Source organism: Kribbella alba, from assembly GCF_039529635.1.
GTDB classification, from domain to species: domain Bacteria; phylum Actinomycetota; class Actinomycetes; order Propionibacteriales; family Kribbellaceae; genus Kribbella; species Kribbella alba.
Map to the genome: position 1 here is coordinate 56114 of NZ_BAAANE010000002.1, position 55422 is coordinate 111535.

Here is a 55422-nt window from a genome sequence, read left to right on the forward strand (position 1 = left end):
CGAGTCAGGGGATGAGGATCGCCCGGCCGCGGACCAGGCCGCGGTCGAGATCGTCGATCGCCTGCTGAAACTCGTCGAGCGCGTACTTCGTGGTGTGCAACGCGACCTTGCCCTGGGCCGCGAGCACCATCAGGTCCTGCAGGTCGTTGTACGACCCGACCAGGTTGCCGATGAAGTTGATCTCCGTGGAGATCACGTCGATGGTGGGGACGTCGATGTTCTCGCCGTACCCGACCACGTAGTAGTTGCCGGCCCGGCGCAGCATCGCGACGCCGTCGGCGGTGGCGCCGCCCTCGCCGACGAAGTCGACCACGGCCTCCGCGCCGACCCCGCCGGTCAGCTCCAGCACCTGGGCGATCTGGGTGCCGTCGGCAACGATTCCCTGGTCCGCACCGATCTCCACGGCCAGCTGGACCGCCGCCGGGTTGCTGTCGACCACGACCAGGGTCGCGGCCGAGATCGCCTTCATCACCTGGATCCCGATGTGGCCGAGGCCGCCGGCGCCGATGATCACGCAGACGTTTCCCGGCCGGAGAGCTCGCGCGGCCTTGGCCGCCGCGTGGTACGCCGTCAGGCCCGCGTCGGCGAGCGCCGCGACATCTGCCGGCTCCAGCGCGTCATCGATCCGTACTACGCTCCGCGCGGTGGTCCGCAGGTACTCCGCATAGCCGCCGTCGGTGTCAATGCCCGGGAACCCGCTGGACTCGCAGTGCACGTCGTCACCGGACCGGCAGGCCCGGCAGAGCCCGCAGGTGATCAACGGGTGCAGGATCACCTTGTCGCCGACCTGGACGTTGGTGACAGCGTCACCGACCGCGTGCACCCAGCCGGCGTTCTCGTGGCCGATCGTGTACGGAAGCTCCACACCGCTCTTCTCGGCCCACTGGCCCTCGAGGATGTGCAGATCCGTTCGGCAGACGCCGGCGCCGCCGATCCTGACGACGACGTCGAGCGGTCCGCTGACCTGTGGCTCCGGGATCTCGGTGAGCTGCAGCTTCGTGTTGTAACCGATGACCTGCACCGCCCTCATGAGGCTCTCCTCGTGTTCGTGATGTGAGTGGACAGCCCGCCGTCCTCGTCGTCGTACCTGGTCGCCAGCAGTCCGCGGCAGAAGTGCGCATTCCCCTCCACGGAGATGCGCACCGCCCTGGCGAAGCGCAGCCGCAGCGGGACTGCCTCCGCTTCCACCGGTACGCCGTCGTCGTCGACCAGCACCAGATCGTCCGGGCGGATGCCGAGCCCGACATCGGTCCGGCGGCGCAACAGCGCCTCCTTGTGGGAGCCGCCCGGCAGCTCGCCGAGCGTGAGCCCGTGCACCTCCTCGACGGTCCGGCCGGTGCTCTTGAGCAACGCCATCACACAACGCTCCATCGCCGCTGTGTGTGCCTTGCGCTGGAACGTCCGGCGCAGCTCGTCCAGGCTCTCCTCCGCCTCGGGTCCGAAGGTGCCGCGGTACCCCGCGCTCAGCGCCAGGCCGGCGTTGATCTTGGCCGAGTCGTGGTGGTCGTCGAGGAACACCCTGACCCGCCCGACCCCCGGGACGCGCCGCAGCGCGTCCTGGGCGTCGGACGCCATCAGATAGGCGAAGTTGGGAGCGCAGAACGAGGTCGGCAGCCGCAGGTGAACGGTCACGCCGACGCTGTCGATCCGGATCGAGCGGACGAAGCCGAGGTCGGTGATCGGCTGGTCCAGCTCGGGGTCCACGACGGTCGCCAGGGCCGCCGTCACCTCGCTCTCGAAGGAGGTTGTCACCGCGGTCATGAGGCCACGGCTTCCTTGGCGCCTGCTGCCACCTCCACGTCCGTGTCACCGGCGGCGGTGGGGAGCCGCAGCTCCTCGGGAACGTCGATGTCGTAGAGGCTCGCGGCGTTCAGCCCGAGGATCTTCTTCTTCTGCTCGACGGTGATCGGCGCGTACTCCGTCTGGTCGGCCGGGATCTGGAAGTCGACGAACTTCTCGATCAGCCACTTCGGCGTCCAGAGCGCGTAGTCGCTGGAGAAGAGGATCTTGTCCTCGCCGATCCAGTACAGGAGCTCACCGATGATCTGCGCGAAGTAGCCCGGCCGGGTGTGGATGAACGGCATGGCCACCGCGAGCCCGCCATACACGTTGGACTCCTGGGTGGCGATCCAGCAGAAGTCCTCGAGCCGGGGCAGGCCGACGTGCTCCACGATGAAGTTCAGCTCGGTGTAGTCGGTCGCCACCTTGTCGATGTCCGCGACGTCGAAGGCATCCCGGTCCAACGGCCGGATGGTGGGGCCCTTGTGCACGTGGATGTTCTTGATCCCGAGCTTCAGGCACTCCTCGAGGTAGCGGCGCGACCACAGGTCGTCGAGCTTCCAGCCGCGGGAGTCGCCGTGCCACTCCGCGGTGTAGAGCTTGACGCCCTGCAGGTTCATCCGGGCCGCGTCCTCGCGGAGCTGCTTGAGCCCGGCCTCCTCGAAGCGGGGGTCCCAGGCGTGGTTGTAGGTCAGCTTGCCGGGGTTCTCCTGCGTCAGAGCGAAGGCTTCCTCGGTCTGCCCGAACCCGTTCTCGTAGAAGTCGCCGAGGATGGCTGGCTGGAAGATCGCGTGGTCGACGTACCCGTCCTCGAACAGGTCCTTCATCAACCGCTGGCCGCCGTAGTACCTGTAGGTGTCGTAGTCCCACACGACCTCTTCGGGGCTGAGGTTCTTGTGGTAGTCGTAGAAGCAGTCGATGAACTGCTTGCCGTGGATGTTCTTCTGATTCGACTCGCGAGCGTCCCACAGGGCGATGTGGGCGTCGACGATGAAGTACTTCTCACCGTTCTTCTCGTACATGGCGTCTCACTTCGTGGTGAGGTCGAAGCCGATGTACTCGGCCGCATCCTCGGGGCTGGCGAACAGGATGGTCTTCTCGTCGAGGTGCACCATCCGGCCGTAGTGGGTGGAGCTGATCTCCTCGAACACCGAGCCGTCGAACTCGGAGCCGAGCGCGTCGGTCAGCTCGGCGTAGTCGAAGTCGAGCAGCCCGACGCCGTCGACGCGGATCATCGAGGGGTATTCGGTCAGCTCCACGCCTTCCTTCGCGCCCATCACCTCGGCCACGACCCGGCCGATCGGGGTGTTCATCAAGGTGACGCCGCACTTGTTGGAGAACTCGGTGTCAGATCCGAACTGCATGGTCACTGGTCCAGCTCCTTCGGAGAGTCGAGCCCGAGATCCTCGAGCAGCGAACGGAACTTCTGCTTGGCCGCGTCGAGGCTCGACGCGAACGTGACGGACTTGTCGGCCGGCTGCGACCAGATCGGCTGCAGTGCCTGTGCGGCGGCGAGGCAGCGCGGCACCCAGAGACCGAGCCACTCGCCGAACAGCTCCTTGTTGCTCTCGCCGAACTCCTCGTCCCGGGTCAGCAGCCGGAACAGGTTGCGGCTGTAACCGAGGTCGCGGTCGTAGTCGTGCTCACCGGTGCCGACGATGGTCGGGGTGATGTAGTCGCCGTTGCGGGCCGCGATCTGCATCACCAGCTCGCTGCGGAACAGCGATCCGACGAGCTGCTCGAAGACGATGTTGGTGGCGAAGAGCAGCTCGCACCAGTCGCCGACGGCGGTCAGCCGCTCGACCACCTCCCGGGTCGGCTGCCACTCCGGAGCGTCCTTCCAGACCTCCTTGTGGGCCGAACCGTCGAACGTCACGTCAGCCTCGGACAGGTCGAGGTTGAACAGTGCGAGGTCCTGGGCGAAGCGCATCTTGTGGGCCGCGTTGACCGCGACCGCGGTGTTGATCATGTTCGTCGGCCCGGACCGCTGGATGCTGGTGAAGACGTGCAGAGCCAGGCCGTTCTCGGCGTGCATCCAGGCGCCGAGGTTGCGCTCGATGAACTTCAGCCAGGCCGGGTTCCAGCCGTCGTACGCCCTGGCCCGCTTGGCGTTCTGCAGGCAGAGGTCGACCTGGTGGACGACCGCCGAGTTGTTGCGGTAGATCGTCTGGTCCCACTCCTCGTTCGGGTCGAGGAAGGCGTGCCAGTTCGACGACTTCGCGGCGGTCCACTCCTTCGGGTAGCCGCCGGGGCCGTCGCCGAAGCCGTAGATCCAGCCCTGGCTCAGGTGCCGGTCCGGGTCCGGCTGCACGTCCACCGTGACGTCCTCGTACATCGTCGCGCGCAGCTTGGCCGGCTTGTAGTAGTTGTACGTCCGGCTCTTCGAGCTCGGGAACTCCAGCGCTCCTGCCTCCGAGTCGGTGAACTCGATCTTCGGGAAGCTGCGCTCTTTCGGGGGGATTACGGTTTGCGCCATCTCAACTCCAGTGCTGATCGGTGGGAGATCACTCGGTCGCGGGGCTGGTGAACTTGTCGTAGAAGACCTGGTCATGCGGGACGTTGCTTGCCTCGAGCAACCCGAGGGCGGCGTCCACCATCGGCGGCGGACCGCACAGGTAGACCTCGCACTTGGGCAGCTGGGACTCGCGCCGTTCGACGATGTCGGTGACGTTGCCCTGCTCGGCCTCGATGCCGTCGGAGCCCTCCATCGACTCCGACAGGCAGGCGATGAACTCGAAGCCGGTGAGGTCCGCACCGAGCTCCTTGATCGCGTCGAGGTAGAAGAGGTCCGCCGCGGTCCGTGCGCCGTAGTAGAAGCGGACCGGCCGGGTGCTGCCGGTTTCTCGCAGGTGCCGCAGGATGGACAGGATCGGTGCCATCCCCGCCCCACCCGCGACACACACCACGGGGAGCACGTGTCCGTCCTTGAGCGTGGAGGATCCGTAAGGCCCGGTCAGCGCCAGTTCGTGGCCGACCGCGAGCTCGCCGTCGAGCAGCGCCGAGAACCTGCCCCCCGGATACTTCTTGATCAAGAACTCGAGCTCGTCGGGTGTGGACTGGGTCGTCGCCATCGAGAACGACCGGTGGTCGTCGGTGCCGGGAATGGTGATGTCGACGTACTGTCCCGGCTTGAACTCGAGCGGGGCCTCGGTCTTGAGCCGCAGCGAGACGATGTCTCGCGTCACCGGCTCGATCGCCGCGATCCGGGCGCTGAGCGTCTGGATCGGGATCCCGCCGAGCAGTTCGTCCGGGTCGAAGTTGAGCAGCTCGATCGTGCAATCGCTGTAGGCGTGCGCCCGGCACAGCAGCACGTAGCCCTCGGCAACTTCCGCGTCGTTGCACGCGAAGGTGGAGTAGCGCTCCATCTGGAGCTCACCCTCCAGGATGTAGGACTTGCAGGCGGAGCACTGCCCCTCCCTGCAGCCGTGCATGAGGTGAATGCCCTGGCGGAACGCCGCGTCGAGGATCTTGTCGTCCTCGGTCACCTCCATCTCGATGTCGACCGGTTCGAAGCGAATGCGGTGGGTGTCGGCCACGTCGGGCCTCCTCACGCTGGGTGGTTTGGCTGGTGGCGGCGGTTCTGAGCACGCCGCCACCAGCCAGATCGGGTGGTCAGGCGGACTTGGTGCCGTTCGCCTTGTACTCCGCCAGGTGGGCCTCGCGCTCGGCGTCCGACATCTCGTTCAGGAGCACGTTCGGGCTCATGAAGGTGTTGCCGCGGACGTCGTCGAGGGTCCACATCTTCTTCGGGTCGTCGAGGTCGAGGTGCGGCTGCCCGATCAGGGTCTTGCCGTCGTCGCGGACGTAGCCGAGGTCCTGCACGATGTCGGCCAGGTCCTTGTTGTGGTGCAGGGTCTCCCACTCGCGGAAGCCGGTGAGACGGCCCATGTTCGGGGTCGGCCGGCCCTCGTACTCACTGCGGAACGCGACGGCGTCGGTCCAGTAGCAGGTTTCCGAGCAGTAGGTCCGCCACTGGTCGTCGACCTTCTCGGTCACCATGTCCTCGCGGATCAGGGCCGGCACCATGCAGGTCCAGCAGCGGTGCGGGTACTGGTACCCGACCTCCTCGAAGGCGATCGGCTTGTTCTTGCCCGGGTAGGCGAGCCGGTTGTAGTTCTCCCACCACTTGCCGTACTTCGAGTACCAGCCGGGGTACTTGTCCTCGAACCACTCGAAGTCGGTGTCGGTCATGGCGTCGATCCGCCAGTAGTTGACCGGCCACCCGGTGGCGAAGAACCGCGCGACCTCATGCACGTAGCCCTTGTTGGTGATCCGGTTCCAGGCTTCCTCGACCAGGTCGTGCGGGATCGTGAGCCCGTACTTCTCCAGCGGCAGCAGGTAGCTGCGGTAGTAGTCGTCGTAGATCCACCGACGCCACATCTCCGCATAGCTCTCACGGTCCTTCCGGCGGTCCTTGGTGCCGTACTCGATGAACGTCCCGATCGCGGCGTCCACGACGCAGTGGTTGTTCCACCACGCGTAGCGCAGGTCGCGCTCCAGCAGCGGTCGGTTGCGCTCGTCGGCCAGCGCCATCAGCAGGATCGAGTAGCCGTTGCTGATGTGCCGCGACTCGTCGGACTGCACCGAGTGGAACACCGTCGGCAGCAGGTAGTCGCCGTTGGCGGCGGCCTCGTCGGGCATCGCCACGAACAGCGTGTTGGTGAACGCGGTCTCCGCGACCACCGTGAGGTAGATGTTCGCGGCGGTGATCGCGTCACCGGTGATGAACCCCTCGCCGAACTGCCGGCCGATGGTGCCCGCGTAGTTGTTCGCGAACGCCTTCTCGGTCATGTCGAACCCGGCCGGGTCGATGTAGTTGTTCATGTACAGGCGCTTGAGGTTCATCTGGATCGTGGAGTGCCTGACCTCGTCGATCATCTGGACCGCGAGCCCGTTGTGGATCTCCGGGTTCGGGACGGCGTCGATGGCCATCGGCATCGCCCGGGCGGCGGAGATCTCCGGGAAGGGGATGATCGACAAGAAGAGCTTCTGCCATTCGAGCCAGCGCTGCTGGACCTGGCGGAACATGTTGCCGCGGATGGCGCCGTCCATGGCGCCGTACACGCGGTTGTCCTTCTCCTCCTCCATCGGGAAGTAGGAGCGCATGATCTGCTTGAGCGGGTCCTTCTTCGGCGCCTTCTCGAACGTGTAATCGGTCCCGAACCGGGTGGCCGGTGTGGCGAAGGTCGGCTCCCACGAGAGTTCGGTGATCTTGGCATGCGCCTTGGTGAGACTCTGCCTACTCAATGTGTACCTCCAGAATCGGGAGCCGGCCGTCTGAGCGGCTCCAGCGGTACGTCGGGCTGCGTATGACTAGGAATTGAAGGCCTGATCGGCACCAGCGTGGTGTCTCAATGTGAGACGGTCCTCACAGCCACCACCGAGCTAGCGTGGGTCGTGTTCCGCTGGTGACGGACTGCCATGAAGGAGACGACCATGGGTGCATTGGTGCCTGTCCGGAGCTCGATCCGCATCTCCTGGGAGCGCTCGGAGGCATCGAGAGTCGACGTGGACCGCCCGTCCCCGTCGTACGTCGACCGGGTGGACCGTGAGTCCACGCTCAGCCGCGCTGCTCGCCCGGTCATCGACGCCCTGACGTCGGAGCTTCACAACGAGCCGGTCTGCATCATCCTCACCGACTCCAAGGGGACCGTCCTGGACCGCCGCGGCGGCGACCCCGCGCTGCTGAGGCGCCTCGACTCCGTCGACCTGGCGCCAGGCTTCCGGTACGCCGAGTCCGACGTCGGCACCAACGGGATCGGCACCGCCCTGGAGGTCGGCGGGCCGATCCTGGTCGACGGCGCCGAGCACTACACCGGCCCGCTGCGGATGTTCTCCTGCGCCGGTGCGCTCATCACCCACCCCGTCACCGGCGGCCTGCTCGGCGTCGTGGACATCACCACGCACGCCAACAACTCGAACTCGCTGCTGCTGTCATTTGCCAAGCTCGCGGCCCGCCGGATCCAGCAGCTCGTCGTGGAGGAGGCGAACGCCCTCGACCACGCGCTGCTCAGCGACTACTACGCCGCCTGCCGGCACAGTGGCGGCTCGGTGCTCGCGCTCGGCGACGAGGTGTTCATGATGAACTCGCACGCCCAGCAGCGCTTCGACGCCATCGACCAGGCCGCGTTGATCGACCGCACCCGCGATGCGCGCGGCGGCACGAAGCCGGAGGTGTTCCTGGCGGACCTGCCCAGCGGACTGGTCGCCCGGCTGGCCTACCACCCCACGTTCGTCGGTGACACCCTCGCCGGAGGGGTCATCCAGATCAAGGAACAGCGCACTGCGGTGCGGAGCGTGACAAGCGCCCGGACCCCGTCGATTCCCGGTGCGGCAGAGGCCAGCGCGGTCTGGCGGCACGTGACCCAGGAGGTGCTGGACGCCTGCAGCCGGGGCGAGTGGCTGGTGGCGGAGGGTGAGCCTGGTGTGGGCAAGCTGACGCTGCTACGCGCGGCTCACGATCACGTGTCGCCGAACAGGCGCCTGGTGGTGCTCGATCCCACTGAGACAGCTACGGCTGATGAGCTGCTGAGCGAGGCATACGAGGAGCTGGACTCAGGCGCCGACCTGATCATCCGGCACGCGCACCTGCTGACCAGCGAGGTCCTCGACGGCCTCGCGGCGTTGCTGCAGAACGTGCGCGACGGCGCTCAAGCCCGGGAACCGTGGGTCGCGCTCACCGTGCTCGCCGACCGATCCGAGATCTCCGACCAGCTCAGCATCCAGCTGCTGCGCTACTTCCCGCGCACCGTCGCCGTCCCTCCCCTGCGATATCACCTCGAGGACGTGCCTGCGCTGGTGCGGTCCCTGCTGACGAAGGCGGGCGTCACCGACCTGACGTTCTCCACCATGGCGATGAACCAGCTGATGCGGCTGCCCTGGGCCGGCAACGTCACCCACCTGCGCTCGGTGCTGGCCGCGGTCGCCAGGCGGCGGCGGTCCGGCTTGGTCGAGCTGGAGGACCTGCCGCCCGAGTGCCTGGCCACCACCCGTCGGCAGCTGACCGCGATCGAGGCGCTCGAACGCGACGCGATCGTCGAGGCGCTGTCCGCCCACCGCGGCGACAAGCCGGCCGCCGCCATCGCTCTGGGGATGTCGCGCGCGACCATCTACCGAAAGATCCGTGACTACGGCATAGTCACCTGACCACCGGGGACGGCCCAGCCGCGGCAAGGCCGTCCCGGCTGACCGCTCAGGCCGGCGGGGTCACGCTCCAGATTCCCCGACCGTGGGTCGCGGCGTAGATGTTGCCGTCCGGCCCGGACTCGATGTCCATCACGGTCGTCGTTGGCAGGCCGGTGCCCAGCACCTGCCACGTCGTCGCGCCGGGCGCCCGGTAGAACGTCGCCAGGTCGGACCCGACCACCACTGCACCGTTGGCCAACTGCTTGACCGAGTTGGCCGGGATGTCCGGCATGTTCGCCGTGATGTCGGTCCAGGTCGCTCCGCCGTCCTTGGTCTCGTAGATGTGCCCGACACCGGCGCCAGGGCCTTCCGTGAAACGGCGGGAGAAGCCGTTCACCGCGACATAGGCATGCTGGCCGGAGCCCGGGTCGATCCCTACGCCGGCCAGATACCGGTTCGGGAATGTCCCGGGCAGGCTCACCTGATGCCACGAACCGCCCGCATTGGTGGCCAGCCCCCTGGCGAAGCCGGTGTTGTTGCAGGGCCCGCACCAGCTGACGTAGCCCACGCCGTCGCGCATCGCCACGGCCGTGGCGGAGTGACCGGCGCCGAGATCGAACGCCTTCGTCCACTCGCTCGCGCTGCGCATCCCCCAGCCTTTGGTGGACGTGTAGACATACTGTCCGCCGGTGATGAACCCGCTCGAGTTCGACGAGTCGATCGCGATCGGCGCGATGAACCGCGGCGACGGGTCGCCCGGGTCAAGGCTCCACGAAGCTGGCCTCGGCCGCACGATACGTCCGAGCTTCACCGAGTGAAAGTGATCACTCGCTTTCCGTCAGCGGCAAGGGAAATCCTGCACGATCGTTCGGTGTGTGACGAGATGATGGCTCACCGTGTTCGTAGTCGCAGATCGTTACCTCCGTGGAACCGGGGGGCCGTGCGGTCACCCCCAGCCTCCGCTAAGTTCTGGCCATGAGCGATTCCTCAGCCGTCGATACCGTGACGACAACCGGTCTTGTCAGCCTGCGGGACGTCAACAAGCATTTCGGCGACCTGCACGTCCTCAAGGACATCAACCTGTCCATCGGCAAGGGCGAGGTCGTGGTGGTGATCGGCCCCTCGGGGTCCGGCAAGTCGACGCTGTGCCGGGCGATCAACCGGCTCGAGCCGATCGACTCGGGCACCATCATGCTCGACGGGCAGCCGCTGCCGGGCGAGGGCAAGGCGCTGGCGAAGCTCCGTGCCGACGTCGGCATGGTCTTCCAGTCGTTCAACCTGTTCGCCCACAAGACCATCCTGCAGAACGTCACGCTCGGCCCGATGAAGGTCCGGGGCCAGTCCAGGTCCGAGGCTGAGGAGAATGCCCGCGCCCTGCTCGAGCGGGTCGGGGTCGCCGCCCAGGCCGACAAGTACCCGGCGCAGTTGTCCGGTGGACAGCAGCAGCGCGTCGCCATTGCCCGGGCCCTGGCGATGGATCCGAAGGTGATGCTCTTCGACGAGCCGACCTCGGCCCTCGACCCGGAGATGATCAACGAGGTGCTCGACGTGATGATCGGGCTGGCCAGGCAGAGCATGACCATGATCGTCGTCACCCATGAGATGGGCTTCGCCCGCAAGGCGGCCAACCGGGTCGTCTTCATGGCCGACGGCCAGATCGTCGAAGAGGCCGAACCGGAGAGGTTCTTCACCGACCCGCAGACCAAGCGGGCCCAGGACTTCCTCTCCAAGATCCTCACCCACTGACCGCCATCCCGCTATTTCTGAGCTGTACCGAATTCTGGAGGAAATGACATGCGACAGCGGATCATCGCTGCCCTCGGTATCACGGTCCTGGCCTCGGCCAGTCTGGTGGCATGTGGCAGTGACTCGGGTTCCGGCGGCTCCGGCGCTGACAACAAGGTCACCGTCGGCATCAAGTTCGACCAGCCCGGCCTCGGCCTGAAGGAAGGCTCGAACTACACCGGCATGGACGTCGACGTGGCCAACTACGTCGCCAAGGAGCTCGGCTACACCAGCGTGACGTTCAAGGAGGCCCCGTCCGCGCAGCGCGAGACCCTGCTCGCCAACGGGCAGGTCAAGATGATCTTCGCGACCTACTCGATCACCGACGCCCGCAAGCAGAAGGTCTCCTTCGGCGGTCCCTACCTGGTCGCCGGCCAGGACCTGCTGGTCAAGGCGGACAACACCGACATCACCGGCCCGGAAACGCTGAACGGCAAGAAGCTCTGCTCGGTGACCGGCTCGACCTCGGCCCAGAAGGTCAAGGACAAGTTCGCCAAGACCGTGCAGCTGCAGGAATACGACACCTACTCCAAGTGTGTCGAGGCCCTCGGCGCCGGTGCGATCGACGCGGTCACCACCGACAACACGATCCTGGCCGGGTACGCCGCGCAGCAGGCCAACCAGGGCAAGTTCAAGGTGGTCGGCAAGACCTTCTCCACCGAGCGTTACGGCGTCGGTCTGAAGAAGGGCGACACCGAGACCTGCACCAAGGTCAACGACGCACTCAAGAAGATGGTCGACTCCGGTGAGTGGCAGAAGGCCTTCGACAAGAACATCGGTCCGTCCGGTCTGAAGCTGGACCCGGCGACCAACCCTCCGAAGACGTTCGACCCTTGCGCCTGACCTGATCCGCCGGTGGGGAGGGACCGTCGCCGGTCCCTCCCCACGTGCGTGCGTGGTCTGCGCCCAAACGTTGCCCCTGCAGGAGAAACATGGACGTGATCTCCGAGTTCTTCTCCGAGTACGACGGTCTCGGAGCCTTCAAGATGACCATCTACCTGACGCTGGCGTCGGCGCTGTTCGCGCTGCTGATCGGCACGGTGGTCGCGGTGATGAGGGTGTCGCCGGTTCGGGTGCTGCAGGTGATCGGCAGCGCCTACGTCAACATCGTCCGGAACACCCCGCTCACCCTGGTCATCGTGTTCTGCAACCTCGGCCTGTTCCTGCAGCTCGGCGTCTCGCTGGCTAACAAGGACTCGAACACCTTCATCAATGACAACAATTTCCGGCTGGCCGTGCTCGGCCTGTCGGTCTACCACGCGTCGTTCGTGGCCGAGGCCATCCGCAGCGGTGTCAACACCATCCCGCTCGGTCAGGCCGAGGCCGCCCGCGCGATCGGCCTGCCGTTCCTGAAGACCTTGCGGTACGTCGTGCTGCCGCAGGCCTTCCGTGGCGCCATCGCCCCGCTCGGCAACGTGCTGATCGCGCTGACCAAGAACTCGACGGTCGCCTCGGTGATCGGTGTCACCGAGGCGTCGGCGGTGATGAAGGTGATGATGGAGAACCGGCCGGACAAGATCTTCGTGGTGTTCGGCGTCTTCGCCGTCGGCTTCGTGATCCTCACCCTGCCGGTGGGTGTCCTGTTCACCTCGATGTCCAAGCGCCTGGCGGTGAAGCGATGAGCTCGGTTCTGTTCGACACCCCCGGCCCACGCGCGAAGCGGACGTATGCCCTTGTCGGCATCGCCAGCATTCTCGTGGTGCTGGCCGCACTGTGGTTCGTGATCAGCAAGCTCGACGAGAAGGGTCAGCTCACCGCGGCGAAGTGGAAACCGTTCCTGACCGCCGAGATCTGGACCGAGTACCTGATCCCCGGCCTGATCGGCACGCTCACCGCGGCTGCGATCTCGGTGGTCCTGGCACTGACCGTCGGCGTACTGCTGGGCGTCGGGCGACTCTCGGCGGCGCCATGGATCCGGTGGCCGTCGAGTGTGATCGTCGAGTTCTTCCGCGCGGTCCCCGTGCTGCTGATGATGCTGTTCACCTACGCGTTGTACGCCTTCTACGAGGTGTTCCCACCGGAGCGGCTCGCGCTGGCTGCCGTGGTCACGGGTCTGACGCTCTACAACGGCTCGGTCGTCGCCGAACTGGTCCGCTCGGGGATCTTCTCGCTGCCGAGCGGCCAGAACGAGGCCGCGCTGGCCATCGGTCTGACGACCAGCAAGACGATGCGGTTGGTGTTGTTGCCGCAAGCTATCACCGCGATGCTGCCGGCCATCGTCGGCCAGTTGGTGGTGATCCTGAAGGACACCGCGCTCGGCTACATCATCACCTACGAGGAACTGCTCCGGAAGGCGGAGCAGATCGGCAACTTCAAGTCCAACTTGTTGCCGGCGCTGATCGTGGTGGGCGCGATCTTCGTGACCGTCAACTACTTCCTGGGCCTGGCCGCGAACTGGGTAGAGCAGCGGACCCGCCGCCGCGGCCGCTCCGCCGGCGGTCCGATCGCCCCGGACCAGATCGACCAGGCCGCAGTCGCCGCCGCGGCAGCTTCAGCCCAGCCCCCGCAGGCAACCGTCCACTGACCCGAAGGTCAGCTGCTGCAGGTGTCATCCGGCCCCGGAGTCATCCCGGGGCCGGATGCACTGCCTAGGACAACCGAAGCCGACGGGGTCAGCGCAGGGTGTCGAAGGAGTCGCGGATGATCTCCAGTGCCTCGGTGGTCTCTTCCTCGGTGAGCGTCATCGGCGGAGCCATCCGCAGCACGTTGCCGTAGAGGCCCCCCTTGCCGATCAGGAGACCGCGGTTCTTCGTCTCCTGCTGCAGCTTCGCCGTGGTTTTGGAGTCTGGCTCCTGGCCATTCTTCACGATCTCCGCGGCCAACATCAGGCCCTTCCCGCGCACGTCGCCCAGCTCGGGGAACTCCTCCGAGATCCCGCGGAGCCCGTCCATCAACTGCGCGCCGCGCTTGGCCGCGTTGGCCTGCAGATCGTGGTCGAGCAGGTAGTCGATGGTCGCCTTCGCCGCGCTGGTCGAGATCGGGTTGCCGCCGAACGTCGACAGGGAGTTCGCGCTCAGGCTGTCCATCAGGCCGGCCCGCGCGACCACACCGCCGATGGCGAACCCGTTGCCGAGCCCCTTGGCGAACGTCATCGCGTCGGGGACCACCCCGTGCGCCTGGATACCCCAGAAGTTTTCCCCGGTCCGGCCCCACCCGGTCTGCACCTCGTCGGAGATGAGCAGGATGCCGAACTCGTCCAGCACCTCCTTGAACGCGGCGTACAGGCCGTCCGGCGGGGACGAGAAGCCGCCGACGCCCTGGATCGGCTCGAGGATCATGCAGGCGACATCACCGGCCGTGGTGGTCTCGATGACGTTGCGCAGATCGTCGGTGCAGACCTTGATGTACTCCGCGTCCGGCAGCTCCCGGAACGGGCTGCGGTAGCGGTATGCGCCCTGCACGTACTGCACGTTCACGGGCGACAGACTGCTCGCGGACCAGCCGCGGTTGCCGGTGATCGCAACGGTGCCGAACGCGCGCCCGTGGTAGGAGTTGCGCAGCGCGAGCACCTGGTTCGAACGGCGGTTCTGGGTGGCCAGCAGCAGGGCTGTCTCGTTCGCCTCGGTGCCGGAGTTCGCGAAGAAGACCTTGGCGTCCGGGATGCCCGAGAGCTCGGCGATCTTCTCGGCCAGCTCGATCTGCCGGCGGATCAGGTACACCGTCGAGGTGTGCGCGACCCCGCTGGCCAGCTGCTCCCGGACGGCGTCGGAGATCTCCGCGATGTCATAGCCGATCGCGTTGGTCAGGATGCCGGCGAAGAAGTCCAGGTATTCGTTGCCCTCCCCGTCGGTGACCCGGCGGCCGGACCCCCGCACGATCTCGATCGGCTCCTCGTAGTACAACGCAAGCCAGTCGGGCATGACGGCCTTGTGACGCTCCCAGAGCTCCGCATGTGTCATGTCCTAGCAATACCGCATCTCGGTCCTGACTCATAGGGCCGCCCTCTCAACCGGGCCGCAGTACTGCGGTCGCGACTCCGGGTGGTGCGCGTACCGGACGGCAGGCCCGGCACGACCTACAGTGCTCATCGTGACGACTCCGAGCATCCCGCACGTGGACATCGAGTCCCTGGCGCAGTTCGACCGGATCGTGGCCGCGGGAGCCACCTCGATGGCCGGCTGGCGGGTGCAGTCGGTGTCCCTGCTCGAGCGGACGCCGGTGCTGCTCGGCCTGGCGCCGATGGGCTCGGTGTTCCTCGGCTGCGCGCTGGAGGAAGAGGCGGCCGCCTGGATCCGCGACGGCGGCGGGCTCATCTTCCCGACGATCCCTGCCCTGCCTTTCGACCCGTACCGAGGCGGCCTGTACGACGCCGACGAGCTCTACGCCGGTCTCGACCAGGGGTACGACGCGACGCCGGACGCCCAGATCTACGCGTGGTCCCGGCAACAGGACGAGAAGGGCGACACCAGCCGTACCCTTGCCGCCGCGCTGCACGACCACTCCATCGCGGACGCCCTGGGGGACCGCGATGGAGTGGTCGGCCGTCCCTGGATCGGCGTGATGGGCGGCCACGGCGTACTCCGCAGCGACCCGAACTACCGCTCGGCCGTCCTCCTGGGGAGAGCCTTGGCCCGCTCCGGCCTCACCGTCGCCACCGGCGGAGGCCCCGGAGCCATGGAAGCAGCCAACCTCGGCTCCTCGCTCGCGTCGTACGACGACTCCGCCGTCGAGGCTGCCCTGTCGGCGCTGGCGGTGGTCCCGTCCTTCCGCCCGTCAGTGACCGTCTGGGCCGCCGCGGGTCTCGCAGTACGCCGCTCGTTTCCGGGCGACGGTGGTCTCTCAATCCCCACCTGGTTCTACGGCCACGAACCGCCGAACGTGTTCGCCACCTCGATCGCGAAGTACTTCTCCAACGCCCAGCGCGAGGACGTCCTCCTCAGCCGGGCCCGCGGCGGCATCATCTACCTGCCGGGGGCCGCCGGCACCGTCCAGGAGATCTTCCAGGCCGTCACCCCCAACTACTACGGCGACAAAGCGACCCAAACCCCGATGATCCTGGTCGGCATCACCCACTGGACCCGAACCCTCCCCGTCTGGCCCCTCCTCCAATCCCTGGCGAGTGGCCGCCCCATGACCACCTCCGTCACGTTGGTCGACACCATCGAGGAAGCAACCGCCCTGGTGACCCCCACCAACTGAGGCGGGAACCACCGACTCCGGTCCCGATGTGGTGGGCCAACCGGCGGCGGCCCGTGAACGGGGACACGCCGGCGGGCAGGTTCGCGAACTCGGCGTACCGACCGACAGGAGGTATCCGCCAGCCAGGTCCGCCGCCCCGCGTAGGACCCCGCTGCCGCGATCCGTTCTGACGACTACTTCCTGTCGGCCGGTACGCCGCGCCGGCTGACCTCTCGCGCGGGAAATCGTTCAAGAACTGTCGGAGGGGGCGTTTACGGTGGCGGGCATGACTGACTTTGTGTTGGTGCCGGGGGCTTGGTTGGGGGCGTGGGCCTGGGCAGAGGTGGCCGGAGCGCTGCGGGATGAGGGGTTCGGGGTTCATCCGGTGACGTTGTCGGGGCTGGCTGAGCGGGCCGGGGAGGATGCTGCCGAGGTCGGGCAGGCCCAGCACGTCGGCGACATCGTGGCCGTGGTCGAGGAGAACGACCTGCGGGACGTCGTGCTCGCCGGACACAGCTACTCAGGGATCCCGGTCGGACAGGCGGCTGCCCGGATCGGCGATCGGCTGCGCCGGGTCGTGTACGTCGACTCGAACGTGCCGACCGACGGGAAGTCCTTCATCGACGGGTGGTCCGACGAGGGGCGCGCATGGGTCGAGGGGCAACTCGCGGAGTCGGGTGGTTTGTGGCCTCCGCTGGAAGCCGCGGACTACGCGCACCAGGATCTGACAGACGACGCGATCGCCACGATCCTCCAGCGCGGTACGCCGCATCCGGGGCGGTCCATCAGCGAGCCGGCCGAACTGGTCCGGCCGATCAGCGAACTCCCGACGACCTACCTCAAGTGCCTGATGGACGGCCTCGAGCCGTCATCGGATGTGCGGGAGCTGCTGAAATCGCCGCACTGGGAGCTGGTAGAGCTGAACACCGGCCACTGGCCGATGTTCTCCCAACCCGCCGCCCTCGCAAAGCTCCTCGCCGACGCGGGCTGACGTGATGGACCGGGAGCGAGCTCAGGCGGCGACGATCTCGTTGATGGTGGCCGTGCCCGATGCGGCGGTCGCCGCCGAGTGGTACCGACGCGCCCTCGGCGCCACCGAACTGTGGAACCTCGGTTCGGTCGTGGGGCTCGAGATCGCCGGCGCGCCGTTCTTCCTGGCCGAGCCGGGCAACAACGGCTGGGACAGCCCGGGTGAGCTCGGTACGACGACCGTCAGGGTCGAGGTGTTCGTCGACGACCCGGACGCCTTCGTCCACCACGCAGTTCAGGCGGGGGCGAACAATCACGACCCGGTCCGGGACCATGAGATGCCGTGGGGCAAGCACCGGCAAGGCGGCTTCTTCGACCCCTTCGGCCACCTCTGGCTCGTCGGCGACACCTCGCCACTCGAGCGGCATGGCTAGCCGGCCGGCACCGCCCGATGAGGTCGGGGCGGAGCAGGTCAGTCGCGGCTGCTGGCGGCCAGCTGACCGCAGGCGCCGTCGATCTCCTGGCCTCGGGTATCGCGGACCGTGGTGGGAATCCCGCCCGCCTGCAACCGGCGTACGAACTCTCGCTCGTCGGCGGGGTCCGAGGCGGTCCACTTGGAGCCGGGCGTCGGGTTCAGCGGGATCAGGTTCACATGCACCCAGCCCCAGTCGCCACGCGCCGCGAGCTTCTCCGCGAGCAGGTCCGCACGCCAGGCCTGGTCGTTGATGTCGCGGATCATCGCGTACTCGATCGAAACGCGGCGCTTGGTCTTCTCCGCGTACCCCCAGGCGGCGTCGAGGACCTCGTCGACCTTCCACCGGTTGTTGATCGGGACCAGCTCGTCGCGCAGCTCGTCGTCCGGCGCGTGCAGCGACAGTGCCAGCGTGACTGGGATGCCCTCGGTGGCGAGCTGGTTGATCCGCGGCACCAGGCCGACGGTGGAGACCGTCACGCCGCGGGCGGAGATCCCCAGGCCGTCCGGCGAAGGCTCGGTGAACCGGCGGACCGCGCCGATCACGGCCTTGTAGTTCGCCATCGGCTCGCCCATGCCCATGAAGACGATGTTGTTGACCCGGCCGGGACCGCCGGCGATCTCGCCGCGCGCGAGCGCCCGGGCGCCGTCGACGACCTGCTCGACGATCTCCGCGGTGCTCATGTTGCGGGTCAGCCCGGACTGGCCGGTGGCGCAGAACGGGCATGCCATGCCGCAGCCCGCCTGGGAGGAGACGCACATCGTGGTGCGGTCGGTGTAGCGCATCAGCACGGACTCGACGAGCGAGCCATCGAGCAGCTTCCACAGGGTCTTGCGGGTGGTGCCGTTGTCGCACTCCAGGTCGCGGACCTTGGTGAGCAGCGGCGGCATCAGCTCGGCGACCAGCTTGTCGCGGGAGGCTGCGGGGAGATCAGTCATCTCGGCCGGGTCGGACACCAGCCGGGAGAAGTAGTGGTTCGACAGCTGCTTGGCCCGGAATGCGGGCTCGCCCAGGGCCGTCACCGCAGTACGACGCTCCTCGCCGCTGAGGTCGGCCAGGTGCCGCGGCGGCTTCTTGGCACGGCGCGGTTCATCGAAAACAAGCGGGAGGGAGGTAGTCATCGCACCCGATTGTCCCCCGGCGCCCACCTCGTTCACAAATTCACGTCCTCTCCGTGCCCGTGACCCTCACCACCCCCCGAGAACGCCGAAGAGCCTCGGGCGAGGGCCCGAGGAGCTTCGGATGCCGGAGTGCCGGGCCGAGTCGCCCGGCGCGGAGTTGCGCGGAGTACCCCTTCGGCGGGATCAGGGGGCCAACTGGTTGAAGGTCAGCCAGCCGCCGCTGCGGCTGCTCTTGGGCACTGACGCCGTCGACGGGCTGCGCGAGTACCACGAGTCGATCCTGGCCGAGCTGACTGAGTGGGAGGAGCTCAGCCGCTCCACCGCGGTCTCCTGACCCTGCGGCGGGGGAATGGGCGTCTGGGTGGGGCCGTTGGACTTTGCATCATGGACTCGCCAGCAGCACTCCCCCAGCCGTCGCTCGCCGGTGTGCCTCTGTCCATCCTCGACCGGTCCCGTACCCGGGCCGGCGAGAGCGAGGCGGAGACGCTGCGCGGAACAGTCCAGCTCGCGCAGCAGGTCGAGGAGCTTGGCTACCACAGGTTCTGGGTGTCCGAGCACCACAGCGTGCCAGGCGTTGTGGGCTCGGCTCCGACGGTGCTCGCCGCGGCCATCGCTGCGGCAACCACGCGCATCCGAGTCGGAACAGGCGGCGTCATGCTGCCGAATCACCAGCCACTTGTGGTCGCGGAGCAGTTCGGCGTACTGGAGTCGCTCTTCCCCGGCCGCATCGACATGGGCCTGGGGAGGTCGGTCGGCTTCACGAATGGGATCCGCCGCGCGCTCGGCGTCGACAAGGACGCGGTGGAGGACTTCGAGGCACAGGTCCGCGAGTTGCTCGGCTACTTCACCGGCACCCAGCGCAACCACCCGCAGGTCCACGCGCGACCTGGCGAAGGCTTGCACGTGCCGCCGTACGTACTGGCCGTCGGCGAAGGCGCACTCCTCGCAGCCTCGCTAGGTCTGCCACTGGTGATCGCCGGAGTCCGCAGCGCGGCGGAGCTCCTGAGCTGGCTCGAGCGCTACCGCTCCGGCTTCCGCCCGGCTGCTTGGGCCGACCGCCCGTACGTCGTGCTAGCCGCAACAGTGGCGGTGGCTGCCACGACCGAACAAGCACGGCGACTCCTACTGCCCGAAGCCTGGTCCACTGCCTACTCGCGAACTCGCGGGGTCTTTCCACCACTGCAGCCTGTCGAGGAAGTCCTGCACCTAGACCTCACCGAGAAGGAGCGCGGCATCTTCGAGCAGTCGCTCAGCGGGCAGATCTACGGCACGCCGGCTGAGGTGGATGCGGCATTGGGCGGCCTCGTGCAGCGCACAGCCGCGGACGAGGTGCTCGTGACTACCAACACCTACGACCGGGCAGACCTGCTCGAGTCCTACCAGGCTTTGGCCGACCTGGCCGGGCTCCGGAGCCTGGCTAGCCGCTGATCCGGGCCATCAGGCCCTTGCGGACCTCTGGCCATTCGTCGGCGAGGATGGAGAAGACCACGGTGTCGCGGAACGAGCCGTCCGCCAACTGCTTGTGCCGCCGCAACACGCCCTCCCGGGTGGCGCCGAGCTTGGCAATCGCGGCCTGGGACCGGGTATTCGTCAGCCCGGTCTGGATCTTCACCCGGCCGAATCCGCAGTCCTCGAAGGCATGCTGGAGCATCAGGAACTTGGTGGCCGGGTTGACCGCCGTGCCCCACACGGCCGGCGCGTAGCCGGTCCAGCCGAGGTGGACCGACTCGTTGTGAAGATCCACGTCGCCCAGGCTCGTAGTACCGACGACTGTGCCTGCGGCTCCCAGCGCGCTGTCGCCAACCAGCCGCACCACGTACGCCGTACGCGCGGCTGACGACACGACCCATTGCTCGCGCATCTGGTCCGCGTCGGCGGGCATCGCGGCGATACCGCCGCCGAAGCCACCGGCGTACACCCGTTCGTTGCCGATCGCGGCGTAGAGGGAGTCGATGTCAGAGGCAACGAGCCGGTCGAGGCGGACGATGTCGCCGAGCAGGGAACGCCCGTCGGGAGCTGTGGTCATGACGCCATCTGACCTCGGCGCGCGGGACGGCGTCAAACGAGTAGATGCAACAGCAGCCAGACAGCCGGAGCCGTTGCCAGCAAGGAATCCAGCCGATCCATCACGCCGCCGTGCCCCGGCAGCAGGTTCGACATGTCCTTGATGCCGAGGTCACGCTTGATCATCGACTCGGCCAGGTCGCCGACCGTCGCGGTCAGCACCGCGACGCCACCGACGATCGCTCCGACCCACCATTGGCCATCAAGCAACCAGACGACGCTTGCGATCCCCGCGCCGATGCAGGCCAGCGTGGACCCGGTGAAACCCTCCCAGGACTTCTTCGGGCTGATCGTCGGAGCCATCGGGTGCTTGCCGAAGAGCACGCCGACCACGTAGCCGCCGACGTCGCTTGCCACCACGACGAGGAAGAACGTCACCACCCGTCGGGGACCGTCGCCATCCGGCTGCACCAGCAGGATCGCGAACGCGGCCAGCATCGGCACGTAGCCGATCAGGAACACGCTGGTCGTCACATCACGGACGAAACCGTTGGAACCACTGGGCATCCGCCAGAAGATCGAAGCCAGCACTGTCAGCGCCAACGCGACCAGCAGGGCCAGTGGTCCCCCGAAGTACGCGGCGACCAGCATCGCCGTCGTACCGGCGAAGAGCGGGATCCGGGACAGCTTCGCGCCGCTGTTGTGGAACACGCGGACCAGCTCGTCGAGGGCGACCAGGACGGCAGCCAGCACGACGAAGACGAAGAGGACCTTCTCCCAGACGAGCGAACCGACGATGACCGCACCGAGCCCGACACCGACTGCGATGGAAGCAGGCACGTTCCGCCCGGCGCGGCTTGACGCGGGCATGCTCTGCTCGAGGCCCATCACACCTCGAGCAGTTCGGCTTCCTTGTGCTTGAGCAGCTCGTCGATGGAGTCGACGTACTTCTTCGTCAACCCGTCGAGGCGCTTCTCAGCACTCTTCCCCTCATCCTCGCCCGCTTCGCCGTCCTTGACGGTCTTGTCCACCTGGTCCTTGGCGTGCCTGCGGATGTTGCGCACCGAGACCTTGGCCTCCTCGGCCTTGGTCTTCGCGACCTTGATGTACTCCTTGCGGCGCTCCTCGGTGAGCTGCGGCATCACCACGCGGATCACCGACCCGTCGTTGCCGGGGTTCACGCCGAGGTCGGAGTCACGGATCGCCTTCTCGATCGCTGCCATCGCGCTCTTGTCGTAGGGCGAGATCAGGACCGTACGCGGCTCCGGCACCTGGAAGCCTGCCAGCTGCTGCAGCGGCGTCGGGCTGCCGTAGTAGTCGGCGACGATGCCCGCGAACATCTGCGGGTGCGCACGGCCGGTGCGGATCGCGGCGAAGTCGTCCTTGGCGACCTCCACGGCCTTCGCCATCTTCTGCTCGGCATCGCGGAGTGCTTGGTCGATCACGACATTCCTCGCTTCCTCGGGGCCGCACCGGTGCGGCCGCTCCAACCCTACGAACCCTGGTTTACCAGATATCGGACATCGGCCCGTGTGTTGGCCGTGATCATAGTGCCTTCCGGGCTACTGACCCGGTGAGACGACCGTGCCGATCTTCTCACCACGCACGACGCGGGCGATGTTGCCCTCCTCGAGACCGAAGATGACGATCGGCAGCGCGTTGTCGCGGGCCAGGCTGATCGCCGTCGCGTCCGCGACCCGTAGGCCCCGGGCGAGGAAGTCGTCGTAGGAGAGCTGGTCGAACTTGACCGCGTCGGGGTTCAGCTTCGGGTCGGAGTCGTAGACCCCGTCGACGCCCTGCTTGCCCATCAGCAGCACCTCGGCGCCGATCTCCAGCGCGCGCTGGGCGGCGACCGTGTCGGTGGAGAAGTACGGCATGCCGGAGCCCGCGCCGAAGATCACGACGCGGCCCTTCGCCAGGTGCCGGTCCGCCTTGCGCGGGATGTACGGCTCCGCGACCTGGCCCATCGTGATGGCCGTCTGGACGCGGGTCTCGACACCCAGCTTCTCCAGGAAGTCCTGCAGCGCCAGGCAGTTCATCACCGTGCCGAGCATGCCCATGTAGTCGGCGCGGTTGCGCTCCATCCCGCGCTGCTGCAGTTCGGCACCGCGGAAGAAGTTGCCGCCGCCGACCACCACGGCGACCTGGACGCCGGCCCGCACCACGTCGGCGATCTGCTTGGCGATCGAGTTCACCACGTCGGGGTCGACGCCGAGCTTGCCGCCGCCGAACACCTCACCCGACAGCTTCAGCAGCACCCGGTGGTAGGCGGCCGGAAACGGCGATGAGGCCGGTTTCGTCTCGGTACCCAGGGTTTCCGTCACGACTCCGGCCTCCTCGTCGACTGCGTTGACTAGCTGTGGTCGGCGAGCCGTCAGGCCCCGACCTCGAAGCGAGCGAACCGCTTGACGGTCACGCCGGCCTCGTCCAGGACTGCCTTGACGGTCTTCTTGTTCTCCTGGACCGACGCCTGCTCGAGCAGCACGACCTCCTTGAAGAAGCCGTTCACCCGGCCCTCGATGATCTTCGGCAGGGCCTGCTCCGGCTTGCCCTCCTCGCGCGCGGTCGCCTCGGCGATCCGCTTCTCGCTCTCGACCGTCTCGGCCGGGACCTCGTCGCGGGTGGTGTAGAGCGGACGCATCGCGGCGGCCTGCATCGCAGCGCCACGGGCGGCGTCGATGTTGTCGCCCTCGAACTCGACCAGTACGCCGACCTGGGCCGGCAGGTCGGCCGCACGCTTGTGCATGTACGCCGCGACCTGGCCGTCGAAGACGGCCACCTTGCCGAGCTCGAGCTTCTCGCCGATCACCGCGGCCAGGGCCTCGATGTTCTCGCCGACGCTCTTGCCGTCGGCCAGCTTCTCGCCGAGCAGACCCTCGACGTCGCCGACCTTGCTCGCCGCGGCGTGCGCGACGATGTCGGCCGCGAGCTGCTGGAACTGCTCGTTCTTGGCGACGAAGTCGGTCTCGCAGTTGAGCTGGATCAGCGCGTTCTCCGCCGCGGCCACCAGGCCGTTGGTGGCGGAGCGCTCCGCGCCGCGCTTGGCGGCCTTGGCCGCGCCGTGGATGCGCAGCTCCTCGATCGCCTTGTCGAAGTCGCCGTCAGTGGTCTCGAGCGCCTTCTTCGCGTCCATCATGCCCGCGCCCGTAGCGTCGCGGAGCCTCTTGACGTCAGCGGCGGTGTAGTTCGCCATTCCTCGTTCTCTCGTCTTGTCGGTGCGTCAGCTGGATGATGCGGTCGCCCGGCAGCACGCCGGGCGACCAGGGGCCGATCAGGCCTCTTCGGGCTCCGGGGCCTTGGTGCCCTCGACCGGGGTGTCGTCGGCCTCGGCGATCGTCTGGGCCACCGCGGCGGTCTCGGCGACCGGCGGGTTCTCGACGATCTCCTCGACCGGGTCGGCCGCGGCCTCTTCGGTCGTGGCGGCCGGGGCCTCTTCAGTCTTGGCCTCGGTCGCGGCGGCCGGGGCCTCTTCGGACTTGGCCTCGGTGGTGCCGTTCTGGCTCTCCAGCAGCTCACGCTCCCAGGCCGCCAGCGGCTCCTCGGCACCCAGCTCCTCGCCGGCCGCGGCAGCGCCCTGGCCGCCACGCGACATCAGGCCGTCGGCGACGGCGTCGGCGACCACACGGGTCAGCAGGCCGACCGAGCGGATCGCGTCGTCGTTGCCCGGGATCGGGAAGTCGACCTCGTCCGGGTCGCAGTTGGTGTCCAGGATGCCGATGATCGGCAGCTTCAGCTTGCGCGCCTCGTCGACGGCGAGGTGCTCCTTCTTGGTGTCGACGATCCACACGGCGGCCGGGACCCGGGCCATGTCACGGATGCCGCCGAGGGTCCTGAGCAGCTTGTCGTGCTCGCGACGCTTCTGCAGCAGCTCCTTCTTCGTCACACCGGAGGCGGCGACGTCGTCGAAGTCCAGCAGCTCGAGCTCCTTGAGGCGCTGGAGCCGCTTGTTGACGGTCTGGAAGTTGGTGAGCATGCCGCCCAGCCAGCGCTGGTTCACGTAGGGCATGCCGACCCGGGTCGCCTGCTCGGCGATCGCTTCCTGGGCCTGCTTCTTGGTGCCGACGAACAGGATCGCGCCGCCGGAGGCGACGGTGCTCCGGACGAACTCGTAGGCGCGGTCGATGTACGACAGCGACTGCTGCAGGTCGATGATGTAGATGCCGTTGCGCTCGGTGAAGATGAATCGCTTCATCTTCGGGTTCCAACGACGGGTCTGGTGCCCGAAGTGGACGCCGCTCTCGAGCAGCTGCTTCATGGTCACGACGGCCATGAGGTGTTCCTCCTGTCGTGCCGGCCCGGTTGTTCGTCCGGACGGCACAGTCTCGGTTGTCCCGCAACGGACCGGTTGGTCCGCCGCGCCTGACGCCCGCGCGCACCAATCCCGGAGAACCGGGACCGAGTGGTGCGCCCGTCGGCCGCCATCAGGGTGTTCGCCTGGAGTCGGCTGTTCGGTATGCGGGCGTGCGAAGTCGTCCCACTCGCATGGGACGCCACCCAAAGTCTACGGGAGAGCCCCCGTCGGGGTCGAACCGGGGCACAGGTTGTCCACAGCCTCCGAATTCACCACCGTCTCAAGCACCCGTCGACGGCACATTCAAGGTATGAACCCCTCATTCGGCCGCCTCCCCGGAGTCCTGCTCGTCCCCGCACTGCTCTGCCTTCCTCCCCCACCAACCGTCGCAGCCGCTGCCGCTGCCACTGCCGCGCCCGGGCCGCCTGCCGTCTGGCCTTTGAGCCCTCGACCCGAGGTGGTCCGTGGCTTCGAGCAGCCCGCGAAACCCTGGCTATCCGGCCACCGTGGCGTCGACCTGGCCGGAAAGCCCGGCCAACCCGTCCTCTCAGCCACGGCCGGCAAGATCACGTATGCCGGACAGTTGGCCGGCCGCGGCGTAGTCGTCGTCTCCAACGGCCCTACCCGCACCACCTACGAGCCCGTGGTCCCAGCCATCCAGCTAGGCGCAACCGTCAGCCCGGGGACCCAGCTCGGCCGCCTGTCCGCTGCCGCCAGCCACTGCGCTCCAGCAGCCTGCCTCCACTGGGGCCTCCGCCAATCCACCCTCTACCTGAACCCGCTCTCCCTACTCCGCAGCCGAACCGTCCGCCTGCTCCCCACCGCCGACCTACCTACAACGCCGCTTAGCCACCCCGACACCGCAGCCGGAACCTCGGACACAGGCTTCAGCGCCACAAGCCCGTCCGCCGCCGAGCGAGCGCTGCTCGCGCCGAGTTCTGGCCTGCCAAGTCCTGCTCTGCCGAGGCCAGGCCCACGTGCCCAAGTTGCCCCTGAACCAGCGCCTGAACCGGGCAGCGAAGGTCAAATCTCAGCCGGAGACAACGCGATTCAGCTCGCCGATCGCCAATCCGGCAGCCCGGCGGCACCCATCGTGGTCGGTCTCGCCGCCCTCATCACCATCGGCAGCACCCTGCTGATCAGGCGCCACTGATGGACCCCTCACCCACCACCGCACAACGCCGGTCCGCCGCTGACCGCCCGGCCAGACCCGAGGACAGCTCCGCGAAGGTATCGAGGCGCGCGATCCCGGCGAACGGCTTGAATGGGATCCGGCGCAAATGACGACCAGCTGTGGCTCCGGCGGATTCGGCGACCTCGTGAGCCGCGGGTCAGTTGCCGAGGGCCCGGACTCCTCGAGCCGCAGGTCGACTACCGGGAACCCGGACTCCTCGAGCCGCGGCTCAGCTGCCGGGGACTCGGGCTTGCCAGGCGTCTTCGTCTCGGGAGCGGCGCTCGACGCCGGCCGGGAGTTTGCCCTTGGCGAGGTCGATCAGCGTGGTGTGCTCCAGCACGTCCCGCAGACTCGCGCGGGCCGCGATCCAGACGCGCTGGAGGACCACGGCGCGCTCGTTGTACGCGACGCTCTCGGGCCGGACCCCGGAGATACTCACGATCGGCCCGTCGACGGCCCGCATCACATCGGCGACGGAGACCTCGTTCGGGTCGACGGCGAGCTTCCACCCGCCGGACTGCCCCCGCTGGCTCGACAACACACCGGCCCGGCGCAGGTCGGCGAGGATCCCCTGCAGGAAGCCGTGCGGAATGCCCTGAGCGCGACTCAACTCCTCGGCCGACACCACCGAGGGGTCGTTCGCCATCCAGTGCTGGGTGATCTCGATCAGCGCTCGCAGCGCATAGTCAGACTTCGCCGAAACCCGCATGCTCCGCAGTCTGCCTTATCCGGGCCCGAGGTCAGGCCCGTGGATGGGCTTGTTCGTAGGCGCGTCGCAGTCGTTCGCCCGAGACATGCGTGTAGATCTGCGTGGTGGCCAGCGAGGCATGACCGAGAAGTTCCTGCACGCTGCGAAGATCCGCACCACCTTCGAGCAGGTGGGTCGCGGCAGTATGGCGCAGCCCGTGCGGCGACAGGTCGGGGGCGTCCACCGCGTCGATCCGCGCGTGGACGAGCCGCCGCACCGTTCGCTGGTCGATCCGCCCGCCGCGCGCGCCGAGGAACAACGCCGGCCCGCTCCCCGGCTGGACGAGCTCCGGTCGCGCCACCTGCAACCACGTGTCCAGCGCAGCGGCTGCCGGTACGCCGTACGGGACCGATCGTTCCTTGCGGCCCTTGCCGAAGACGCGGACCACCCGGCGGGACGGGTCGACCTCGTCGATGTCGAGCGCGCAGAGTTCGCCGACCCGGATACCCGTTGCATAGAGCAACTCCATGATGGCGAGATCACGCAGGCCGACCGGGCTGCCGTCGTCGGCCCCCACGGCTGCGGCTTCCAGGACTGCTCGCGTGTCCGCCTGCCCGAGGACGCCCGGCAGGGTCTTGTGCGGCTTGGGGCTGGCAAGCAGCGCACCCGGGTCGGTCGCGATCCGTCCGGTCCGCTGCGCCCAGGCGGTGAAGACTCGCGCGGCGGTCGCCCGGCGCGACATCGTGCTGCGCGCCTTGCCGAGGCTCTGCTGCTTGGCCAGCCACGACCGAAGTGCGCGGATGTCGAGGCCGTTCAGATCATCGTGACCAAGCCGAGTCAAATGTTCGATTAAATCTGCCACATCACCGAGGTACGCTCGCACCGAGTGTTTGCTGAGGTCTCTCTCCGCCGTCAGATGCCTTTCGTAGTCAGCCAGTAACACAGTGAAACCTTCTGACAGAGAAGGGTTTCCGCTGACATCGTCCGGCGCCATGTCTTGACCATGCGGGAGTCTCCCCGGCAGAGCAAGCCACCGCGCGGAGGTCGAGACAAAGGAGGTCTGGCCCGTAGACCAGTGGTCGACTACTGTTCGGCCCGATTGCCCTAGTAGCAACGGAGGCACCCCTGACCATGGCCCCCTCAGCGAACGGACAGACCGTAGGCCGGCGCCTGCCGGTCGAGTCGGCGTTCACTCGAGTCGAGGACGCGCGGCACCGTCTGCCACGCCTGTTCGGCCGGCGCGATCTTGTCGTGCTCGGCCTCGGCGTCATGATCGGGTCCGGCATCTTCAGCCTCAGCGGCAAGCAGGCGGCCAATGTCGCCGGGCCGGCCGTGATCGTGTCGTTCCTGGTCGCGGCGGTTGTCTGCGTGCTCGCGGCCGCTTGCTACGCGGAACTGTCGTCCACCATTCCCGTTTCGGGCAGTGCGTACACGTTCAGCTACGTGACGTTCGGCGAGATGTGGGCGTGGCTGGTCGGCTGGGCCCTGGTGCTCGAACTCGTCACGGCTGCCGCGATCGTCGCCAGAGTCTGCTCCGCCTACTTCCTCGCGACACTCGACGGGTTCGGTGTCAGCCTGCCCGCCGGGGCGGCGCAGTTCTTCGGCCCTGACGCCAAGGTCAACCTGGTCGCGCCGGTGCTGCTGCTGATCATGACCGCACTGATCGTCACCGGCACGAAGCTGTCGACCCGTGTCCTGACGGTCGTCGTGCTCGCCAAGGTCGCCGTCATCCTGCTGGTCGTGATCGTCGGCGCCACCCACATCAACTGGGCCAACTACCACCCGTTCGTGCCGATGTCGCGAGCCGCACCGGCAGCCGCCAGCCCGACTGTCCTCGGCTGGATCCTCGACTCGTCGTTCGGCTCCTTCGGCATGATGGGGATCTTCACCGCGGCCAGTTCGATCGTGTTCGCCTTCATCGGCTTCGACCTGATCGCGACCGCCTCCGAGGACGCCCGCAACCCGCGGAAGACAGTCCCGCAGGGCATGCTGCTCGGCGTCGGCGCCGTCACGATCCTGTACGTCGCCATGGCCGTCGTGCTGGTCGGGATGCGCCCGTACGGGCAACTGGGTGGCGCGGCGCCGGTGTCCGAGGCGATGAATGCGGTCGGAGCCGGCTGGGCGGCCAAGGTGGTCAACCTGGGTGCTCTCCTGGCGATGACGACGGTGATCATGGTGGTCCTGATCGCACAGAGCCGCGTGTTGTTCAACATGGGCCGTGATGGTCTGCTGCCGAAGAGTCTCGGCCGGGTCAGCCGGGTCTACTCCTCCCCCGCCCGCGCGGCCACCACGGCCGGCCTGGCAGCCGTCGTGCTGACGCTGTACCCGAAGGTGCTGGAGCTGGAGGAACTGCTCGTCATCGGCGCGTTGTTCTGTTTCGCCTTCTGTGCGGTCGGTGTGCTGACACTCAGGCGTACGGAGCCGAACCTCGAGCGCGGTTTCCGCGTCCCGATGGTGCCGCTGATCCCACTGCTGTCGCTCGGCGCGACCTTGTGGCTGATGCTCAACCTGAAGACGAGCACCTGGACCAAGTTCGGCGTCTGGATGCTGCTCGGCGCGGCGATCTACGGTCTCTACGGCCGCTGGCACAGCCGGCTGGCCAACGAGGAGAGCTGGGACTTCGAGATCGGCGACACAGACCCCGGCACCGGCGGCCTGCAGGCGATCCGGTCGTCATCCTCGCCGGGGTCCGACACCGGTGAGCTCCGGGCGGTCCGGACGCCGCCGAAGTCGACCCGCGGTAAACACATGCGCTCCTGAACCCCTGATGTCCCGTCAGCGGCGATGCTCCAACGCCGCCGGGACATCAGTTCTCCACAGGTTCGAAAGTCGGTCCTGAGATCGGTGGCAATCCCGGCATGTTCTTAGCCGGAGGTGGTCATCGATGCGCACCAAGGACGCAGTCGGGCAGTACGGCGAGGATCTCGCCGCGAGGTACCTCGCGGAAGCCGGTTTCGCGATTCTGGAGCGGAACTGGCGGTGCGAGCTGGGCGAGATCGACATCGTCGCCCGCGACGGAAACGCGCTGGTCGTCTGCGAGGTCAAGACGCGGCGCGGGCTGAACTACGGCAGCCCGCTCGAGTCCATCACCTACCGCAAACTCGCCACCCTCCGCCAACTGCTCGGCCGCTGGCTGCGCGAGCACGACCTCCGTCCGCCAGAGGTCCGCATCGACATCATCGCCGTCCTCTGCCCCCGCGGCGTCCAACCCACTGTCGACCACGTCAAGGGCGTGGCGTGATGGCCCTGGCCCATGCCTGGTCCGTGGCGCTGGTCGGCCTGGAAGGGCACCTGGTCGAGGTCGAGGCGGATATCGCCCAGGGCCTGCCGAAGACGACCCTCATCGGCCTCCCGGACGCCTCGCTGAACGAGGCACGAGATCGGGTCCGCGCAGCAGTCGCGAACAGCCAGGAGAAGTTCCCGGACCGCAAGGTGACGATCGGTTTGTCGCCCGCGACCCTGCCCAAGACCGGGTCGCACTACGACGTGGCGATTGCTTGCGCGCTTCTGGCCGCGGGCGGCGTCGTCGACGGACGGCACCTGCGCGAGGTGGTGGTGATCGGCGAGCTCGGTCTGGACGGCCGGATCCGTGAGGTCCGTGGCGCGCTCGCCATGACGCTGGCCGCTTCTCGTTCCGGCTTCGAACGAATCATCGTGCCGGAGATGAACGCGGGCGAAGCACGGCTGGTGCCGGGCATCGAGGTCTACGGCATGCGGTCGTTGCGCCAGGTCCTCGCGTTGCTCCGAGGCGACGAGATCCCCGACGAGACCCCACCACGTGCTGAACCGCGGCTGGTCTCCGAGTCACTCACGCGCCTGCCGGAGGTGGATCTCGACGACGTCCTCGGGCAGCACGAAGGTCGCCGCGCCATCGAGGCAGCCGCCGCAGGCGGACATCATCTCTATCTGCACGGACCGCCGGGCTCTGGCAAGACGATGCTCGCCGAGAGGTTGGCCGGGTTGATGCCGGACCTGAGCACCGACGACTCGCTCGAGGTGTCAGCCGTGCATTCGCTGGCCGGGTTGCTCACCAGCGACGCGGAACTCGTGGTGCGTCCGCCCTTCATCGCGCCCCATCACACGGCGTCCCTGCCGAGCCTGATCGGTGGAGGCTCGGGAATGCCTCGCCCTGGAGCGATCAGCTGTGCCCACCGCGGGATCCTGTTCATCGACGAGGCACCCGAGATGCACCCGCTGACGCTCGACACCTTGCGGCAACCCCTCGAGTCCGGCTTCATCGAGGTGCACCGCGCGGCGGCGGTAGCCAAGTTCCCAGCCAGGTTCCTGTTGGTGCTGGCCGCCAATCCGTGCCCTTGTGGCCAGGCCGGCACGCCTTACGGGATCTGCACCTGCACACCCCAGATCCTCAATCGCTACCAGCAACGGATCAGCGGGCCGATCAAGGATCGAATCGACATCCAGCGTCAGATCCTCCCGGCAAGCCGCGGCCTGACAGACGACGAGAAGCCGGAGTCCACAGCTGAGGTTGCAGCGAGGGTTTCGGCGGCCCGGGACCGGCAGGCGTTCCGCTATCGAGACACGCCTTGGGTCCTCAACAGTGAAGTTCCCGGACCGGTCCTGCGCCGTGAGTATCCGCTGGATGACCTCAGTCAGAAGACGTTGGAATCGCACTACGCCGACGGCGTGCTCACCGCACGCGGCTTCGATCGCGTGGCCAGGCTTGCTTGGACTTTGGCCGATCTCGAGGGCCTCGCCGGCCCGACCCGGGAGCTGACACATCAGGCCTTTCAGCTCCGCAGCGGAGCAGCGCTGACGCCGCTCGACGACACCCGCCCGATCCGAGATCGCGAGCTGCGGCTGAGCACCACCAACGATGCCCAAACCTCCAAAGAAAGCGACCGGCCATGGTAGCCACCGAGTTCCTCGATCAGACCGAGCGTCAGAAGATTGCCGACGGCATCGATCTCTCGTCCACCCCCGCAGCCGTGGATGCCGGGCCCTCGCCCGCGGTCGGGTCCGCGGACGGTGGCGGACGCATCGGTTCGGCCAGAGGTTCGTCGAACGGGACCGGCGACGATGCCGAGAGGATCGCCCGCGCGGGGTTGTCGCGAGTGATCGAGCCCGGCGATGACGCGGCGCTCGAAAAGTTCGGGATGCTGCCCGCAGCGGAAGCCTGGCAGTGGTTGCGAAGCGGGCGACCCGGCCTGGAGCGATGGTCGACCAGACTGGCCGGCGTCGACCCGGAAGCAGATCTTGAGCGAGCCCGATCAGCCGGTGCGCGGTTCGTGATCCCCGGCGACGACGAGTGGCCGGAGCAGATCGAGGTACTGGCCGAAGCCGGTCGACTCAGTCGTCGAGGCGGTGTGCCGTTCGGTCTCTGGGTCCGTGGCAAGGCTGATCTCCGCCAAGCCGTCGAGCGATCGGTTGCGGTCGTCGGTTCTCGCGCTTGTTCGTCGTACGGCGAACACGTGGCGTCGGAGCTGTCGGGCGGGCTCGGTGACAGCGGAGTCACCGTGGTGTCGGGCGGGGCGTACGGGATCGACGCGGCGGCCCATCGTGGGGCGCTGGCAGGGGCCGGCATCACCATCGCGGTGCTTGCCTGTGGCGTCGACGTGAGCTATCCGAAGACCAACACCGCACTGTTCGACCGGATAGCTGAGGAAGGGCTGATCGTCAGCGAGTTGCCTCCTGGGTGTTCGCCGACAAAGTTGCGCTTCCTCGCTCGGAACAGACTGATCGCAGCCATCACGCTCGGCACCATCGTCGTCGAGGCAGCTGTGCGCAGCGGCGCGCTGAACACGGCCGGCTGGGCCGAGCAGTGCGGTCGCGAAGTTCTCGCCGTGCCCGGGCCTATCACCTCGCGGATGTCCGCCGGTGCTCACCTGCTGGTCCGCGAGCGCAATGCCATCCTCGCTACCTGCGTCGCAGACGTCGTCGAAGCGATCTCGCCTCTCGGTGACCGCCTCACGACCTACCCACACGCCCCAGCAGAACCAACCGACCACTTCGACCCGGATGTCCGCCGGACCCTCGACGCCGTGCCCGTCATCAGACCTGCTCCGGCCTCAAGAATCGCCGCCACCGCCGGCCTCGACACCGAAACCGTCCAGGAATGCCTGGAAACCCTGGCCGAAGCCGACCTGGTCGAGTACGTCGCCCCAGGTTGGCGCCTCTCCGAGAACCACCGCCACTCCCTCGGCCACCACGCCACCTAACCGAGCAAACCTGGTTCGGTGCCCACGGCAGCGCGGCCGACCGCTAGACCCACTACCGGGTTCTTCGACCGATAGCGGCTTCATTTGGCGCCAGTCGACGAAAGTCCCGGCAGCCGACCGCGACCGGCCGGTGGTGGTGGTGCCAGAGAGTGCTTGAGGCTGGGTAGTTCACGCTAGTGTCGTTCCCGGACGGGATGCGTCCGGGAAAGAGGTTCGGGTGATGGAGGCATTGAGTCCGACCGCGCGGGCGCTCCTGGCGCTGGAAGTGCTCCAGGACAATCCCGGCGTCTCGGCCGAGCGGCTGGCCCGCAGGCTCGGCGTCACTGACCGGGCCGTCCGACGGTATGTCGGGTTGCTGCGTGAGGCCGGCATCCCCATCGAGTCCACGACGGGACGGTACGGCGGCTATCGGCTCGGCCGCGGGACCCGGCTTCCGCCGGTGATGTTGTCGGCGGACGAGGCGCTCGGTCTCGTGATGGCGGCGCTGGAGGGACGGCGGGGCGCCGCTGATACAGCCGATCCGGTGGGCAGCGCGATCGGCAAGATCACGCGCTTGCTGCCGAGCTCGATCGCGGACTCGGTCGCGGCGATCCGCCAGGTGATCACGGCCCAGACCGGTTTGGTGTCCGCGGCACCCGATCCGGAGACCACCGCCACTCTGGTACGGGCGTGCGAGGCGGGGCGCCGGGTGCGCATCACCTATCGGCTGCGGGAGGAGCGCGTGATGGAGGTCGACCCGTGGGCCGTGGCGGTATGGCGCGGCCGGTGGTACTTGCTGGCGTGGTCCCACACCAGCGACGCCAGGCGGGTGTTCCGCGTCGACCGGGTCAGCACGGCCGTCCTACTCGACGAGAAGTTCGACCGGCCCGAGGACCTCGATCCGATCGCGGCGATCGAGGAGCAGATGAGCACCGGTTGGCGGTACCACGTGGAGGTAGTCGTCGACGCCCCGCTCGATGCCGTCGGGCAATGGCTGCCGCGGAGCCTCGGCAGGCTCGAGCCGATTGACAATGGCCGCACGCGGCTGGTCGGAAGCACTGACGAGCCATTCTGGTACGCGCGGCACCTCACCGCGCTCGAGGCGCCGTACCGCATCATCTCCCCGCCCGAGCTCCGCGCCGCCGCCCACGACCTGGCCCAGCGCCTAATACAAGCCGCTTCTGACGCCCACAGCTAGAAGCCCCAGCTCGCGGCTGGGGCTTCGGGCGGTGGCGCGGTCAGCGGCCGAAGTCGGAGTCTTTGGGGACTTCCAGGTCGGATTTGGCCAGTTCCTCGATGTTGACGTCGCGGAACGTCACCACCTTGGCGTTCTTCACGAAGCGGGCGGAGCGGTAGACGTCCCAGACCCAGGCGTCGGCCATGGTCACCTCGAAGTACACGTCACCGCCCTCGGTGCGGACCTTCAGGTCGACCGCATTGCACAGGTAGAAGCGCCGTTCGGTCTCCACGACGTACTTGAAGATCCCGACGACGTCCTTGTACTCCCGATAGAGCTGTAGCTCCATATCGGTCTCGTACTTCTCAAGGTCGTCAGCGCTCATCGGCTCTCCACTCCGGTGGGACTGGTCACAGTCTGTCCCATATCGGGCCGCAGACTGCGGCGGACATTCTCGAACCGCCGTCGATGTTGTGGACACGGGCCGTATTCGTCCAGGGCGGCCTGGTGTTCGGGGGTGCAGTAGCCCTTGTGAACCGCGAAGTCGTACTGCGGATACACCTCGTGCCAGTGCTGCATGATCCGGTCCCGGGTGACCTTGGCGATCACCGAGGCCGCGGCGATACACGCTGCCACCCGGTCTCCCTTCCAGATCGCGAGGCCCGGTACGCCGAGCCCGTCGACGCCGAAACCGTCGGTCAGCACGTACTGCGGGCGCAGGTCGAGCCGGAAGAGCGCCCGGCGGAGCGCCTCGACGTTGGCGACGTGCATGCCGAGCCGGTCGCACTCGGCCGCCTCGATCGACACTACGGACCAGGCCAGCGCGCGGTTGCGGATCTCGTCATAGCAGCGGTCCCGCGCCTTCGCGGTCAGCAGCTTCGAGTCCGCCAGCTCGGGGACCTGGCCGCGCTTGCCGTCCGGCAGGATCACCGCGGCGGCGACCAACGGACCCGCGCAGGGGCCGCGACCCGCCTCGTCGACGCCTGCGATCGGATCCAGCCCGACCCGACGCAGGGCCCGCTCGTAGCCGTACAGTCCGGCATCCCGCCGGATGGTGCTGCCCCGTGGCAGGGCGCTCATCCGCGACTCCGTTGCGCCTCGTTCCGCACCGGTACCTCGCTCACTTCGGTGGTGGTGTCAGTGAGATCGAGGGTTTGTCCGGGGCAGGTCCCGGTGCGGGCACCGATTTGAAGGTGTCCGGTACACCGAGATTGGCGAATCTGTTGGCCGGCCACACCACCAGGATCGCGCGTCCGGTGACCTTGTCCAGGGGCACGAAGGCGGCGTCGCCGGGACTGCCGCCAGCCGGGCCGGTGTCGCTCAGGTGGACGCGGGAGTCGCCCGACTCCGACCGGTGGTCCCCCATCACGAAGATCTTCCCGGCCGGCACGGTGACCTGGAACTCCATCGCCGACGGCGCGTCCCCGGGGTACAGGTAGCTCGTCTCGTCCAGCGGCTGACCGTTCACCGTCAGCCGGCCCTTGGCGTCGCAGCAGGCGACCTTGTCGCCCGGCATACCGATCAGGCGCTTGATCAGGTGTCCGTGGCTGGAGTCCGGCAGCAGGCCGACGACCTCGAAGAAGCGGCCGATCGAGCCGCGCTTCTGGCCGCTCTCCTCCGCGCCCAGCCAGCCGCCCGGATCCTCGAAGACGACGACGTCACCGCGCTGCACGTCGGTGAGCTTCTCGACCACCACGCGGTCGCCGACCAGCAGGGTGTTCTGCATCGACTCGCTCGGGATGATGAACATCTGGCCGACGAAGGCCCGCAGGATCGACGAGACGATGAGAGCACCGACCACGATCAGCACGAACTCGCGAGCGGCGGCTGCGAGGCCCGAGCGGTGGGCGGGTTTTTGCTTCGTCGCTGTCGGTGTCTCAGTCACTTCTTCAGCCCCGGCTTCTTGAAAGTTTCCGGAGGACGCAGCATCGTCATCCGGTCAGACGGCCAGATTACGCAACAGGCACGGCCAACCACGTTGTCGACGGGCACGAACCCTCCACCGGGGCCTCCCATGTGTGCACGGGAGTCGGCGGATTCGGCCCTGTTGTCACCCATCACCCACAGCGAACGGGGCGGAACGACCACGTCGAAGGGCTGCAGGGACGGCTTCGCGTCCTTGAGCAGATACTCCTGCTCGTCCAGCGGGATCTTGTTCACCATGATCCGGCCGGACCGGTCGCAGCAGATCACCCGGTCGCCGGCGATGCCGATCACCCGCTTGACCAGGTGACCCTCCCCGCTGCGCGGCAGGATACCGACGAACTCACCGATCTGGCGCAGCGTGCCAGGCTGCTTCTGCTCCTCGTTCAGCCAGTTGCCGGGGTCCTTGAAGACGATGATGTCGCCGCGCTGGACGTCACGGTGCAGATAACTGACCTTCTCGGCCAGGATCCGGTCGTTCGTCGTGAGCGTGTCGTACATCGACTCCGAGGGCACGTAGAACGCCTCGGCCACGAAGAGCCGCAAGACGACCGTGATGACCAACGCGAGCACCGTCACGGTGGTCATCTCCACGAGCAGGCTCAGCAGCGGATTCCGCTGCTTGAGCCTACGGTGACGTCCTTTGCTGCGACGTGCCCTCCTGGCTACCGGGCGAGCGCGAGTCGCAGTGCTCGGCGCCATACTTGACCGTCGTCGCTAGACGATCAGGAGGCCGGGATGTCCCGCTTCTCCTTGATCTTGGCTGCCTTGCCGCGCAGCTCGCGCAGGTAGTACAGCTTGGCGCGGCGCACGTCGCCGCGGGTGACGATCTCGACCTTGTCGACGATCGGGGTGTGCAGCGGGAAGGTCCGCTCGACACCGACACCGAAGCTGACCTTGCGGACCGTGAAGGTCTCCTGCAGGCCACCACCCTGGCGCCGGATCACGACACCCTGGAACACCTGGACGCGGGACCGGTTGCCCTCGACGACCTTGACGTGCACCTTCACGGTGTCACCGGGCCGGAAGGCGGGGATGTCGTCGCGCTTGCTCGCGTTGTCGAGCTCGTTCAGGATGTTGCTCATCAGGTGTCTCTTCCTCGCGCGTGCCACAGGTCACCCACGAATGGTCGGTGGTGAGAGTCGAAAGATGCTGTCATGCGGTGGTCACCCCCTGTGGCAGGAGCACCGAACGGCAACAGCGACCAAGTTTGCCATATGCGCGAGTAGCAACGAAATCAGCCACCTGCGCGCAAGATTCAGCGTCGCCGGCGCCGCTTGGCCAGCAGGACCAGCTCGACCTTCGCCGTCTGTGGTTCCCGCCTGATCTCACGGTAACCGGCGTTGCGGTAGAGCTGGAGGTTGCGCTCACTCTCCGCACCCGTGAACAACTCGTACGACGTGACCTCGGCGGGCGCGGTCTGTTCGGCGACCCGCAGCAGCTTCGACCCGACACCGCGGGCCTGCCAGTCCGGCGCCACCATCAGGCGGTTGATCCGGCCCAGCGAACCTTCCACGGCGAGGTGGACCGACCCGACGATCCTGGTACCGGCCACGGCCTTCCAGACGACTCCCTGCGCGATCCGCTCGACAACACCCTCCAGCGGCTCCTGCAGTGGCGGGATGCTGAAGTCGTCGTAGGCCTGGGCCTCCGAGAGGTATGCCGCACGCTGGAGAGTGAGCAGTTCCCCCGCATCAGCCTCGGTGGTCGGCAGCACCTTCACCAGCAAGGCAGCATCCTCCTTGGGTTCCACCTCATCAGCCTTGTGGCCCACGGCAGCCCCCCAGGCAGCCAGGAGATCCGGCCGACGCTCGGCAGTACGGCGTACGGACTCGTCGTGTCGCCACTCGGCCACCAGCTTGTGGTTGCCTGACAACAGGACGTCCGGTACGTCGTGTCCGCGCCAGGACGGGGGTTTCGTGTACACCGGGTACTCCAGCAGACCGTCGCCCGAGTGGGACTCCTCGGCCAGGGATGCCGGGTTGCCGATCACCCCGGGCAACAGTCGGGCCACGGCCTCCACGATCACCAGCACGGCGACCTCGCCACCGTTGAGCACGTAGTCCCCGACGGAGATCTCATCCACCCGCATCCGCTCAGCAGCATGGGCAGCGACCCGCGCGTCGATCCCCTCATACCGACCGCAGGCGAAGGCCAGCCAAGGCTCGTCAGCAAGCTCGTAAGCCAACTCCTGCGTGAACGGCCGGCCTGCAGGCGTCGGCACGATCAGCCGAGGCTGCGACGGCCCGGCCGCGGGAGCCACCGCATCAAGGGCCTCACCCCACGGGTCGGGCTTCATCACCATCCCCGCACCACCGCCATAAGGGGTGTCGTCCACGGTCCGGTGCCGGTCGTATGTCCACTCGCGCAGGTCGTGCAGATGCACATCCAGCAGGCCGCTCTTGGCCGCCTTGCCGACCAGGCTCAGGTCCAGCGCGGCCAGGTATTCCGGAAAGATCGAGACGACATCGAGCCTCATCGCCCGACATCCCCCTGAGCCGGTTCGGCCTGCCGGTTCTCCTCGGTCCCCGCGTCTCCCTCGGCTCCGACGTTCCCCTCGGCTCCGACGTTACCCTCGGCCGGCGCGCCTCCCTCGGCCACCGCGCCTCCCTCGGCCACCGCGTCCTCCTCGGCCCCCGGGGTTCGCTCGGCCGGCACGTCCGCCTCGCCTGCGGGGTCGGTCGGGACCACCTCGGCGCCTTCTGGGTCAAGCAGACCGGGGCGATCGGCGACCACGACGTATCCGCCGCCCAGGTCGATCTCCGGAACCAGCTCCTCGACGAGCGGCACCAGTACCGCGTTTCCGGCCGGGCGGCGGATCTCCAGCAGGTCCTGCGAAGGCAGGTGCACCACGTCGATCACCTCGCCGGCCTCGACCCCGTGGGTCGTCCGCACGGAGAGCCCGATCAGTTCGCGGTCGTAGAACTCCTCCGGGTCCTCCGGGCGCTCGTCCTCGCCGATCTCGGCCTGCAGCTCGAGGTTGCGCAACAGTTCCGCGGTGGTCCGGTCCGGCGATTCGGCGAACTTCACCAGCAACCGCCCGCTGTGCCAACGGCTGGCCGCGATCGTGAGGGTCCTCGGCGATTTCTCGGTGGTGACGAGCTTCGCACCGTCGGCGAACCGGCGATCCGGCTCGTCCGTACGGACCACCAGGCCGACCTCGCCCTTGATCCCATGGGCCCGACCGATCCGGCCGACGATCACCAGCACCGCAGTTCCTCCTGCTCGTTCCATTGCCTGCTCACCTTGCCGACACGCCGGCAAGGTGTCCACCTTGTCAGCGCATTCCGTCCAGTCTCACTGGACGCTCCGGCCAGTCTCGACCGGCCCACGGCTCCGCTCGGCGCCGGGTCTTGCTCAGTCTGATCCAAGACAGCCGAAGGGCCGCACCCGGTGTGGGTGCGGCCCTCCAGGGAGTTGCTGCGAGGTCAGCGGCGCGGGCGCCGGTTGAGCTCGTCGACGAAGTCGATCCGGACCGACGGCTCGGAGCTGAGCGCCCCGACCACCGTGCGGATCGCGGTCGCCGTCCGGCCGTTGCGGCCGATCACCTTGCCGATGTCGTCGGGGTGCACATGCACCTCGAGGGTGCGCCCGCGCCGCAGGTTGCGGGACCGGACGCTGACGTCGTCAGGGTTGTCCACGATGCCTCGGACCAGGTGCTCGAGCGCCTCGGTCTCCATCATGGTCAGGCCTTGGCGTCGTCGGCGGCCGGGGCCTCAGCGGCGTCCGCGGCCGGCGCCTCGGCAGCAGCCTCAGCAGCCGGAGCCTCGACAGCTGCAGGCTCGACAGCTGCAGGCTCGGCAGCCGGGGCCTCAGCAGCCGGAGCGGCCTCGGCCTTCTTCTCGGCCTTCGGCTCAGCCTTCTTGGCCGTGGTCTTCTTGGTGGTGACCGCGTCGGTCTTCACGGTGCCGTGCGCCTCGGCGAGGGCCTCGTTGAAGATCTCCTGCTTGTCGCGCTTCGGCTCCTTGACCCGCAGCGGCGCCGGGGCCTCCAGGCCCTTGAACTTCTGCCAGTCACCGCTGGCCTTGAAGATCGCCTCGACGGCCTCGGTCGGCTGCGCGCCGACGCCCAGCCAGTACTGCGCCCGCTCCGACTCGACGTGGATGAACGACGGCTCGGTCTTCGGGTTGTACTTGCCGATCTCCTCGATGGCGCGGCCGTCACGCTTGGTGCGGGCGTCCATCACGACGATGCGGTAGTGCGGCGCACGCTTCTTGCCGATGCGCTTCAAACGGATCTTGACTGCCACGTTTGTGGGGTCTCCCTCGGGATTTCATGTCTGGTTGAGCAGCGCACCGGCGTCGTGGGGACAACGAGTGACCACTCGGATGGGCCGAAAGGGACGTGGAGTTAGAGGGCTGCACGCGATCCAGACGGACTCAGCCCGCTATTCTGCCAGATCCACCCAGCCTGAACCAATCCTGCCCTCGCGACCGCGGCGGGCCCGACCCGGAGCACCGGAGGGCCGCGGGTCGGGACGATCTAGGAGCGGAACGCCGCCAGCTCGGGCAGTTGGTCGACGTAGCTGTCCAGGAGTTGGTGCGCCGCGGTGACCGAGTCCACCAGTGGATGCCAGGCAAACGCCCGGATCGCGGCGGAGCGGGACCCGGTGGCGGCCGCCTCGATGGTCGACCGCTCGACGGCCTTCACCGAGCACACCAACCCTGCCTGGTGGTCGGTGAACTGCGACACCGTCACCGGGCGAGCACCGTTGGCGTCGACCGTGCACGGAATCTCGACCACCGCGTCGTCATCCAGGTGTCGCAGGGTGCCTCGGTTGCGGACGTTCAGGATCAGCGACGCCCGCTCGTTGTGCGCGATCGCCCGCATCAGCGACAGCGCGACCTGCTCATACCCGCCGGCCGACATGTCCCGCTCGTCCCGCTCCCCCGCGTCGGCGACGGCTCGGCTCTCGACCATGTACGTCGATTCGCGCTCGGCCCGGGTCTTCTGCCACAGCTCCAGCGCGTTCGACGGCTGGCGGGCGGTGTCCGCATAGAACGCGGACTGCTGCTCCAACAAGAAGGTCCCGCGGGTCTGCTCCACCGACTGAACCGCCGCCAGCGTCTCCCGCGCGAAGTAGTAGTAGTGCAGGTACTCGTTGGGAATGGACCCCAGCGATCGCAACCACTCGACCCCGAACAGGCGGCCTTCCTCGAAGTCGCCCAGCGCCGCGGGGTCCGCCAGCAACGCCGGCAGGTGGTCGACACCACCCGACTCCAGCCGCCGCAACCAACCGAGGTGGTTCAGTCCGGCATAGTCGTAGACCACCTGCGAGGGATCCAGCCCAAGAGCCAACGCCGCCCGGCGGCCGAGCCCGGAAGGCGAGTCGCAGATCCCGATCACCCGGTCACCCAGATACGGGATCATCGCCTCCGTCACCATCCCGGCGGGATTCGTGAAGTTGATGACCCACGCCTCCGGAGCCAGCTCGGCCACTCGCTGCGCGATCCCGACAGCCACGGGCAACGTCCGCAACCCATAGGCGATGCCGCCCGCACCGACCGTCTCCTGCCCCAGTACGCCGAGGTCGAGCGCGACGCGTTCGTCGATCGTGCGCCCCTGGAGTCCGCCGACCCGGATCGCGGAGAAGACGAAATCCGCGCCCCGCAACGCCTCGTCGAGATCCGTCGTCTCGGTCACGACCGGAGCAGCACCCGAGCCCGAGCCCGCCGCCGAGGCCGAGGCCGCCGCCGAGGCCGACGCCGCCGCGGCTTGCTGCCGTAGTACGGAGCCGATGGACGCCAGCCGGGAGCGGTCGGTGTCGTAGAGCACGACCGAGGTGATCCGGCCTTCGCCGCGATCGGACAGCAAGGCCTGATAGACGAGCGGCACGCGGAACCCACCGCCGCCGAGGATGGCCAGTCTCACGCGAGCACCACCTGCACCCCTGCCTCCACCAGTTGGGCCCGGGTCGCCTCGTCGGCGCCGGGCTCGGTCACCACCATCGAGAGCTCGGACGGCTCGCACACCTTGGCCACGCCGTGGCCCGGGAACTTCGTCGCGTCGGCCAGCAACACCACCCGGTCGGCGGCCTTGATCATCGCCCGCTTCACCGGTACTTCGATCATCGTGCTGTCCATCACCCGGCCGTCCGGGCGCACTCCGCTGGTCCCGAGGAACAGCCAGTCGACGTGGATCTGGCGCAGGCTCTCCTCGGTCAGGTACCCGACCAGCGAGCGATAACTACGCCGGACGAAGCCGCCCAGGATGATCAGCTCGATCTGCTCGTCGTTCTGCAACTCCTCGAGGACCGCGAGGTTGCTCGTCACCACCGTCAGCGACCGGCCGTGCAGGTGGTAGGCCAACCGCAGTGCGGTCGTCCCGATGTCGAGGAGTACCGACTGCCCGTCGCTGACCAGGGAGGCCGCATGCCGAGCGATCTTGTCCTTCTCATCGGCCCGTACTGCGCTCACCTCGCTGAAAGGTTCATCCCCACCGTCGACCGCGAGCGCGCCGCCGTAGACCCGGGTCAACCGGCCCTGCTCGTGCAACTGCTCGAGGTCGCGCCGGATCGTCGCCTCGCTGACCCCCAGTTGGGCGGCCAGCACCTTCACACCCCCGGCCCCGTCGGCCCGGAGCGCGCGCACGATCTGATCCTGCCGTTGCTTTGGCAACACGGACAGACCGTACCATGCAAACTCCGTCAGACTCGCGCAAGATTTTGCAGAGGTATTGCGTAGTTTGCTCGAACGATCCACACTGACTGCACGAATTTGATCGACCCTGCAGGAGTGTGCTGACGATGAGCGAGCAGCTGGACGTGGTTGTGTCCGGCCTGGTGTTTCACGACCTCGTCCTCGGCCTGCCCACTCCGCCCCGACCCGGGACGGAGGTCTGGGCCGACGACTCGGCCGAAAGTCCGGGCGGCATCGCGAACTTCGCCGTCGCGCTCGCCCGGCTCGGCCTGCGGACCGGCCTGGTGGCGACCTTCGGTGACGACGACCTCGGCAACCGGAGTTGGCAGCAGCTCGAGACCGTCGAGGGCATCGACCTGACCCACTCCCGCAAGGTCGCGGGCTGGCCGACCCCGGTCACGGTGGCCCTTGCCTATGACAACGACCGTGCTCTGGTGACCCGGGGCACCACTCCCCCGCTCAGCGCGGACGAACTGTTGACCACCCCGCCGATAGCGAAGGCCGTTGCCGCGCACATCGGTCCCTGGCCGAACGACTGGCTGGCCAAGGCGAAAGCCGCGGGAAGTCTCGTCTTCGCTGACGTGGGCTGGGACCCCTCGGAGCAGTGGGACCCCGGAGTTCTCGACCAACTCGAGCACTGTGACGTCTTCCTGCCGAACGCCGGCGAGGCGATGGCCTACACCAGGACGACGACACCGGCCGAGGCGCTGCACCGCCTCGCCGAGAGAGTCCCGGTGGTTGTCGTGTCGGACGGCTCGAACGGCGCACTGGCGATCGACGCGCGCTCCGGCGAACAGCTCGCAGTACCGGCCTTCCCAGTCAAAGCCGTGGACACCACCGGCGCAGGCGACGTCTTCGCCGCCGGGTTCATCGCCGCCACCTTGTGGGAGCTGTCGCTGACTGAGCGGGTGCGGTTCGCCTCGCTGGTCGCGGCCCTCTCAGTGACCCGCCTGGGCGGTGCCGACGCGGCGCCGACCTGGGCAGAGATCGCAGCGTGGCACCACCGCAATTCGTCAGACGGGGCAATCGGCGCGCTGGTGCGCGCGAACCTAGGAAGGTAGACAACATGGAGCTCTCACGTCGCACGCTGATCGCCGGGGGCTTCGCCGCCATGCTCGGCAGCACCGTCGCCGGCTGCTCGTCCAGCATGGACACCGGATCCACCAAGAAGAACGCGACCGGCAACATCGCCTTGTGGTGCTGGCCGGGCGGCCTGGGCAAGACCGTGCTCGACGACACCATCGCGCATTTCCCCGACCAGCACCTCAAGTACTCCGAGATCGGCGGCGACTTCAAGCAGAAGCTGCTGACCACCTTCAACGGCGGTACCTCGATCCCCGACATCACCGGTGTGAAAGGCGAGGACATCGCCTCGATCCTGCCCCAGGCGAACCGGTTCGTGGATCTGAAGACGGTCGGCGCGGACTCGATCCTGGGCGACTACCTGGAGTGGAAGGTCAAGCAGGCCACCACCCTGGACGGCAAGGTGATCGGGATCCCGATCGACATCGGCCCGACCGCGCTCTACTACCGCGAGGACATCTTCACCGCCGGCGGACTGCCGGGCGACCCGGCGAAGGTCGCGGACCAGCTGAAGACCTGGGAGGACTTCCTCGCCGCCGGGCTGGAACTGAAGAAGGCGAACCCGAAGGCGCTGATCGTCTCCGACGCGACCGACATGTACGGCCTGATCGTCAACCAGGGCACCGATCGCTACATCGACAAGGACAACAAGTTCATCGGCGACCAGGACCATATTCGCCGGGCCTGGGACCTCGCGGTCAAGGCGATCAGCACCAAGGTCGACGCGAAGACCCTCGGCGGTACGCCGGACTGGAACGCGGGGCTCGACCAGGGCACGGTGCCCGCCCTCACCGGCGCCGCGTGGGTGGCGCTCGACGTGAAGGCGGCCTGCAAGACCAGCACCGGCAAGTGGAAACTCGCCCCGACGCCCAGCGGCCCGGCGAACTTCGGCGGCTCGTTCCTCACCATCACCAGGAACGCCGCGGACCCGGCCGCCGCCTTCGAGGTGATCAAGTACATGCTCAGCGCTGACAACGAGGCGAAGGCCTTCGCCGACGCGCAGATCTTCCCGGCCACGCCGGCCGCCTACGACAAGCCGCAACTGAAGGCGGCCGACCCCTTCTTCGGCGGGCAGGTGCCGATCGACGTGTTCGGCCCGGCCGCGAAGAACATCCCGATCGCCTACGAGGCGCCCCTCGACGCCGCGGTCGGCGCGCCGTACGCGACTGCTCTCAAGACCGTTCAGTCGGGCAGCAAGTCCTCGGACGCGGCCTGGAAGGACGCGGTCTCGCAGGCGAAGCAGATCGGCAAGCGTCAGGGCGTGCAGTGACGCTCACGGCGACCCCACCCAAGGCCCGAGCCAGTACGCCGAAGCAGGCGCGCAGGCGGTCCGTCTGGTCGTACTGGCGGTTCTACCTCGCGCTGTCGCCGTTCTACGTCCTGTTCGCGGTGTTCGGGCTCTACCCGGTCGCGTCCACCATCCTGCTGGCCTTCCAGAAGTGGGACGGGCTCGGCCCGCGGCAGCTGGTGGGGCTGCAGAACTTCCGGTTCCTGGTCCAGGACAGCACGTTCTGGTTGTCGCTGTGGAACACGATCGTGCTGTTCGTCATGTCGACCGCGCCGACGTTGTGCCTGGCCCTGGTGCTGGCGGTGATGCTGCACTCGGCGGTGCGGTTCAAGGGCGTCTACCGGATCGCGTACTTCATCCCGAACATCACCTCGCTGGTGGCGACCGCGATCTTCTTCGCCGCGGTGTTCAGTACGAACTTCGGGCTGGTCAACGCCGGGCTGCGGGCACTCGGGCTGCCGACCGAGGACTGGCTCGGGCAACCGTGGGGCATCAAGATCGCGATCTCCACGATGATCGTGTGGCAATGGACCGGCTACAACACGATCATCTACCTGGCCGGCCTGCAGGCGATCCCGACCGAGCAGTACGAGGCGGCGAAGGTGGACGGCGCTGGGCCGTTCCGGACGTTCTTCTCGATCACGCTGCCGCAACTGCGGCCGGTCGTGTTGTTCACGGTCGTCATCTCGACCATCGGCGGGCTGCAGACCTTCACCGAACCGCAGGTGATGGTCGGTAACAGCGGCGGCACCGGCCAGAGCGGCCTCACCGTCGTCATGTACTTCTACAACCAGGCCTTCGGCGCGAACGACTACGGCTATGCCGCAGCTGTTGCCCTCAGCATCTTCATGCTCGTGTTGTTGTTCACGGCAATCAACTGGCGGCTGTTCCGCGGCAGGAGGACGCCATGAAGTGGCGCGGGATCGTGCTGCACTCCCTGCTGACGGTGGCCGGATTGGTCTGCCTGTTCCCGTTCTTCTGGACACTGGTGATGGCGACCAACACGACCGCCGACATCTACCGGTTCCCGCCGAAGTTCAGCTTCGGGTCGCAGTTCGACGACAACGTCCGGCAGGTGCTGGCGAACGTGGCGTTCTTCCAGTCGATGGGCAACACCGTGATCGTGGCCGTGTCGACCACCGCGCTGGTGCTGTTCTTCGACTCGCTCGCCGCCTTCACGTTCGCGAAGTTCCGGTTCCCGGGGCGCAATGCGTTGTTCGTGATCCTGCTGGCGACGATGCTGCTGCCCGCCCAACTGGCCGCCGTACCGCAGTTCCAGACCATGGCCGCGTTCGGCTGGGTCGGGTCGCTGAAGGCGTTGATCATCCCGGGAGCGGCCAACGCGTTCGGGATCTTCTGGCTTCGGCAGTACTTCCAGAACTCCATCCACGACGAACTCGTGGAGGCGGCCACGCTGGACGGGTGCGGCTTCCTCGGCGTCTATCGGCATGTGGCGCTGCCGTCGGCGCGGCCGGCGCTGGCGTTCCTCGGCATCTTCACCTTCGTTGCCTCGTGGAATGACTACCTGTGGCCGCTGATCGTGCTGACCGACCCGGACCACCTCACCCTGCAGGTGGCGCTGTCGCAGTTGAACCGCAGCCACGGCGTCGACTACAGCATGGTGATGACCGGCGCGCTGATGGCGATGGTGCCGCTGGTGGTCGTCTTCATCGTCTTCGCCCGGCAGTTCATCAAGGGAGCCACCGAGGGCGCGATCCGCGGCTGACCACCCCCTCCACCCCGGCCGCCGTGGCCCCCTGCCGCGGCGGCCGGACCTGTCCGCGGCGACGGCTAGGCTGCAGGAACTGAAGTGGTTCTGGCTGCGTCGGAGGGGGCGTCATGGTTGGCAAGCGAGGACGCGTGATCGGCCGGATCGCACCGGGAATCGTCGGCGAGGTGATGCTGCCGGTCCGCGGTGCCACCGAGGCCTTCTACGCTTACCCCGCGGCCGACGAGGTGATCGAGGTGGGCACGCCTGTAGTGGTGGTCGACTTCGACCCGCCGCGCACGGTCTACGTCGCCCGCGCCTTCTGAACCACTTGTTCCCTGGAGGGGAAATGCTCTGGACGTACCTCATCACCGGCGCCGTCGCGCTGGTGATTCTGCTGCTCCTGTTCCGGATGGTCTGGCGGGTAGCCGAGCCGAACGAGGCGCTGATCATCTCCGGCCTCGGCGCGCACTCGAGCCAGGAGCAGATCAACGAGACGCTCGGCTTCAAGATCGTCGTCGGCCGCGGCACCGCGGTGCTGCCCGGCTTCCAGACCGTACGGCGGCTGCCGCTCGACATCCGGGCGACTCCCCTGACCGTCACCTGTGTCTCCAGTCAGGGGATTCCCCTGCACATCAAGGGCGTCACGGCGTACAAGGTCGGTGACGACTACGGCTCGATCGCGAACGCGGCCCGGCGGTTCCTGGAGCAGAGCGACGAGCAGGTGATGTCCACCATCCACGAGCTCTTCGCAGGTCACCTGCGCGCGATCGTCGGTTCCACCACGGTCGAGGAGATGCTGCACGACCGGGAGACGCTGACCACCAACATCCGCGGCTCGCTGGCCGGCGACATGGAGAAGCTCGGCCTGGTGGTCGACTCCCTGCAGATCCAGGAGATCGACGACGAGTCCGGCTACATCCGCAACCTCGGCCGTCCACAGGCCGCGGCGGTCGAGGCGGCCGCGCGGATCGCGCAGGCCGAGCGGGACCGGGAGGCCACCGAGCGCGAGCAGGTCGCCGCCGCTGCCAAGGCCGCCGCGGTGCGGCAGAGCTCGATCGCCCAGGCCGGCTACCAGGCCGAGGTGGACCAGGCGAACTCCAAGGCGTCCCAGTCCGGCCCGCTGGCCGAGGCGCTGGCCCGCCAGGAAGTCGTGGTCGCCGAGACCGAGACCGCGAAGCTGAACGCCTCGCTGGCCGAGAAGCAGCTCGAGTCGAGCGTGCTGAAACCGGCCGATGCGGAGGCTTACAAGCAGCGCACGCTCGCACAGGCCGCCCGGGACGCGCAGATCGCGGCCGCCGAGGCCCAGGCCCGGGAGGTCACCCTGCGCGGTGAAGCCCAGGCGAAGGCGACCGAGCTGAACGGTAAGGCGGAGGCGCTCGCGGTCCAGGCGAAGGCGATGGCCGAGGCGGCCGGTATCAAGGCGCGCGCCGAGGCGCTGGCCACGAACACCGACGCGGTCGTCGCACAGCAGCTGGCCGAGGCCTACCCGGAGATCGTCCGGGCGGCCGCCAGCTCCTTCGAGAAGGTCGGCAACATGGTCGTGCTGAATGGTGCCCAAGGCATCGAAGACACCCTGGTGAAGACCATCACCATGGGTGGCTCGGGCTTCGCGCTGGCCAAGCAGCTGATCGATTCGCTCAGCAGCAACGGCAAGACGCCGACGCTGGAGGCCGTGCCAGACGAGATCACCCCGGCCTGACGCAAGGCACTATTCGACCGTAGGTTAATCATTGACGGTCGGCCCGTCTGATTTGTTCCTTACTCACTTCCGGTGCGCTAGCTTGATGCCATCACTCCAGGCGTTACGGGTATCACCGCCCGTGACCGGTCGCGTAGGGACTGATCATCGTGCCGCTCAGACGATTCCTCGCTGTCCTCGCCTCGCTCCTGGTCGGTGCCGCCACTTTGGTGGCGGTACCGACCGAGGCGATGGCCGCTCCCAACTTCAAGGCCCCGTTCCCCTGTGGGCAACGCTGGACCTACGACCACCACTCGGCCGAGGTCCGCCGCGCGCTCGACTTCGTTCGCGCCGACGGCGGAGTCACCAACGGGACTCCGGTGCTCGCCTCAGCAGCCGGTACGGCGTACCGGTTCTCGCAGCCCAGCGGCGCCGGCAACTACATCGCCATCGAGCACGGCGGCGGCTGGAAGACGTACTACTTCCACCTCTCGGCGTACTCCGTCGCCAACGGCCAGCAGGTCTCCCAGGGCCAGCAGATCGGCGTCACCGGCAGCACCGGCAACTCGTCCGGGCCGCACATCCACTACGAGCAACTGCTCAACGGGGTCGGCCAGAACATCGTCATCAACGGTTCCGCACTGGCTTACCCGGGCTCGTACAACCAGTACTACCTGACCAGCGACAACGGTTGCGGCGGCGGTACCGGTGGAGCCTTCATGACCTGGGGATCCGGCATCCGGGTCCGCGCGGACGCCCGGCTGAACGCGGCCGTGGTGACCACCCTGGCCGGTCCGACCTCGGTCTGGGTGACCTGCCAGAAGCAGGGTGACACAGTGACCGCCGAGGGATACACGAACAACTGGTGGTCCAAGCTGCGCGACCAGGGCGGCTTCATCAGCAACATCTACATCGACAACCCAGCAGCACAGCTGCCAGGCGTACCTGTCTGCTGACAGCGCTGGCCCCGGATCTCCTTGCCGCAAGGGGATCCGGGGCCCGCTGCTGTCTGGCCGGTTTATCGGGTTCAGCGATGGGCACCGCTGGCGCCGGAGACGGGAGGCCGGCGATGGCGGTTCGGCAGGTGACCACCGTCGTGATCAGCCGGAACCGTAGGGCGGAGGTGCTGCGGAGCCTGGCCTATCACGACGACCCGGTGATCCTGGTCGACAACGGTTCCGACGACGCCACCGCCGATGCCGTCGAGCGGCTGTTTCCCTACGTCCGCGTGGTTCGGCTGGGCGCGAATCTCGGCGCGCCGGCGCGGAACATAGGCGTCCGGCGCGCGACGACGCCGTACGTGGCGTTCGCCGACGACGACTCGTGGTGGGCGCCGGGCGCGTTGGCGGGCGCCGCTGCCCTGCTCGACGAACATCCACGGGTCGGGCTGCTCGCTGCCCGCATCCTGCTCGGCCGCGACAACACCGAAGATCCGCTGTGCCGGCTGATGGCCGAGTCCCCCCTCGACGCCGCCGGCGATGCTCCCGGCAAAGCGGTTCTCGGGTTCGCGGCCTGCGGCGCGGTCGTGCGCCGGGAGGCGTTCCTGGCCGTGGGCGGATTCGACCCGGTGGTGTTCTTCGCCGGGGAGGAGGACCGGGTGGCAGTGGATCTGGCGGCCGCCGGCTGGCAACTGCGCTATGTCCCGGAGCTGGTCGTGCACCACCACCCGTCCAAGGTCAGGCAGACCGACACGGCCCGCCGGACACGCATCACTCGCAACGCGCTCCTCACGACGGTGATGCGTCGACCGTGGCCAGTCGTTGCCCGTCAGTTGTCTGAGGCAGGCCTCGACACCCTGGCCGCGGCCCTGCCCAGGTTGCCTGCTGCCCTCGCCCGGCGTCGTCGCCTACCTGCCTGGCTGGAGTTGGAGGTCCGAGAGCTCGAGGCCTGGCGCCCCCCGACCGCCGCGGCCTAGGTGCAGATCGGTACGCCGGGCAGCTGCGCCGCCGGGTGGTCGATGTAGATGTTGGTCATGTAGCCGCCCTGGTCGCGCAGCTTGGACCACCAGTTGTTGGTGGTGCCCTCGGCGGTCACCGGGTCCCCCTGCTTCTGGCAGACCACGAACACCTGCGTCGGGCCGGCGAGCGTGGCGACGATCGGCGCGGTCACCTTGGCGTCCGACCGGACCCGTACGCCGCTCCCGTACGTGGTGAAGTTGTACGTCGGCGGGTTCGGGTTGCCACCGTTGACCAGCTGCATGTAGTAGTTCCAGTTCCAGTTCGGCCCTGGATCCGTGTGGTCGTTGCCCGGGACCTCGTTGTGACCGACGATGTGCGCCCGATCCTTGGGGATCCCGCGCCGCTCGGCGATGTTCTTGGTCAGCACGGCCGAGGCCCGGTACATGGCGTCGGTGAACCACGACGGCTGGTCCACGAATCCCTCGTGCTCGATGCCGATCGTGTACGGGTTCGCGCTGCGGACATGCCAGGCGGTGTCCTTCTCGGCCACCATCTGGGTGATCTGCCCGTCGCTGGACCGGACCACGTAGTGCGCGCTCACCTGGGCCGACGCGTTCTTGAACCAGCTGATCGTGCCGGCGTACGAGCCTTGCGTCACGTGGATGACGATGGTGCTGACGGCACTCGTCCGGCCGACGCTGTAGTTACTGGCGCTGGCCGGGTTCCAGATCGCGCCGGGGTAGTCCGCCGCCGCGAGCGAGGCCTTCGTCCGGGTGCCGAGCGGCGCCACGTTCGCGTAGCTGCCGCGGTCCGGGTTCACCTGCTTGGGCGCTGACGTGACCCCCTCGGCGCCGACACCCAGACCGATGATCCGGTAGACCTCGTCGGTGTAGAGCCGCGCGGTCGGGCCGTCGGCGGAGTGCGGGTACTGCGCGACCACCGTGTACCACTTGGCCAGGTCCTTGCGGGCGGACCCCTGCAGCCCGGCCTTGTCGGCGTACGAGTCCAGCACGGCGGCGGCGCCGATGATGTTCGAGCCGGAGTCCTTGGCGAGTTTCTCGACCGGCAGCCCGGTCAGCTTGGCCGCCTCGGACATGGTCGGGTTGGTGGGGTTGCCGGCCAGATGCATCACGCCGTAGCCGTTGTCCTGGCTCGGCAGTCCGTCGTGGCCGTCGAGGTGGGACTCGGCGTATCCGATGCCGACCAGCACCTCCCGGGGTACGTCGTACCTGGTGGCCGCGGTCTCGAAGGCCTTGGCGAGTTCACCAGGCATTGCGGAGCCGATCGGCTCGGGCGGTTGGGCGGCGCTGCTGGGGAGCGCTCCGCTCAGCGCGATCGCGCCAGCGGCTGCGGCGGCCAGCACCGCGGTCAGTCTGGGTACTCGGGCGGTCTTACCCATCGGGGTTGTTCCTTCCCTGCGACGTCCGCCGCGCCTCCCGCGACGTCCGTCCCACCGAGGGGCGTCGGCGGGTGCGCCACACGCTAGGGCAATTTCTTCCGTCTAGACCAGTACCTAGGTGAATATTTCCCGTCACAGACTGAAATTAGCCGGTCACTGTTCGACGACACTGTCAGCGCTTGACGATACGGCCGCGGAGGACTATCAGCTGCGGATGAACCAGTACTGCGGGGTTGGCGCGCGGGTCCTCGGAGTACACGACGAGGTCGGCCGGGGCGCCAGGCGCCAGCTCGCCGGGGACGCCGAGCCACTCGCGGGCTGCCCAGGAACCGGCTGCCAGGGCTTGCTCGCCGGTCATGCCGATCGTGGTCAGCGCCTGGATCTCTTCAGCAACCAGCCCGTGGCCGAGGACGCCACCCGCATCCGTGCCCGCGAATACGGGCACCCCGGCCTCGACAGCCGCGCGCAGGGTCTCCCGTCTCCCGTCGTACAAGTCGCGCATGTGCGCGGCGTACACCGGGAACTTCTCGGCCGCCTGATCGGCGTACTGCGGGAAGTTCTCGAGCTGGATGATCGTCGGCACGACGGCGACACCTGCCGCGGCCATCCGGTCGAGCATGCCGGGCAGGAGGCCGGTGCCGTGTTCGATGCAGTCGATCCCGGCGGCCAGCAGATCCGGCAGCGCGTGCTCGCCGAAGACGTGCGCGGTGACCCGGACGCCGAGTTCGTGGGCGCGGGCGATCGCAGCCGTCAAGGTCTCCGCGGGCCAGCAGGGAGTGAGGTCGCCGGCGTCGCGGTCGATCCAGTCGCCGACGAGCTTGACCCAGCCGTCGCCGCGGCGAGCCTCCTGCTCGACGTACGCGACCAGTTCGTGGGGCTCGATCTCCCAGCCGTAGTTGCGGATATACCGCTTCGAGCGGGCGATGTGGCGACCGGCCCGGATGATCTTCGGCAGGTCCTCGCGGTCGTCGATCCAGCGGGTGTCGGTGGGTGCGCCGGCGTCGCGGACCAGCAGGGCGCCGGCGTCGCGGTCGGCGATCGCCTGCTGCTCCTGGGTCTCGGGATCGACCGCGCCCCGCTGATCCAGGCCGATGTGGCAGTGCGCGTCGACCAGGCCGGGCACGATCCAGCCGCCGGTGCTGACGGTGATGACGTCAGCAGCGGCGGGCCGGTCGACGACCAGCCCGCCGCTGAGGTGGATCTCCTGCTGCTCACCGGCCGGCAGCACCGTGCCGGTGAGCCTGATTACGTCGGACATACCGCCGACCGTAACCGCAGAGGCGTCAGCCGTGCGAGCCGCTGCCCTGGGTGCAAGGAGTGGGGTTCGTCTCGGCCGCGCACGGCGACCCGCTCGGGGTGTCCGACGGCGTCGGGGTCGGGGTGTCCGACGGGGTCGGAGTCGGCGGGTCGGACGGCGTCGGCGTGTCCGACGGGGTCGGCGTCGGCGTGTCCGTCGGCGGGTGCGTCGGCTTGGTCGGACGAGTGGTCGGGGTCTGGATCGGGTCCGGGATGCTCGGCTTGGCCGTCGTTGTCGGCTTCGTCGGCTTCGTCGCGGTGCCCGGCTTCGGGTCGTCCGGCACGTCCGGAACGGCCCGCGGGTCGACCTTGCGCTCGGCGTTGCCGGCCGCCTTCGGGGCGGACAGGTTGCCCTTCGCGTTCGGGATGAGCACCGCGCTCTTGCTGTAGACGCGCATCCAGCGCAGCACCGTGGCCACGAAGTCCTTGGAGTGCTGGTACCGCAGCAGGGACGCGACCAGGTCCCGCGGGCGCTTCAGGTCGTCGCCCTCGGAGCACAGGTAGACCGCGACCGTGGTGACCGCGTCGTACACGTTGTTCGGGTTGCGGAAGCCGTCACCGTTGCCGTCGGCGCCGAACTCGTCCCACACGCCCGGGATGATCTGCATCGGGCCGACCGCGCGGTCCCAGACGAGGTCGCTGTCGTAACGGCCCTTGTCGGTGTCCTTGATCCGGCCGGTGCCGCCCTTGCCGTTCAGCACGGGACCGAGCAGCTTGCCGCGGGTCGTGCCGGCCACGTCGACCCGGCCACCGCTCGCATGGTTCGACTCGGCCTTGCCGATGCCGGCCAGGAGCGGCCAGGTGAGCCCACAGTTGGGGCGGACCACGGCGAGATTCGCAGTGGCCCGGCGGTAGGCGGGGAAGACCCCGCGGGGGATGCCGTTGACGGCATCGGGTCGTCCCGGCCGGACCACGGACCGGCCGTCGGTCGCGCCCTGCACGGGCACATCGGCACGGGCGGGCTTGTCAGATCCGATCCGGCCGTCCACTCCAGGACGCTGCGGGACGATCATGGTCAGTTCGTCGAATTCACCACTGTTCAGCCCGGCCCCAGGCGATGGGGCGACCGGGCTGTCCGCCGCGAGTTGACCGGAGGCACCGGTCCCTCCCGAGGCGACTGTCACGATGGCCCCCACCAGGAGGGGGGCCGTGCACAGTGAAGCGATGATTATTTTGACCCGACGGTTACCACTACGGGTTAGGCGCATAGTTCCCACAACGACCCACACGCCAGAAAGTTACCGAAGTACGACGGAAAGTTACCTGACCCGATAACACCCTGTGAGAAGGCACCCGTACTGCGCTCAACCCCGCGCCAGGCAGCTCCCCGAAAGGCCGGGGCCCGGTCCCTGGAAACGGGTCTTGAGGTGACTCCGGCCCAGGCGTGACCCTAGCTGAGGAAACCGCTAGTGCGTTCGGCCCGACGAGCAGGTGGTTATCAGAGCCAGTCTGCCGAGCTCTGGGGGCTTCAACTGCATCAGGGTGTTGCCGAGGGAGTAGTGGTCACCGACGCCGAGAGCGGGCTGCTGCCCGCGGCCGAGGACTGACTGGCCGGCGCCGGGGTGCACGTCGGGGTGGGGACCGGAGCAGGCGGCGGCCCGGTCGGATCGCACGGCGGAAGCGCAGCTGGCGGCGTGTCCGACGGCGTCGCTGGCGGGGTGGTCGCCGGCGAGCTGGTGGTGTTCGCCGGAGGCGTGGTCGACGTCGAAGGATCCGGTGGTGTCGAGCTCGGCGGGGGCGCCGTCGGTGTGGGCGTTGTCGCCGGCGGCCTGGGGCTCGACGTAACGGTGACCGGCGGCTTCGGGCTCGGCGACGTGGGCTTCGTAGTCGGCGACTGGGGCGGCGTCGAATTGGTGGTCGAGCTCGGCGGCTTCCCCGGCGTGGTCGACGTCGGCTGACTCGGCGCGGTCGTCGGGTTGCTTGTGGCCGCGGAGGTCGGGTCCGAACCGGTCCTGTCGCCCGGGATCGGGGTGTTGTCCTTCTGGACGTTGCCCTGATCGCCGGCGGGCGGCGCGATCGTGCCCGGGGTGTCCGGGATCGTCACGGTGGACTTGCTGTACGACTGCATCCACCGGAGCACCGTGGACACGTAGTCCATGGAGTGGTTGTACCTGAGCACGGCCTGGACCAGACCCTGCGGGTTGCTCAGGTCGGAGCCGCCGGCGCACAGGTAGTCCCCCGCCGCGCGGGTCGCGTCGAAGATGTTGTGCGGGTCCTTGACCCCATCACCGTTGCCGTCGGCCCCGAAGGCGGCCCAACTGCCCGGGATGAACTGCATCGGACCGACCGCCCGGTCCCATTGGGTGTTCCCGTCGTACCGGCCCTGGTCGGTGTCACTGATCGCCGCCATACCTGGCCCACCGTCGAGCACCGGGCCGAGGATCTTGCCGCGGGTGTTGCCGGCCGCGTCGACCCGACCGCCGCTCGCGTGGGCGGACTCGACCTTGCCGATCCCGGCCAGCAGCGGCCAGGTGATGTGGCAGGCCGGCTTGGCCGCGGCGAGGTCGTTCGCCGCCTTCTGGTACGCGGCGAGCACAGTGCCGGGAATGCCGGAGGCGTCTCCACTGACTCCTGCTATCACCGACTGTGTCGGGTTGACGGCACCCGTGATGGGAACGTCGATCGACGAGCGCTTCTCGGTTCCGACGC

57 protein-coding genes (1 of these 57 running past the window's edge) are annotated in these 55422 nt (G+C 68.0%); 24 read left to right on the forward strand and 33 right to left on the reverse strand.

What is annotated here, in order from left to right; translation table 11 throughout:
• Positions 1-4: 4 nt before the first annotated feature.
• The 7 genes from ABD210_RS02230 to ABD210_RS02260 all read right to left on the reverse strand — a co-directional run bounded on the left by ABD210_RS02230 (position 5) and on the right by ABD210_RS02260 (position 7026).
• A complete protein-coding gene (locus tag ABD210_RS02230) occupies positions 5-1030 on the reverse strand; it encodes an NAD(P)-dependent alcohol dehydrogenase (protein WP_344108064.1) in 1026 nt (341 codons plus the stop codon).
• Positions 1027-1761: an iron-sulfur cluster assembly protein gene (locus tag ABD210_RS02235; RefSeq protein ID WP_344108066.1), complete on the reverse strand. Its 735-nt coding sequence runs from the start codon at positions 1759-1761 to the stop codon at positions 1027-1029. Before ABD210_RS02235 ends, ABD210_RS02230 begins: the two co-directional genes overlap by 4 nt.
• Entirely contained in the window at positions 1758-2801 is a 1044-nt protein-coding gene (locus tag ABD210_RS02240) for an amidohydrolase family protein (RefSeq protein ID WP_344108068.1), read from the reverse strand. Before ABD210_RS02240 ends, ABD210_RS02235 begins: the two co-directional genes overlap by 4 nt.
• Positions 2802-2807: 6 nt before the next feature.
• Entirely contained in the window at positions 2808-3143 is a 336-nt protein-coding gene (gene mimD, locus ABD210_RS02245) for a propane 2-monooxygenase effector subunit MimD (RefSeq protein WP_344108070.1), read from the reverse strand.
• Positions 3144-3145: 2 nt separating this feature from the next.
• Positions 3146-4255 (reverse strand): aromatic/alkene monooxygenase hydroxylase subunit beta, encoded by a 1110-nt coding sequence (locus tag ABD210_RS02250; protein WP_344108072.1) that lies wholly within the window; start codon positions 4253-4255, stop codon positions 3146-3148.
• Between the two features lie 28 nt (positions 4256-4283).
• Positions 4284-5315 (reverse strand): 2Fe-2S iron-sulfur cluster-binding protein, encoded by a 1032-nt coding sequence (locus tag ABD210_RS02255; RefSeq protein ID WP_344108074.1) that lies wholly within the window; start codon positions 5313-5315, stop codon positions 4284-4286.
• A gap of 76 nt (positions 5316-5391) precedes the next feature.
• On the reverse strand, positions 5392-7026 hold the full coding sequence (locus ABD210_RS02260) for a ferritin family protein (protein ID WP_344108076.1): 1635 nt from the start codon (positions 7024-7026) through the stop codon (positions 5392-5394).
• Positions 7027-7215: 189 nt separating this feature from the next.
• Here ABD210_RS02260 and ABD210_RS02265 point away from each other — a divergent pair, with 189 nt between their 5' ends.
• Positions 7216-8925: a sigma-54-dependent Fis family transcriptional regulator gene (locus ABD210_RS02265; protein WP_344108078.1), complete on the forward strand. Its 1710-nt coding sequence runs from the start codon at positions 7216-7218 to the stop codon at positions 8923-8925.
• Between the two features lie 46 nt (positions 8926-8971).
• Here ABD210_RS02265 and ABD210_RS02270 read toward each other — a convergent pair whose 3' ends face one another.
• Positions 8972-9715, reverse strand: coding sequence for a WD40/YVTN/BNR-like repeat-containing protein (locus ABD210_RS02270; protein ID WP_344108080.1), 744 nt, complete (start codon positions 9713-9715; stop codon positions 8972-8974).
• A 164-nt stretch (positions 9716-9879) separates the two neighbouring features.
• Between ABD210_RS02270 and ABD210_RS02275 the strand changes: the two genes are divergently transcribed.
• The 4 genes from ABD210_RS02275 to ABD210_RS02290 all read left to right on the forward strand — a co-directional run bounded on the left by ABD210_RS02275 (position 9880) and on the right by ABD210_RS02290 (position 13213).
• Positions 9880-10650, forward strand: a complete 771-nt coding sequence (locus ABD210_RS02275; RefSeq protein WP_344108082.1) for an amino acid ABC transporter ATP-binding protein — start codon at positions 9880-9882, stop codon at positions 10648-10650.
• A 48-nt stretch (positions 10651-10698) separates the two neighbouring features.
• Positions 10699-11532 carry a glutamate ABC transporter substrate-binding protein gene (locus tag ABD210_RS02280; RefSeq protein ID WP_344108085.1) on the forward strand — a complete coding sequence of 278 codons (834 nt, stop codon included), beginning with the start codon at positions 10699-10701 and terminating at the stop codon, positions 11530-11532.
• A gap of 89 nt (positions 11533-11621) precedes the next feature.
• Positions 11622-12311: an amino acid ABC transporter permease gene (locus ABD210_RS02285; protein ID WP_344108088.1), complete on the forward strand. Its 690-nt coding sequence runs from the start codon at positions 11622-11624 to the stop codon at positions 12309-12311.
• On the forward strand, positions 12308-13213 hold the full coding sequence (locus ABD210_RS02290; RefSeq protein WP_344108091.1) for an amino acid ABC transporter permease: 906 nt from the start codon (positions 12308-12310) through the stop codon (positions 13211-13213). The genes ABD210_RS02285 and ABD210_RS02290 overlap by 4 nt, the downstream gene beginning before the upstream one ends.
• An 88-nt stretch (positions 13214-13301) precedes the next feature.
• Here the strand turns inward: ABD210_RS02290 and ABD210_RS02295 are convergent, their stop codons facing one another.
• Positions 13302-14588, reverse strand: coding sequence for an aspartate aminotransferase family protein (locus ABD210_RS02295; protein WP_344108093.1), 1287 nt, complete (start codon positions 14586-14588; stop codon positions 13302-13304).
• A gap of 130 nt (positions 14589-14718) precedes the next feature.
• Here ABD210_RS02295 and ABD210_RS02300 point away from each other — a divergent pair, with 130 nt between their 5' ends.
• The 3 genes from ABD210_RS02300 to ABD210_RS02310 all read left to right on the forward strand — a co-directional run bounded on the left by ABD210_RS02300 (position 14719) and on the right by ABD210_RS02310 (position 17210).
• Positions 14719-15828: an LOG family protein gene (locus tag ABD210_RS02300; RefSeq protein WP_344108096.1), complete on the forward strand. Its 1110-nt coding sequence runs from the start codon at positions 14719-14721 to the stop codon at positions 15826-15828.
• A gap of 265 nt (positions 15829-16093) precedes the next feature.
• Entirely contained in the window at positions 16094-16798 is a 705-nt protein-coding gene (locus ABD210_RS02305) for an alpha/beta fold hydrolase (RefSeq protein WP_344108099.1), read from the forward strand.
• A gap of 4 nt (positions 16799-16802) precedes the next feature.
• Positions 16803-17210: a VOC family protein gene (locus ABD210_RS02310; protein WP_344108102.1), complete on the forward strand. Its 408-nt coding sequence runs from the start codon at positions 16803-16805 to the stop codon at positions 17208-17210.
• Between the two features lie 38 nt (positions 17211-17248).
• Here ABD210_RS02310 and rlmN read toward each other — a convergent pair whose 3' ends face one another.
• Entirely contained in the window at positions 17249-18370 is a 1122-nt protein-coding gene (gene rlmN / locus ABD210_RS02315; RefSeq protein WP_344108104.1) for a dual-specificity RNA methyltransferase RlmN, read from the reverse strand.
• A 121-nt stretch (positions 18371-18491) separates the two neighbouring features.
• Here rlmN and ABD210_RS02320 point away from each other — a divergent pair, with 121 nt between their 5' ends.
• Both ABD210_RS02320 and ABD210_RS02325 read left to right on the forward strand, forming a co-directional pair.
• Positions 18492-18704: a hypothetical protein gene (locus ABD210_RS02320; protein WP_344108106.1), complete on the forward strand. Its 213-nt coding sequence runs from the start codon at positions 18492-18494 to the stop codon at positions 18702-18704.
• A 50-nt stretch (positions 18705-18754) separates the two neighbouring features.
• On the forward strand, positions 18755-19798 hold the full coding sequence (locus tag ABD210_RS02325) for an MsnO8 family LLM class oxidoreductase (protein WP_344108108.1): 1044 nt from the start codon (positions 18755-18757) through the stop codon (positions 19796-19798).
• Here ABD210_RS02325 and ABD210_RS02330 read toward each other — a convergent pair.
• From ABD210_RS02330 to rpsB, 6 genes are all read right to left on the reverse strand, one after another.
• Positions 19788-20396 carry a GNAT family N-acetyltransferase gene (locus ABD210_RS02330; RefSeq protein ID WP_344108111.1) on the reverse strand — a complete coding sequence of 203 codons (609 nt, stop codon included), beginning with the start codon at positions 20394-20396 and terminating at the stop codon, positions 19788-19790. The two genes, ABD210_RS02325 and ABD210_RS02330, sit on opposite strands and share 11 nt — an antisense overlap.
• Before the next feature lie 32 nt (positions 20397-20428).
• Positions 20429-21262 carry a phosphatidate cytidylyltransferase gene (locus ABD210_RS02335; protein ID WP_344108113.1) on the reverse strand — a complete coding sequence of 278 codons (834 nt, stop codon included), beginning with the start codon at positions 21260-21262 and terminating at the stop codon, positions 20429-20431.
• On the reverse strand, positions 21262-21783 hold the full coding sequence (gene frr, locus ABD210_RS02340; RefSeq protein WP_425552621.1) for a ribosome recycling factor: 522 nt from the start codon (positions 21781-21783) through the stop codon (positions 21262-21264). The genes ABD210_RS02335 and frr overlap by 1 nt, the downstream gene beginning before the upstream one ends.
• 153 nt (positions 21784-21936) lie before the next feature.
• On the reverse strand, positions 21937-22698 hold the full coding sequence (pyrH, locus tag ABD210_RS02345) for a UMP kinase (protein WP_344108115.1): 762 nt from the start codon (positions 22696-22698) through the stop codon (positions 21937-21939).
• A 50-nt stretch (positions 22699-22748) separates the two neighbouring features.
• Positions 22749-23567: a translation elongation factor Ts gene (gene tsf, locus ABD210_RS02350; protein ID WP_344108117.1), complete on the reverse strand. Its 819-nt coding sequence runs from the start codon at positions 23565-23567 to the stop codon at positions 22749-22751.
• A 78-nt stretch (positions 23568-23645) separates the two neighbouring features.
• Positions 23646-24644 carry a 30S ribosomal protein S2 gene (gene rpsB, locus ABD210_RS02355; protein ID WP_344108119.1) on the reverse strand — a complete coding sequence of 333 codons (999 nt, stop codon included), beginning with the start codon at positions 24642-24644 and terminating at the stop codon, positions 23646-23648.
• Positions 24645-24975: 331 nt separating this feature from the next.
• Between rpsB and ABD210_RS02360 the strand changes: the two genes are divergently transcribed.
• Positions 24976-25818, forward strand: a complete 843-nt coding sequence (locus ABD210_RS02360) for a peptidoglycan DD-metalloendopeptidase family protein (protein ID WP_344108121.1) — start codon at positions 24976-24978, stop codon at positions 25816-25818.
• A gap of 250 nt (positions 25819-26068) precedes the next feature.
• Here the strand turns inward: ABD210_RS02360 and ABD210_RS02365 are convergent, their stop codons facing one another.
• Both ABD210_RS02365 and ABD210_RS02370 read right to left on the reverse strand, forming a co-directional pair.
• On the reverse strand, positions 26069-26548 hold the full coding sequence (locus ABD210_RS02365; protein WP_344108123.1) for an RrF2 family transcriptional regulator: 480 nt from the start codon (positions 26546-26548) through the stop codon (positions 26069-26071).
• A 31-nt stretch (positions 26549-26579) separates the two neighbouring features.
• On the reverse strand, positions 26580-27521 hold the full coding sequence (locus tag ABD210_RS02370; RefSeq protein ID WP_344108125.1) for a tyrosine recombinase XerC: 942 nt from the start codon (positions 27519-27521) through the stop codon (positions 26580-26582).
• A 137-nt stretch (positions 27522-27658) separates the two neighbouring features.
• Between ABD210_RS02370 and ABD210_RS02375 the strand changes: the two genes are divergently transcribed.
• From ABD210_RS02375 to ABD210_RS02395, 5 genes are all read left to right on the forward strand, one after another.
• Positions 27659-29287: an APC family permease gene (locus ABD210_RS02375; protein ID WP_344108127.1), complete on the forward strand. Its 1629-nt coding sequence runs from the start codon at positions 27659-27661 to the stop codon at positions 29285-29287.
• Between the two features lie 124 nt (positions 29288-29411).
• Positions 29412-29768: a YraN family protein gene (locus ABD210_RS02380; RefSeq protein ID WP_344108129.1), complete on the forward strand. Its 357-nt coding sequence runs from the start codon at positions 29412-29414 to the stop codon at positions 29766-29768.
• Positions 29768-31399: a YifB family Mg chelatase-like AAA ATPase gene (locus tag ABD210_RS02385; protein WP_344108131.1), complete on the forward strand. Its 1632-nt coding sequence runs from the start codon at positions 29768-29770 to the stop codon at positions 31397-31399. The genes ABD210_RS02380 and ABD210_RS02385 overlap by 1 nt, the downstream gene beginning before the upstream one ends.
• Positions 31393-32703, forward strand: a complete 1311-nt coding sequence (dprA, locus tag ABD210_RS02390) for a DNA-processing protein DprA (RefSeq protein WP_344108133.1) — start codon at positions 31393-31395, stop codon at positions 32701-32703. Before ABD210_RS02385 ends, dprA begins: the two co-directional genes overlap by 7 nt.
• 220 nt (positions 32704-32923) lie before the next feature.
• On the forward strand, positions 32924-33880 hold the full coding sequence (locus ABD210_RS02395) for a helix-turn-helix transcriptional regulator (RefSeq protein WP_344108135.1): 957 nt from the start codon (positions 32924-32926) through the stop codon (positions 33878-33880).
• A 40-nt stretch (positions 33881-33920) separates the two neighbouring features.
• On the opposite strand, the gene ABD210_RS02400 is transcribed toward ABD210_RS02395, so the two are convergent.
• The 11 genes from ABD210_RS02400 to ABD210_RS02450 form a co-directional block, all read right to left on the reverse strand.
• Positions 33921-34244 (reverse strand): DUF2469 domain-containing protein, encoded by a 324-nt coding sequence (locus tag ABD210_RS02400; protein ID WP_012922325.1) that lies wholly within the window; start codon positions 34242-34244, stop codon positions 33921-33923.
• Positions 34241-34939, reverse strand: coding sequence for a ribonuclease HII (locus tag ABD210_RS02405; RefSeq protein WP_344108137.1), 699 nt, complete (start codon positions 34937-34939; stop codon positions 34241-34243). Before ABD210_RS02405 ends, ABD210_RS02400 begins: the two co-directional genes overlap by 4 nt.
• A 40-nt stretch (positions 34940-34979) precedes the next feature.
• Positions 34980-35744 (reverse strand): signal peptidase I, encoded by a 765-nt coding sequence (gene lepB / locus ABD210_RS02410; RefSeq protein ID WP_344108139.1) that lies wholly within the window; start codon positions 35742-35744, stop codon positions 34980-34982.
• Positions 35741-36370, reverse strand: a complete 630-nt coding sequence (gene lepB, locus ABD210_RS02415) for a signal peptidase I (RefSeq protein WP_344108141.1) — start codon at positions 36368-36370, stop codon at positions 35741-35743. Before lepB (ABD210_RS02415) ends, lepB (ABD210_RS02410) begins: the two co-directional genes overlap by 4 nt.
• A gap of 137 nt (positions 36371-36507) precedes the next feature.
• The gene (gene rplS / locus ABD210_RS02420) at positions 36508-36867 is read right to left on the reverse strand and encodes a 50S ribosomal protein L19 (protein ID WP_344108143.1); all 360 of its coding nucleotides are present in this window, start codon (positions 36865-36867) and stop codon (positions 36508-36510) included.
• A 173-nt stretch (positions 36868-37040) separates the two neighbouring features.
• Positions 37041-38261, reverse strand: coding sequence for a tRNA (guanosine(37)-N1)-methyltransferase TrmD (gene trmD, locus ABD210_RS02425; protein WP_344108145.1), 1221 nt, complete (start codon positions 38259-38261; stop codon positions 37041-37043).
• Positions 38258-39016, reverse strand: coding sequence for a ribosome maturation factor RimM (gene rimM / locus ABD210_RS02430; protein WP_344108147.1), 759 nt, complete (start codon positions 39014-39016; stop codon positions 38258-38260). Before rimM ends, trmD begins: the two co-directional genes overlap by 4 nt.
• A gap of 194 nt (positions 39017-39210) precedes the next feature.
• Positions 39211-39462, reverse strand: coding sequence for an RNA-binding protein (locus ABD210_RS02435; protein ID WP_344108951.1), 252 nt, complete (start codon positions 39460-39462; stop codon positions 39211-39213).
• A 5-nt stretch (positions 39463-39467) separates the two neighbouring features.
• The gene (gene rpsP / locus ABD210_RS02440) at positions 39468-40031 is read right to left on the reverse strand and encodes a 30S ribosomal protein S16 (RefSeq protein ID WP_344108149.1); all 564 of its coding nucleotides are present in this window, start codon (positions 40029-40031) and stop codon (positions 39468-39470) included.
• Positions 40032-40264: 233 nt separating this feature from the next.
• Positions 40265-41653, reverse strand: coding sequence for a 6-phospho-beta-glucosidase (locus ABD210_RS02445; protein WP_344108152.1), 1389 nt, complete (start codon positions 41651-41653; stop codon positions 40265-40267).
• Complete coding sequence (locus ABD210_RS02450; protein WP_344108154.1) at positions 41650-42402, reverse strand: DeoR/GlpR family DNA-binding transcription regulator; 753 nt, start codon at positions 42400-42402, stop codon at positions 41650-41652. Before ABD210_RS02450 ends, ABD210_RS02445 begins: the two co-directional genes overlap by 4 nt.
• Before the next feature lie 125 nt (positions 42403-42527).
• Between ABD210_RS02450 and ABD210_RS02455 the strand changes: the two genes are divergently transcribed.
• From ABD210_RS02455 to ABD210_RS02490, 8 genes are all read left to right on the forward strand, one after another.
• Complete coding sequence (locus ABD210_RS02455) at positions 42528-43481, forward strand: carbohydrate kinase family protein (protein WP_344108157.1); 954 nt, start codon at positions 42528-42530, stop codon at positions 43479-43481.
• Between the two features lie 5 nt (positions 43482-43486).
• Positions 43487-44773 carry an ABC transporter substrate-binding protein gene (locus ABD210_RS02460; RefSeq protein WP_344108159.1) on the forward strand — a complete coding sequence of 429 codons (1287 nt, stop codon included), beginning with the start codon at positions 43487-43489 and terminating at the stop codon, positions 44771-44773.
• Positions 44770-45702 (forward strand): carbohydrate ABC transporter permease, encoded by a 933-nt coding sequence (locus tag ABD210_RS02465; protein WP_344108161.1) that lies wholly within the window; start codon positions 44770-44772, stop codon positions 45700-45702. The genes ABD210_RS02460 and ABD210_RS02465 overlap by 4 nt, the downstream gene beginning before the upstream one ends.
• Positions 45699-46517 (forward strand): carbohydrate ABC transporter permease, encoded by an 819-nt coding sequence (locus ABD210_RS02470; protein WP_344108163.1) that lies wholly within the window; start codon positions 45699-45701, stop codon positions 46515-46517. The genes ABD210_RS02465 and ABD210_RS02470 overlap by 4 nt, the downstream gene beginning before the upstream one ends.
• 113 nt (positions 46518-46630) lie before the next feature.
• Positions 46631-46825: a hypothetical protein gene (locus ABD210_RS02475; protein ID WP_344108165.1), complete on the forward strand. Its 195-nt coding sequence runs from the start codon at positions 46631-46633 to the stop codon at positions 46823-46825.
• 23 nt (positions 46826-46848) lie between these two features.
• Positions 46849-48201 (forward strand): flotillin family protein, encoded by a 1353-nt coding sequence (locus tag ABD210_RS02480; RefSeq protein WP_344108167.1) that lies wholly within the window; start codon positions 46849-46851, stop codon positions 48199-48201.
• A gap of 149 nt (positions 48202-48350) precedes the next feature.
• Positions 48351-49136 carry a M23 family metallopeptidase gene (locus tag ABD210_RS02485; protein ID WP_344108169.1) on the forward strand — a complete coding sequence of 262 codons (786 nt, stop codon included), beginning with the start codon at positions 48351-48353 and terminating at the stop codon, positions 49134-49136.
• A gap of 113 nt (positions 49137-49249) precedes the next feature.
• Complete coding sequence (locus ABD210_RS02490) at positions 49250-50095, forward strand: glycosyltransferase family 2 protein (protein WP_344108171.1); 846 nt, start codon at positions 49250-49252, stop codon at positions 50093-50095.
• Here ABD210_RS02490 and ABD210_RS02495 read toward each other — a convergent pair.
• From ABD210_RS02495 to ABD210_RS02510, 4 genes are all read right to left on the reverse strand, one after another.
• Positions 50092-51477 carry an N-acetylmuramoyl-L-alanine amidase gene (locus ABD210_RS02495; protein ID WP_344108173.1) on the reverse strand — a complete coding sequence of 462 codons (1386 nt, stop codon included), beginning with the start codon at positions 51475-51477 and terminating at the stop codon, positions 50092-50094. The genes ABD210_RS02490 and ABD210_RS02495 overlap by 4 nt on opposite strands.
• A 172-nt stretch (positions 51478-51649) precedes the next feature.
• Positions 51650-52735, reverse strand: a complete 1086-nt coding sequence (locus ABD210_RS02500; protein ID WP_344108175.1) for an amidohydrolase family protein — start codon at positions 52733-52735, stop codon at positions 51650-51652.
• 25 nt (positions 52736-52760) lie between these two features.
• Positions 52761-53897 (reverse strand): lytic transglycosylase domain-containing protein, encoded by a 1137-nt coding sequence (locus tag ABD210_RS02505; protein WP_344108177.1) that lies wholly within the window; start codon positions 53895-53897, stop codon positions 52761-52763.
• A gap of 353 nt (positions 53898-54250) precedes the next feature.
• On the reverse strand, positions 54251-55422 hold the 3' portion of the coding sequence (locus tag ABD210_RS02510) for a lytic murein transglycosylase (protein ID WP_344108179.1). It continues 220 nt past the right edge of the window; 1172 of the gene's 1392 nt are visible here — the last part of the coding sequence; its start codon lies beyond the right edge, outside the window; the stop codon is at positions 54251-54253.

Excerpts from the sequence above, each read along its gene's own strand:
- ABD210_RS02230 (WP_344108064.1), bottom strand. The coding sequence starts at position 1,030 with ATGAGGGCGGTGCAGGTCATCGGTTACAACACGAAGCTGCAGCTCACC.
- ABD210_RS02235 (WP_344108066.1), bottom strand. The coding sequence starts at position 1,761 with ATGACCGCGGTGACAACCTCCTTCGAGAGCGAGGTGACGGCGGCCCTG.
- ABD210_RS02240 (WP_344108068.1), bottom strand. The coding sequence starts at position 2,801 with ATGTACGAGAAGAACGGTGAGAAGTACTTCATCGTCGACGCCCACATC.
- mimD (WP_344108070.1), bottom strand. The coding sequence starts at position 3,143 with ATGCAGTTCGGATCTGACACCGAGTTCTCCAACAAGTGCGGCGTCACC.
- ABD210_RS02250 (WP_344108072.1), bottom strand. The coding sequence starts at position 4,255 with ATGGCGCAAACCGTAATCCCCCCGAAAGAGCGCAGCTTCCCGAAGATC.
- ABD210_RS02265 (WP_344108078.1), top strand. The coding sequence starts at position 7,216 with ATGGGTGCATTGGTGCCTGTCCGGAGCTCGATCCGCATCTCCTGGGAG.
- ABD210_RS02275 (WP_344108082.1), top strand. The coding sequence starts at position 9,880 with ATGAGCGATTCCTCAGCCGTCGATACCGTGACGACAACCGGTCTTGTC.
- ABD210_RS02280 (WP_344108085.1), top strand. The coding sequence starts at position 10,699 with ATGCGACAGCGGATCATCGCTGCCCTCGGTATCACGGTCCTGGCCTCG.
- ABD210_RS02285 (WP_344108088.1), top strand. The coding sequence starts at position 11,622 with ATGGACGTGATCTCCGAGTTCTTCTCCGAGTACGACGGTCTCGGAGCC.
- ABD210_RS02290 (WP_344108091.1), top strand. The coding sequence starts at position 12,308 with ATGAGCTCGGTTCTGTTCGACACCCCCGGCCCACGCGCGAAGCGGACG.
- ABD210_RS02295 (WP_344108093.1), bottom strand. The coding sequence starts at position 14,588 with ATGACACATGCGGAGCTCTGGGAGCGTCACAAGGCCGTCATGCCCGAC.
- ABD210_RS02305 (WP_344108099.1), top strand. The coding sequence starts at position 16,094 with ATGACTGACTTTGTGTTGGTGCCGGGGGCTTGGTTGGGGGCGTGGGCC.
- ABD210_RS02310 (WP_344108102.1), top strand. The coding sequence starts at position 16,803 with ATGGACCGGGAGCGAGCTCAGGCGGCGACGATCTCGTTGATGGTGGCC.
- rlmN (WP_344108104.1), bottom strand. The coding sequence starts at position 18,370 with ATGACTACCTCCCTCCCGCTTGTTTTCGATGAACCGCGCCGTGCCAAG.
- ABD210_RS02320 (WP_344108106.1), top strand. The coding sequence starts at position 18,492 with ATGCCGGAGTGCCGGGCCGAGTCGCCCGGCGCGGAGTTGCGCGGAGTA.
- ABD210_RS02325 (WP_344108108.1), top strand. The coding sequence starts at position 18,755 with ATGGACTCGCCAGCAGCACTCCCCCAGCCGTCGCTCGCCGGTGTGCCT.
- ABD210_RS02330 (WP_344108111.1), bottom strand. The coding sequence starts at position 20,396 with ATGACCACAGCTCCCGACGGGCGTTCCCTGCTCGGCGACATCGTCCGC.
- ABD210_RS02335 (WP_344108113.1), bottom strand. The coding sequence starts at position 21,262 with ATGGGCCTCGAGCAGAGCATGCCCGCGTCAAGCCGCGCCGGGCGGAAC.
- frr (WP_425552621.1), bottom strand. The coding sequence starts at position 21,783 with ATGGCGAAGGCCGTGGAGGTCGCCAAGGACGACTTCGCCGCGATCCGC.
- tsf (WP_344108117.1), bottom strand. The coding sequence starts at position 23,567 with ATGGCGAACTACACCGCCGCTGACGTCAAGAGGCTCCGCGACGCTACG.
- rpsB (WP_344108119.1), bottom strand. The coding sequence starts at position 24,644 with ATGGCCGTCGTGACCATGAAGCAGCTGCTCGAGAGCGGCGTCCACTTC.
- ABD210_RS02360 (WP_344108121.1), top strand. The coding sequence starts at position 24,976 with ATGAACCCCTCATTCGGCCGCCTCCCCGGAGTCCTGCTCGTCCCCGCA.
- ABD210_RS02365 (WP_344108123.1), bottom strand. The coding sequence starts at position 26,548 with ATGCGGGTTTCGGCGAAGTCTGACTATGCGCTGCGAGCGCTGATCGAG.
- ABD210_RS02370 (WP_344108125.1), bottom strand. The coding sequence starts at position 27,521 with ATGGCGCCGGACGATGTCAGCGGAAACCCTTCTCTGTCAGAAGGTTTC.
- ABD210_RS02375 (WP_344108127.1), top strand. The coding sequence starts at position 27,659 with ATGGCCCCCTCAGCGAACGGACAGACCGTAGGCCGGCGCCTGCCGGTC.
- ABD210_RS02380 (WP_344108129.1), top strand. The coding sequence starts at position 29,412 with ATGCGCACCAAGGACGCAGTCGGGCAGTACGGCGAGGATCTCGCCGCG.
- ABD210_RS02385 (WP_344108131.1), top strand. The coding sequence starts at position 29,768 with ATGGCCCTGGCCCATGCCTGGTCCGTGGCGCTGGTCGGCCTGGAAGGG.
- dprA (WP_344108133.1), top strand. The coding sequence starts at position 31,393 with ATGGTAGCCACCGAGTTCCTCGATCAGACCGAGCGTCAGAAGATTGCC.
- ABD210_RS02395 (WP_344108135.1), top strand. The coding sequence starts at position 32,924 with ATGGAGGCATTGAGTCCGACCGCGCGGGCGCTCCTGGCGCTGGAAGTG.
- ABD210_RS02400 (WP_012922325.1), bottom strand. The coding sequence starts at position 34,244 with ATGAGCGCTGACGACCTTGAGAAGTACGAGACCGATATGGAGCTACAG.
- ABD210_RS02405 (WP_344108137.1), bottom strand. The coding sequence starts at position 34,939 with ATGAGCGCCCTGCCACGGGGCAGCACCATCCGGCGGGATGCCGGACTG.
- lepB (WP_344108141.1), bottom strand. The coding sequence starts at position 36,370 with ATGACCACCGTGACGGTGCTCGCGTTGGTCATCACGGTCGTCTTGCGG.
- rplS (WP_344108143.1), bottom strand. The coding sequence starts at position 36,867 with ATGAGCAACATCCTGAACGAGCTCGACAACGCGAGCAAGCGCGACGAC.
- trmD (WP_344108145.1), bottom strand. The coding sequence starts at position 38,261 with ATGAGGCTCGATGTCGTCTCGATCTTTCCGGAATACCTGGCCGCGCTG.
- rimM (WP_344108147.1), bottom strand. The coding sequence starts at position 39,016 with ATGGAACGAGCAGGAGGAACTGCGGTGCTGGTGATCGTCGGCCGGATC.
- ABD210_RS02435 (WP_344108951.1), bottom strand. The coding sequence starts at position 39,462 with ATGGAGACCGAGGCGCTCGAGCACCTGGTCCGAGGCATCGTGGACAAC.
- ABD210_RS02455 (WP_344108157.1), top strand. The coding sequence starts at position 42,528 with ATGAGCGAGCAGCTGGACGTGGTTGTGTCCGGCCTGGTGTTTCACGAC.
- ABD210_RS02460 (WP_344108159.1), top strand. The coding sequence starts at position 43,487 with ATGGAGCTCTCACGTCGCACGCTGATCGCCGGGGGCTTCGCCGCCATG.
- ABD210_RS02470 (WP_344108163.1), top strand. The coding sequence starts at position 45,699 with ATGAAGTGGCGCGGGATCGTGCTGCACTCCCTGCTGACGGTGGCCGGA.
- ABD210_RS02475 (WP_344108165.1), top strand. The coding sequence starts at position 46,631 with ATGGTTGGCAAGCGAGGACGCGTGATCGGCCGGATCGCACCGGGAATC.
- ABD210_RS02480 (WP_344108167.1), top strand. The coding sequence starts at position 46,849 with ATGCTCTGGACGTACCTCATCACCGGCGCCGTCGCGCTGGTGATTCTG.
- ABD210_RS02490 (WP_344108171.1), top strand. The coding sequence starts at position 49,250 with ATGGCGGTTCGGCAGGTGACCACCGTCGTGATCAGCCGGAACCGTAGG.
- ABD210_RS02495 (WP_344108173.1), bottom strand. The coding sequence starts at position 51,477 with ATGGGTAAGACCGCCCGAGTACCCAGACTGACCGCGGTGCTGGCCGCC.
- ABD210_RS02500 (WP_344108175.1), bottom strand. The coding sequence starts at position 52,735 with ATGTCCGACGTAATCAGGCTCACCGGCACGGTGCTGCCGGCCGGTGAG.